Source organism: Candidatus Enterococcus moelleringii (assembly GCF_017377575.1).
Classification (GTDB): domain Bacteria; phylum Bacillota; class Bacilli; order Lactobacillales; family Enterococcaceae; genus Enterococcus_A; species Enterococcus_A moelleringii.
This window is the reverse complement of sequence record NZ_JAFREM010000042.1, coordinates 1-45,895: the sequence shown is the minus strand read 5'-3', so window position 1 is coordinate 45,895 and position 45,895 is coordinate 1. Positions and strand designations below refer to the sequence as shown.

Annotated in this window: 43 protein-coding genes and 1 riboswitch; of the genes, 10 read left to right on the top strand and 33 right to left on the bottom strand. The window is 42.2% G+C overall.

What is annotated here, in order from left to right; translation table 11 throughout:
- Positions 1-176: 176 nt before the first annotated feature.
- Positions 177-383, top strand: coding sequence for a hypothetical protein (locus JZO70_RS21670; RefSeq protein WP_207675786.1), 207 nt, complete (start codon positions 177-179; stop codon positions 381-383).
- Positions 384-525: 142 nt separating this feature from the next.
- On the opposite strand, the gene JZO70_RS21665 is transcribed toward JZO70_RS21670, so the two are convergent.
- Both JZO70_RS21665 and JZO70_RS21660 read right to left on the bottom strand, forming a co-directional pair.
- Positions 526-1,161 (bottom strand): DUF421 domain-containing protein, encoded by a 636-nt coding sequence (locus JZO70_RS21665; RefSeq protein WP_207675785.1) that lies wholly within the window; start codon positions 1,159-1,161, stop codon positions 526-528.
- Positions 1,162-1,171: 10 nt separating this feature from the next.
- Positions 1,172-1,615, bottom strand: a complete 444-nt coding sequence (locus JZO70_RS21660) for a DUF3290 domain-containing protein (RefSeq protein WP_207675784.1) — start codon at positions 1,613-1,615, stop codon at positions 1,172-1,174.
- 127 nt (positions 1,616-1,742) lie between these two features.
- Here JZO70_RS21660 and JZO70_RS21655 point away from each other — a divergent pair, with 127 nt between their 5' ends.
- A complete protein-coding gene (locus JZO70_RS21655; RefSeq protein WP_207675783.1) occupies positions 1,743-2,264 on the top strand; it encodes a dihydrofolate reductase in 522 nt (173 codons plus the stop codon).
- A gap of 244 nt (positions 2,265-2,508) precedes the next feature.
- On the opposite strand, the gene JZO70_RS21650 is transcribed toward JZO70_RS21655, so the two are convergent.
- Complete coding sequence (locus JZO70_RS21650; protein WP_207675782.1) at positions 2,509-3,144, bottom strand: HAD family hydrolase; 636 nt, start codon at positions 3,142-3,144, stop codon at positions 2,509-2,511.
- 218 nt (positions 3,145-3,362) lie between these two features.
- Here JZO70_RS21650 and JZO70_RS21645 point away from each other — a divergent pair, with 218 nt between their 5' ends.
- Positions 3,363-4,361 carry a peptidylprolyl isomerase gene (locus JZO70_RS21645; protein WP_207675781.1) on the top strand — a complete coding sequence of 333 codons (999 nt, stop codon included), beginning with the start codon at positions 3,363-3,365 and terminating at the stop codon, positions 4,359-4,361.
- Positions 4,362-4,415: 54 nt separating this feature from the next.
- Here the strand turns inward: JZO70_RS21645 and JZO70_RS21640 are convergent, their stop codons facing one another.
- The 11 genes from JZO70_RS21640 to JZO70_RS21590 all read right to left on the bottom strand — a co-directional run bounded on the left by JZO70_RS21640 (position 4,416) and on the right by JZO70_RS21590 (position 21,104).
- Entirely contained in the window at positions 4,416-5,447 is a 1,032-nt protein-coding gene (locus JZO70_RS21640; protein ID WP_207675780.1) for a CPBP family intramembrane glutamic endopeptidase, read from the bottom strand.
- A 123-nt stretch (positions 5,448-5,570) separates the two neighbouring features.
- Complete coding sequence (locus JZO70_RS21635) at positions 5,571-6,581, bottom strand: WxLIP family cell surface protein (RefSeq protein ID WP_207675779.1); 1,011 nt, start codon at positions 6,579-6,581, stop codon at positions 5,571-5,573.
- Positions 6,582-6,666: 85 nt separating this feature from the next.
- Entirely contained in the window at positions 6,667-7,242 is a 576-nt protein-coding gene (locus tag JZO70_RS21630; protein ID WP_207675778.1) for a WxL domain-containing protein, read from the bottom strand.
- Entirely contained in the window at positions 7,229-7,771 is a 543-nt protein-coding gene (locus JZO70_RS21625) for an LPXTG cell wall anchor domain-containing protein (RefSeq protein ID WP_207675777.1), read from the bottom strand. Before JZO70_RS21625 ends, JZO70_RS21630 begins: the two co-directional genes overlap by 14 nt.
- Positions 7,768-10,947 carry an L-type lectin-domain containing protein gene (locus JZO70_RS21620; RefSeq protein ID WP_207675776.1) on the bottom strand — a complete coding sequence of 1,060 codons (3,180 nt, stop codon included), beginning with the start codon at positions 10,945-10,947 and terminating at the stop codon, positions 7,768-7,770. Before JZO70_RS21620 ends, JZO70_RS21625 begins: the two co-directional genes overlap by 4 nt.
- Positions 10,948-11,256: 309 nt before the next feature.
- On the bottom strand, positions 11,257-12,777 hold the full coding sequence (locus JZO70_RS21615; protein WP_207675775.1) for a helix-turn-helix domain-containing protein: 1,521 nt from the start codon (positions 12,775-12,777) through the stop codon (positions 11,257-11,259).
- 329 nt (positions 12,778-13,106) lie between these two features.
- The gene (locus JZO70_RS21610) at positions 13,107-13,880 is read right to left on the bottom strand and encodes a glycyl-radical enzyme activating protein (protein WP_207675774.1); all 774 of its coding nucleotides are present in this window, start codon (positions 13,878-13,880) and stop codon (positions 13,107-13,109) included.
- On the bottom strand, positions 13,862-16,261 hold the full coding sequence (locus JZO70_RS21605) for a glycyl radical protein (protein ID WP_207675773.1): 2,400 nt from the start codon (positions 16,259-16,261) through the stop codon (positions 13,862-13,864). The genes JZO70_RS21610 and JZO70_RS21605 overlap by 19 nt, the downstream gene beginning before the upstream one ends.
- A 394-nt stretch (positions 16,262-16,655) precedes the next feature.
- Positions 16,656-18,680 carry a CocE/NonD family hydrolase gene (locus JZO70_RS21600; RefSeq protein WP_207675772.1) on the bottom strand — a complete coding sequence of 675 codons (2,025 nt, stop codon included), beginning with the start codon at positions 18,678-18,680 and terminating at the stop codon, positions 16,656-16,658.
- Positions 18,681-18,692: 12 nt separating this feature from the next.
- On the bottom strand, positions 18,693-19,988 hold the full coding sequence (locus tag JZO70_RS21595; protein ID WP_207675771.1) for an MFS transporter: 1,296 nt from the start codon (positions 19,986-19,988) through the stop codon (positions 18,693-18,695).
- A 210-nt stretch (positions 19,989-20,198) separates the two neighbouring features.
- Positions 20,199-21,104 (bottom strand): AraC family transcriptional regulator, encoded by a 906-nt coding sequence (locus JZO70_RS21590; protein ID WP_207675770.1) that lies wholly within the window; start codon positions 21,102-21,104, stop codon positions 20,199-20,201.
- Positions 21,105-21,271: 167 nt separating this feature from the next.
- Between JZO70_RS21590 and JZO70_RS21585 the strand changes: the two genes are divergently transcribed.
- The 4 genes from JZO70_RS21585 (at position 21,272) to rarD (ending at position 26,245) form a co-directional block, all read left to right on the top strand.
- Positions 21,272-22,321, top strand: a complete 1,050-nt coding sequence (locus JZO70_RS21585) for a galactose-1-epimerase (protein ID WP_207675769.1) — start codon at positions 21,272-21,274, stop codon at positions 22,319-22,321.
- Entirely contained in the window at positions 22,318-23,487 is a 1,170-nt protein-coding gene (locus JZO70_RS21580; RefSeq protein ID WP_207675768.1) for a galactokinase, read from the top strand. Before JZO70_RS21585 ends, JZO70_RS21580 begins: the two co-directional genes overlap by 4 nt.
- Positions 23,488-23,695: 208 nt before the next feature.
- On the top strand, positions 23,696-25,147 hold the full coding sequence (locus JZO70_RS21575) for an alanine/glycine:cation symporter family protein (protein ID WP_207675767.1): 1,452 nt from the start codon (positions 23,696-23,698) through the stop codon (positions 25,145-25,147).
- A gap of 189 nt (positions 25,148-25,336) precedes the next feature.
- The gene (rarD, locus tag JZO70_RS21570) at positions 25,337-26,245 is read left to right on the top strand and encodes an EamA family transporter RarD (RefSeq protein WP_207675766.1); all 909 of its coding nucleotides are present in this window, start codon (positions 25,337-25,339) and stop codon (positions 26,243-26,245) included.
- Between the two features lie 49 nt (positions 26,246-26,294).
- Here the strand turns inward: rarD and JZO70_RS21565 are convergent, their stop codons facing one another.
- The 3 genes from JZO70_RS21565 to JZO70_RS21555 all read right to left on the bottom strand — a co-directional run bounded on the left by JZO70_RS21565 (position 26,295) and on the right by JZO70_RS21555 (position 28,310).
- Positions 26,295-26,693, bottom strand: a complete 399-nt coding sequence (locus JZO70_RS21565; RefSeq protein ID WP_207675765.1) for a tyrosine-type recombinase/integrase — start codon at positions 26,691-26,693, stop codon at positions 26,295-26,297.
- Positions 26,694-26,845: 152 nt separating this feature from the next.
- Positions 26,846-27,577 (bottom strand): hypothetical protein, encoded by a 732-nt coding sequence (locus JZO70_RS21560; RefSeq protein WP_207675764.1) that lies wholly within the window; start codon positions 27,575-27,577, stop codon positions 26,846-26,848.
- 70 nt (positions 27,578-27,647) lie between these two features.
- Complete coding sequence (locus tag JZO70_RS21555; protein ID WP_207675763.1) at positions 27,648-28,310, bottom strand: Crp/Fnr family transcriptional regulator; 663 nt, start codon at positions 28,308-28,310, stop codon at positions 27,648-27,650.
- Between the two features lie 91 nt (positions 28,311-28,401).
- Between JZO70_RS21555 and JZO70_RS21550 the strand changes: the two genes are divergently transcribed.
- Positions 28,402-28,629, top strand: coding sequence for a hypothetical protein (locus tag JZO70_RS21550; protein WP_207675762.1), 228 nt, complete (start codon positions 28,402-28,404; stop codon positions 28,627-28,629).
- Between the two features lie 89 nt (positions 28,630-28,718).
- Positions 28,719-29,498, top strand: a complete 780-nt coding sequence (gene proC, locus JZO70_RS21545; RefSeq protein WP_207675761.1) for a pyrroline-5-carboxylate reductase — start codon at positions 28,719-28,721, stop codon at positions 29,496-29,498.
- Between the two features lie 158 nt (positions 29,499-29,656).
- Here the strand turns inward: proC and JZO70_RS21540 are convergent, their stop codons facing one another.
- From JZO70_RS21540 to JZO70_RS21500, 9 genes are all read right to left on the bottom strand, one after another.
- A complete protein-coding gene (locus tag JZO70_RS21540; protein ID WP_207675760.1) occupies positions 29,657-31,180 on the bottom strand; it encodes an ABC-F family ATP-binding cassette domain-containing protein in 1,524 nt (507 codons plus the stop codon).
- A gap of 584 nt (positions 31,181-31,764) precedes the next feature.
- Complete coding sequence (locus tag JZO70_RS21535; RefSeq protein WP_207675759.1) at positions 31,765-32,070, bottom strand: hypothetical protein; 306 nt, start codon at positions 32,068-32,070, stop codon at positions 31,765-31,767.
- A 137-nt stretch (positions 32,071-32,207) separates the two neighbouring features.
- Complete coding sequence (locus JZO70_RS21530) at positions 32,208-32,819, bottom strand: hypothetical protein (protein WP_207675758.1); 612 nt, start codon at positions 32,817-32,819, stop codon at positions 32,208-32,210.
- Positions 32,820-32,841: 22 nt separating this feature from the next.
- Positions 32,842-33,450, bottom strand: a complete 609-nt coding sequence (locus tag JZO70_RS21525) for a hypothetical protein (RefSeq protein ID WP_207675757.1) — start codon at positions 33,448-33,450, stop codon at positions 32,842-32,844.
- A gap of 109 nt (positions 33,451-33,559) precedes the next feature.
- Positions 33,560-33,958 (bottom strand): hypothetical protein, encoded by a 399-nt coding sequence (locus tag JZO70_RS21520; protein ID WP_207675756.1) that lies wholly within the window; start codon positions 33,956-33,958, stop codon positions 33,560-33,562.
- Positions 33,959-33,960: 2 nt separating this feature from the next.
- A complete protein-coding gene (locus JZO70_RS21515; protein ID WP_242704072.1) occupies positions 33,961-34,416 on the bottom strand; it encodes a lipocalin-like domain-containing protein in 456 nt (151 codons plus the stop codon).
- Positions 34,417-34,505: 89 nt separating this feature from the next.
- Positions 34,506-34,700, bottom strand: coding sequence for a hypothetical protein (locus JZO70_RS21510; RefSeq protein WP_207675755.1), 195 nt, complete (start codon positions 34,698-34,700; stop codon positions 34,506-34,508).
- Between the two features lie 29 nt (positions 34,701-34,729).
- Positions 34,730-35,002: a hypothetical protein gene (locus tag JZO70_RS21505; RefSeq protein ID WP_207675754.1), complete on the bottom strand. Its 273-nt coding sequence runs from the start codon at positions 35,000-35,002 to the stop codon at positions 34,730-34,732.
- Positions 35,003-35,250: 248 nt separating this feature from the next.
- Positions 35,251-37,944: an LPXTG cell wall anchor domain-containing protein gene (locus JZO70_RS21500; protein WP_207675753.1), complete on the bottom strand. Its 2,694-nt coding sequence runs from the start codon at positions 37,942-37,944 to the stop codon at positions 35,251-35,253.
- A gap of 341 nt (positions 37,945-38,285) precedes the next feature.
- Here JZO70_RS21500 and JZO70_RS21495 point away from each other — a divergent pair, with 341 nt between their 5' ends.
- Positions 38,286-41,030 carry a tetratricopeptide repeat protein gene (locus JZO70_RS21495; protein WP_207675752.1) on the top strand — a complete coding sequence of 915 codons (2,745 nt, stop codon included), beginning with the start codon at positions 38,286-38,288 and terminating at the stop codon, positions 41,028-41,030.
- Positions 41,031-41,086: 56 nt separating this feature from the next.
- On the opposite strand, the gene tenA is transcribed toward JZO70_RS21495, so the two are convergent.
- From tenA to JZO70_RS21460, 7 genes are all read right to left on the bottom strand, one after another.
- Positions 41,087-41,746 carry a thiaminase II gene (gene tenA, locus JZO70_RS21490; protein WP_207675751.1) on the bottom strand — a complete coding sequence of 220 codons (660 nt, stop codon included), beginning with the start codon at positions 41,744-41,746 and terminating at the stop codon, positions 41,087-41,089.
- A gap of 126 nt (positions 41,747-41,872) precedes the next feature.
- A riboswitch (TPP riboswitch) is annotated at positions 41,873-41,963 on the bottom strand.
- Between the two features lie 50 nt (positions 41,964-42,013).
- Positions 42,014-42,193 carry a DUF6440 family protein gene (locus tag JZO70_RS21485; RefSeq protein WP_207675750.1) on the bottom strand — a complete coding sequence of 60 codons (180 nt, stop codon included), beginning with the start codon at positions 42,191-42,193 and terminating at the stop codon, positions 42,014-42,016.
- Between the two features lie 319 nt (positions 42,194-42,512).
- Positions 42,513-43,496: an ornithine cyclodeaminase family protein gene (locus JZO70_RS21480; protein WP_207675749.1), complete on the bottom strand. Its 984-nt coding sequence runs from the start codon at positions 43,494-43,496 to the stop codon at positions 42,513-42,515.
- A 53-nt stretch (positions 43,497-43,549) separates the two neighbouring features.
- Entirely contained in the window at positions 43,550-43,807 is a 258-nt protein-coding gene (locus tag JZO70_RS21475) for a hypothetical protein (RefSeq protein ID WP_207675748.1), read from the bottom strand.
- A 9-nt stretch (positions 43,808-43,816) separates the two neighbouring features.
- Positions 43,817-44,035 (bottom strand): hypothetical protein, encoded by a 219-nt coding sequence (locus tag JZO70_RS21470; protein ID WP_207675747.1) that lies wholly within the window; start codon positions 44,033-44,035, stop codon positions 43,817-43,819.
- 160 nt (positions 44,036-44,195) lie between these two features.
- A complete protein-coding gene (locus JZO70_RS21465; protein ID WP_207675746.1) occupies positions 44,196-45,095 on the bottom strand; it encodes an NAD(P)-dependent oxidoreductase in 900 nt (299 codons plus the stop codon).
- An 81-nt stretch (positions 45,096-45,176) separates the two neighbouring features.
- A partial coding sequence (locus tag JZO70_RS21460) for a helix-turn-helix domain-containing protein (protein ID WP_207675745.1) occupies positions 45,177-45,895 on the bottom strand: 719 nt, incomplete at its 5' end.

The following is a 45,895-nucleotide window of genomic DNA, read 5'->3' as shown; positions in this document are numbered from 1 at the left end:
AATGAGGATGCCAGTTCTACTTTTGGCAGTCATTAAATGTTCGAAGACATTCAAGTGATTCATATAAAAGCTTCGCAACGAGTACATAGTAGAATGGTATGCGTGGTGAGGATTAGACTCATTTTTCTAAAGAAAAATGATTTCCCTATTAACGAACTAGCTGGAGGAAAATGATTATGGATATGAATAAAGCAAAGATGGTCAATGATGCCGTGATTTCCACGGTGGATAGAAAAGCTGAAGAACGTGGCAGAGAAGTTGGTCGTGAAGAGGAAAAGATTGAGGTTGCAGTGAGTATGTTGGACGATAACGAGCCTATTGAGAAAATTGTGAAGTACACGGGGCTAACAGCTGAGCAAATCGAAAAAATTCGAAATGATTGAGGTAGTAACTAGTAGAAAAGACCTTCAAAAGATGTATTATAACGACTAAAAAAGGAACTCCCAAAAATTCCAATAGGCTGTAAGCAGCTGTTGAGAATGATCGGTGTTCCTTTTCTAATCCACAAAAAAAGAGTGAACCTCGTCACTCTTTATATCCGCTCAGGCGCAAATCGCCGGAGACATATTCGCCTAAATAAATATCTGAAATAGTGCTGAAGTCGTGTTTTTGGACTTCTTGGGCTAACCAGTCTTCGTCTTTTCCGATCAGCTCCAGCACGTCTTCATTGGGTTGACCGTCCACAATAATCGGGTAGCGAATATTTTCATCTCCAAATTCAATCAAGGTCAGCTGGCCGTTTTGCTCTAGAATCGCTCGTTTTACCTTTTCAACTTCATAGATACCGTTGCTGCGGAGCTTGAACATCAGCTCGCTGGCGGAAATACCGTGTTTCAAGCATTCTTTCACATCGACTTGACCATTTTGGATCAAGTTAACAGGCCGACCATCAATCAACAATTTCACGTAGCGATTGTGGTCCTTTAGATATTTCAGCAGCATCACTAAAAAGGTCCAAATAACCAGCACCAGCACGAATTGTAAAACCGAGATGGCGTCATTGTAGATCACGCCGCCGATAATGCCCCCTAGAACATAGTTTTGCACAGCATCCATTGCTGAAGAAGGTGCCAGGTTGCCTTTGCCGGAGATATTAATTTGAAAAATTAGCACGATGATGCCTAAGGTGAATTTTAAAATAACTGGATAATACGCTGCCATGCTCTTCCTCCTATGGATTGACTGTGATTTCCGAATTAACTAAGTGAGTCTCGGTGAGCTGATAGGAACTTTGATCGACACTGAGATGAACCGTGTAATAGGTATCCTTCATTTTAATCACGACACCATCAGTCAACTGTACGGAATTTACTAAGACATCCGTTTGTTTTAGATCAAATTCGTGAGCCACCTCTTTTATAAAAGCCACCATCTGAGAAGATTGATCGTAGCGGTTCTGATTCTGAGTGTAATCAGAATATTGAACACCTAACATAAAAACTAAAAGCAGAAACAGCATGATACTCAAATCCCGGTATTTGGTTTGAATTCGGTGGCGCATATACAGACTGAAGGCGACAATCAGGAAAATTAGTGCCAGAAAGATAATCGCGTATTTGATGAAATCATTTAGGCTAGATTGGTTTTCGATATATTTGATACCATAAAATGTCATATCCTCACTCCTCCCCTTTATTTTAGCGGTTTTTGGCCCTTTCGGCAAAAGACTGTACTTTTTTTCGGTGCATTTGTCGAGGTTACGTCTAAGTGTTTTGTTATACTGAGAAAAAGGAGTGAATCACGTGCGGAAAATTGTTTTTTATGGAGCCATCAGCTTGGATGGTTTCTTAGCTGGAAAAAATGAAAATCTGGATTGGCTGCTGGCAACAGATATTGGCGAAGAAAGCAGCTATGACGAATTTATCAAAACGATTGATACGGTAGTGATGGGCCGCATCACCTATCAGGAAGCGTTGAAGCTAAATGACGGGGCACCTCTCTATCCGGATCAGGAAGTGATCGTTTTTTCTAGGCAGCAGGAGGCCGTTGATGGTCAGACTACGATCCACGAGAATCCCGTCGAGTATCTGAAGCAATTGAAGAATCAATCTGGCAAAAATATCTGGATTGTCGGTGGCGGTGATTTATTGCAGCCGGTGCTGGAAGCAAATCTGATCGATGAGTGGTTTATCCAAATTGCACCGGTGCTGCTGGGTGACGGCAAGCGTTTATTTGGTACGCATGCTTTAGAAACACGCTTGGAATTTGTAGAGAGTCGTCAGTTTGGTGAGCTGGTGGAGCTGCATTATCGTAAAAAAGAGTGATAGGATTCTTGTCTTTTGTCAGCTTTTCACTGAGAAAGACTGAAATTTAATTTTTTCTATACAGTCTGTTCACAAAAAATTCATAAATTGCTGGTAGTATTATAAGTACCAACAAAACAACCCTAACACTTTTTCATTTTTAACTCCTTGCCAGTCGGCCACCCACCGACTGGCATTTTTTTGTGTTCAGATTGAAAGCAAAAAGGACTGATCAGACGATGTACCTGTCTGACCAATCCTGGCTTTATTCAAATAGCTCATTGACTTGTTCAAATTTTTTCACTGGTTGCGGGAAATCCATTCCTTCAGTGAACACATTGGGGTACGCATAAGTAAGAATGTTGGCGGCGACTGCTGCTTTGGCACCTAGTGGGCTGTCTTCAATGGCCACAGCCTCTGAACTTTCGACACCTAAGTGTTCTAGACATTGCTGATACCCTTCCGGATCGGGTTTGCCTAGCTTGACGTCATCAATCGTGACGAAAACATCGATTTTTTCATTTACAGCTGGATGCCTGTCAAAATAGAAGGCCAGCTCTTTTAGCTGAGAATTTGAAACGACACCGATTTTCCACTGCTGTTCGTGGGCTTTTTCCAACAAATCTTGGATACCATCACGCAAGCAAGCCGCGCCATAGTTGCGTTTCTGGTCTTGAATAATCCACTCATCCAGCTCAGCTGTATTTATCTGCTTGCCGACAGCTAAGCTTATCCGTTCATAAAATGTGCCATCTGCCGATGAGCCGATGCCCTTTTGAAAGTCTTCAAAGGGTATGCGATACTTGAAGTTCTTCGCCAAATAACTGTTAACGCTTTCGAAAAAGAGCCACTCGCTGTCAATCATCGTCCCATCGAAATCAAAAATTAGTGCCTTTATCATTATCTTTCCCACCTCTGCTCTTTACCAAGAATATTCCTTTATTCTCAGCATAGGAATTCTCGACTTAAAAGTCAATGCTTACTGGGACTTTTTGAAGCGTCAGAAAAAAGTGGGCAGCTCTTGATTATTCAAGGCAAGGATCGCTATCTTACTCCCCCACTCTATGAAACCGGTTTAGTTTTAGTTATAATGGAAGAAAATGGTAAGGGAGTTAGAAAATGAGCAGCCTGAAGGATTACAATCAGGAATCACCCATCAATCATTTGATGGCCCGACACTGGGATAAAGTGGAGATAAAGGAAGTTGCTGAAGCACTGCTTAATGCAGTGAAACAAAATCAATTGACTGATTATGTTGTTGCAGACAGCTGGCATAAGGAAAAAGTGCTGGAGTACTTTAAAGCTTTTGCAGGTCAGGAGCTGCGCTATAAAAACACTGATTTTACTTTGTTTTATCAAGTAGAAGCGGCGGATGATTATAATGATTTGCGGGGGCAGCTGCTGCTGACGTTTCAGACAGACCGGATGGAATATCGGGTGTTGCTGGGAATGGCTCGGTTAGGTGACGCTGATTGTGTTCGTTGGCAAATCTATGATGTGCTGTGGCAGGATGCTGGGGTATCAATTGTTGATGTGCCCTTAGTTCAGCTGGAAGACCCACAGTCTGGAGAAGAAATCTGTGTGCTGGTGACGAACCACGGAGACATTCGGCTGCGATTGTTTCCCCAACAAGCACCTTTAGCGGTGGCAAATTGGCGGTCGATGGTAAAAGACGGCTTCTATGATGGCAGCCTATTTGCCCGAATCATCAAAGAATTTGTGATTCAAGGCGGTGCTTTGGACGAATCTGGCGATGAGGCCCTCTCCAGTTACGGCGGGTATTTCGCTGATGAAGTCTGTCAGGGATTGTATCATTTTAACGGCGCGGTAGCTTTAGGCAACCATGGTCCTCATACGAATGGCAACCAGTTTTTCATTGTTCAGAATACTAAGGTGAATGAAGAACAGCTGCTTAAGCTTTCTTTGCCGCGAAATGTCGAAACAGCTTATCTGGAAAATGGTGGTTTGCCGGAATTAGATGGCCGCTACACCGTGTTTGGTCAAGTGTATGAAGGAATGGATGTTGTGGTAAATATTGCTGGTCAGGTGACGGATGCGAAAGATGCGCCCTTGGAGCCTGTGGTAATTCAGCGGATATTTTTTGAGAAGATTTCTTAAAATAGATAGAAGCAGAGGAACTTACATTTAGTCACTGTAAGCTCCTCTATCTTTTTATTCAAATTTAGCGACCTGTTCCTCTAATGTTTCGCTTCGATTTTTAGGGTCACGATAAAACTTTGTAAAGATGAACAAGCCGAACACACAGAAACTGATGGCTGCAAAAATCAGGATATCCGCGACGTCGGCTTTTTCACCCCCGCTGGTTTCATACTGACCCAATAGCACTGACCCAAAGCTATTATTCAAATAATGAAAAATAATTGGACACCAAATATTTTGAGTTTTCATATAAAAATAGGCAAAATAAATCCCAAGAACCATACAAGTGATTAGCTGAGTCACTATGCTGTATACGGCATGCTCTGGCTTATTGTAGAAAAACATATTTAACGGCAGGTGCCAAATCCCCCACATAAAACCCATAATGAGGGTAGCCTTAATAGCTCCAAACTTTTTCTGCAGCACCGGTTGTAAATAATAACGCCAGCCATACTCTTCACCAAAGAAGAACACAAAACTCAGGAAAAAATTCGGAACCGTAATAAGCAATCTGAACAATATCTGCGGATTCCAAAGTATTTCGTTAAAAGCTGCCACCTGCCCCTCCAGCAAGCAGGAGATAAATAAACGAGTGATCAGCAAAACAAAGAATAGAACACTTGCAGGCAACACTTTCTTCCATGATATTCCCAAAATACCAAAGGCTTTTAGCTTACTATCCGCATCAAGTAAAAGCGTTAAAAGCAAGCTGATAGAACCCACCATAGCGATTATCGGAAAAATAGTATTCAACTCTTTGTTTAGAACAAACACACTAGTCACAGCACACACTATACCAATGACAGTCATAACCAAATAAACTTTAAAAAAGCGCTGGGGAATCAATTCTTTATGCTGATGACTAGTTAGAACGGCCACAATTACCCCCGCTGCTGGACACAACATCTGAACTGAAGCAAAAAGTGACAAGTCTCTTTCTGAAAAGTAACCAAAAGCCATAAAAATCCCCATCAGATAAGGAATTCCATAAGTGACGAGCAGGAAAATTTTAAACTGTTTACCGAAGAGTTCAGAAGTTTTCATGATGATCCTCTCCTTGGGCTTTTCTTTAGCTTAGCATGATTTTAGATCTTGTGGAGTATTAAACTCAAAAAAACATCCCTTTTCTCAGAAGGGATGCTTTAGATAGTAATAGTCGATAACGACTTAATTCGCTTCGGCTTTGGTTTGTTTTTTCTTGTTACGATAAATCCACACGCCGATAATAATCAAGGCTAATGCGGAGGCAATTAGATGAATGGCATAATCTTTCCATGAACTTGATGCTTCATCCACCGAAGTTTTGTTCAATTTGCTGGCGGCATCGGCTTCGATCACAAAGTCTTTGATAAAACTCCACTCGTGGCCGGCTTCGTCGGTTAATTGGATCGAATATGTATACTCACCTGCTTGGAATTGCTGGTTCCATTCGCTCATCAAATTGAATTTTGAATTAGGTGCAAAGGATAATTGTTCTCTTTCTTGTTCAAGGATCGGCTTATCACTGCCTTTTTTGGTAATGTTGGTGGTTGCTTTGACTTTCGAAATCAAGGTTGGCGTCACGTTGCGCAATTCAAAACGGACGTTGTTATGCAAGTTATCTTGAGCAATTGTTACTTCACCGGCATCCATCTCCGGTGCGATTTCGTTTTCAGTTTCTGATAGTTGGATCGCAATAGTTCGTGTAAAAATGCTGCTGCCGCCATCTGCTTGATCCAAATCCGGTTCAATGGTGATGCCGCCTAACAGGATTCCTTCGAAAGCTTCTGCTGGTACAGTTAATTCCATGGTAATTTCTTTTTCACTGTTAGCAGGCACTTCGATTTGCGGTTCAGCAATCGTGATACAGTCTTTCAACGAAACCTTCATGGATTCATCCCGCTCAAAATCCAATTGGGTGTAGTCTACGATCCCGTTTTGATTAGTAGTAGCGGTATTGATGTACATTTTGAACTTTTGTGGGCTGTCGGTTGGATTGGCAATCATTACCTGCAGGGTTTGCTTTTGGCCAGGGCTCACGGTTAAATCGAAAAAGTTTGAAACGTCCGGGTTTTGATTTTCCGGCAGTACCGCTCGAACAAGGTAGTCATTGCCATCTGCTAAGGTAGTTTGGCCAAATGCTAGGCCGCTGATAATTAGCGTGGTCAGCATAATTAGTTTTCTTATTTTTTGTATCATTTACTTCTCCTCTGAGGAAAAAAGCCACACGAGGTGGCTTGATCCTAGTTTTTCTATTAATCTGTCAGTATTTCGTTAATGCTTTTTATGCTTCTGGGCCTTCTGAAAGGTTCCAAACGATGTCTGTTGAATATTCGCTGGCTTTTGTTTTTCCAGGAACAACTAATTCAGCGTTTAGTAAGATTTCTGTGTCTACTAATGAATCAGCGATTTTGCTGCCGTTAATGCTTGTTACTAATTGTTCGCTCTTGTTAAGAGGTCCAACAGTATCCATGGCAGTAGCAGCAGTTTCGTTTTTCACGATTGAAGGTTTGAAGAACATGTTCATACCTTTCATATCTGCAAAGCTTTCTTTTGTAAGCTTAGCTTTTAACGTCCAGCCTTCATCAGTCACGCCGCGGTAGTCATCAACGATAACCATTGCTTCTTTTCCTTTTTGTTCTTTAACTGTTTGTTCTTGCTTCTGACTCTTAACAGAATTGAATAAGATTTCGTCTGCACGGTCAATTAAAAGCTCGCCGCCGCCTTGAACTTCTACAGTTGCTTGCGTTGTTTTTGATTTATTTGTATCGCCCTCTGCTGCAAATGTTGTTTGCCCTAGAGCTAGAGTCCCAATTGTTGTTAATCCTACTACTGCTGCTGCTAAACTAATTTTTTTCATTTTTATTTTCTCCTTTTTTCTTGTGAGTTATATATATACCAGCTAAACCTGCTAGAAGAATGATTCCTCCTAAAATAGAGTAAAGCGGGGTATATCGATCGTTGGTTTGCGGGTATTGCTTGTGCTGATTTCCATTGGAATGACTAACATTCTGCGTATTGGAATTTACAGCAATTCCGCTGTTGATATTGTTGCTGGTGTTGCTATTATTTTGGGCACCTTGATTGCTGGGGTCCTGTTTGTTTCCAGAATTTCCGGTGCCCGGTTTGGTACCATCTTCATGACTTTCACTGCTGGAAGGTTCAGTACTTTCGCTTCCAGAACTTCCTGGATCAGGATCCTTTGAGTGTTCTGTACCTTCAGGTGTAGAACCTTCAATGCCAGTAACGGGCTCTTCCATATCATCTGAAAGAACAGATACAGTCGCTCGACTTCCTTGGCTTTCGCCAGCAAAAGTTTCAGCCGAACCGGATAGCGCCAAAAGACTTATAGCGGCTATCCCGATCAAATAGCGTGTTTTCTTTTTCATTGCGGGCCCTCCAAAAGATTCCAAGTAATCTTGGTGGTATGTTCTTTATTTTCCAGATCATTTTTGGAAGGTATCTTTAGTAAAAGGCCTGTGTCCTCTGTCCACTCTTCAGAAACATCGACTTTCAAGGCTTCCTTAACAGCAGTCTGCTTTTCCTGTGAGTAAATTTCCACAGCCTGTTGATTCAAGTAACGCCCTGAATCTTTTGAGTGGCTCTTATAGACTAAATAAGGTGCTAGCTTATCTTCAGTATTACTTGCTTGTGCAGTTAAACGCCAGCGGCCTTGTCTGTCAGCGCCTCTGCTGTCAGTGATCGTCAAGCCTAGTTTGTTTTCTGTTTGTCGCGGTACAATTTGTTCCCTTTTTGATTTCTTGATTTTTCCAAAGCTCAAGCTTTCCGGTGCACTCAAGGTTAACTCCCCAGGTGTCACCTCAAAGGTTACTTCGTATTCGTACTGCACCTTTTTGTTAGTGGATACTAATGTTTCTTCGACCAAAATGGTTCCCTTTTTTGATCCAGCTGCTGTCGTATCCGGATAATCCGTGAATTGCAGCACTTCAATATTGGGATAGCCTTTTAGATCTATATAGTCATTTACTTTTTCATCTAATTCCTTTTTTGTAGTGAAGAGCTGGATACTTCCGCTTTTCGCTGCCAAATGATTAAAATGCAGCGGCCGGTAACCTTTATTGGTTATTTCGTAATAAACAGCCTGTTTGTCCTGATTGTAGGTATTTTTTTGCTCATCCTCGTATAACCAGTTTTTAGAGGTTTCTGCTTGCCAAGCGCGGACAACATCACCGTTGTTCACGTCTTGCTTTTGCTTGGTTCCCCATTTTTTTAGCGTATCTCGTTTTAAGTCCTGGCCTTCAGCCCGCAGATAATGGTCACCCATCTTATCTTCAGTCATCAAGAAGGTTTGCTTATTGGTAAAATCAAACCAGTTGAAGCTGTAATACTGCTGATTATAGAAATAATTATGCATGTCCATGTTGTCGTCTTCTTTACCCTGAGCTGCAGTAATAATTGGCTTTGCGCCAGGGTGAAGCGTGAAGGCTGCGGCCGTTCGATCTAGAGCGTAGTAATCATAGCTGCCGAATACTACACTGTTGCCCCAGATAACATTTACTGGAACAGAGACATCGACTGATCGTTTCTTATCCGCATTTAGAGTCACGCGAACCTCAGCCGTCTGCTCACCTATATAATCGGTAGCAATCTCGTTGGTCAACTCTGCAGTGTACTGATCAGCACTTAAGGTCTGTTCGCCAAATTTTACGTCTTTGACAAACTTGCTGTAATCGATGGTTGAGCGATCGGTTCCTAAAACCGTGGTTTGAGGATTCGCTTGCGCCGTCACTTCACGAGTATCTTCCACATTAACGACCACATCATAATCATATTCGACGGTTTTTCCTGTAGCTAAAAGAGTCTCTGCTACACGAACCTTGGCGTTTTTTCTGCCGGTCGTTTTTGTGTCGGGGTATTCGGAAAACTTTAGGGCTTTAATATTGGGATAACCTTTTAGATTGATAAAATCTGACGCCTGCCCATCTAAGTACTCTTGGGAGGAATAAAGCGGAACTGTTCCTTCCTTTGATACTAGATGATTAAAGTGAAGCAGACGATAGCCGTTTTGATGGATCTCATAATAAACAGCAGGCTTTCCTTGGTTGTACGTGTGTCTAGTTGCATCCTCATGCAGCCAGTTTTTACTTGTCTCAAATTGCCAAGCCCGAACTACGTCACCATAATTGACTTGCTGGCGTTGGTTAGTTCCCCATTCTTTTAGCTTGTCTATCTTTAGCTCTTTACCTTTGGCGTTAATGAACTTATCGCCATTGCTGTCCTCGGTCATCAACAGACTGTTCTTATTGGTCAGATCAAACCAGTTGAAGCTGTAATACAATTCTTCTGGTAAGAGTGTGTGCAGCATATCGTTGATTTTATCAATCCCTTTTGAAGCAGTAATGTAAGGTATTGCACCATTTTTCAGTGTGAAAGCGGCACTAGAACGGTCATTGCTCCGATAGTCATAGCTGCCATAAACCACACTATTGCCCCATTTGACAGTTACCGGTACTTCAACCGTTTTACTGTTGCCGTGTTTGTCTGACAATTCAACAAGAATGTTTTGAGTTCCAATCAGATAATAATCAACCTCGTTTTTAATTGAAGCGACCTTTACATCATCGCCGCTGGTGATCGTTACGTAATCTGATAAATTGGATTCATCAATCGTCAACGCTTCCCCTAAAATAGTCTCCTGTGGAATAACCTCGGCATTAATGGTTTCAGGGAATGATTGAAATCCGACATATTGATCCGCCATTTGCTGTCCGGTTGATCCGGTAAACCCCCAGTAAAGCTTTTCGCTGCCAAATTTGTTCATGTCCAACTGTTTTGTTACCGTTCCATAGTCAACTACTCGATCGGCTTCATCCACGTAACTGACATTGTAAGTTAGTTGTTTGGTATCAGCGTTCCAAGAAGCCTTAAAGGTTTTAGTTCGACCATTATTCAAGCGATCAACGGTTGATCCAGGAATCATCAGATCATTGTGCCACATCGCAAACTTGGTTGACTGATCCAACCATTTTCCTTCCACAGAGGTATAACTATTCGCAATATGTCCGTAGTTATGCATGGAAGAAGCACCATAGATGTCCGCATCCATTGAATAGTTTCCGTTAGTAGTATTGGCATACAAATCGAACTCCACTGCCCAACCATTTCTTACATAGTTGTCAGCCTCATTTACACCCCAAACACCTAACCTTTCACCAAAGTCTCCTACTGCCTCTTTCCCGCGAGGATCATTATGGAGCACAAAGGCCATGCCGTCCGCGTTGCGATTTCCCTGCCATTGATCATAGCCCAGAAATAGTTTCATTTCGGTGGACCAATTCTGAGTCATATCCAGCTGCTGGTCAGCCCAGACAATCCCCTTTTGGTCTGGCAGCGATTCTGTTACTTTTACTACATTTTCACCCACCAGTGAAGCATCCGCACCGTAGTGAAAATTCCCTTCAATGGGCACGAAGGTTTTGGCTTCCTCATTCAAAAAGTGATTCAAGTTGCTGTCTGCATTCGCGGATTCACTCGTAAAAATTGAGAACATGCCCATGAAACAGACAAAACTTCCTGTAACTAATCCCTTCACATTTTTACTCATCTTCATCCCCTTTAACAGTGATCATTTCCATTTGCGTGGAATGCGTAAATTACGCGGCAAATTCCTGTTTTTGTGCAAAATAATCTTCATCACTTTACACTTGCAACGTATTTGTTATCACGAAACAAATAACACGCAATTTCTTAAACATTCATTCGCTTATGAAACTATAATATCATTATTATTATTCTTTAATTATCCTCTTTTTTCCAAAACAGACCTTACTGAGATAATTTCTATATACGAATGATTCTAATCTGTTCAAAAATACCGCGATCTTAGTGCTTTATAACCATAAAAAAACGACTGCTAAAATTTAGACAGTCGCACATTTTTTATTACTTCATCTTTGATGGTCTCATTTAAGTAAGCTCCTAAATTTTTCCAGGCGCTTTGATCAAATACATCTCGAAAGAAAAAATACTTCTTTTGGGAATCTGCTGGACAATTATCAGAAATCACGATGTTCGCCTGGCTATACTCTTCTACTATTTTCAGGACTTTCTCAGAATATTGCAGACTCAAGGAATTTTCGATTACCGATTTATATTCTGGTTTGATCAGAAATTCCACATACACCTTCTGGGTTGTATTGGCTGATAGAGTCAAATAGCCCACAATGATTTGAGTAAAACTATTCTTAAGCCATGCAAACGATGGCTGCTTGCGGTACATTTTAAACACCTCATCCATTGTATCACCGATAAAATGCTCCGCTTCGCCGGTAAAATTCACTGTATCATCAAACAGCATGTATTTATACAGCTCCAAATAATGGATCACTACCAAACGATTGCACAAGGTATAAATTAGAAAATAGTAATTTTCATCCGACAAAGGGAACTCCGTCCGGATTTTATTAACTAATTCGAAACAAGGCTGCACTATCTCATGATCTTCCATGCTGCACAGCCCTTTTCCTAAGCCTACCTTCTCTTTTTTCGTTCGCAGCTCTTGAGTGAAATAATTGATCACATAGGCTAAATGAACCAGCTCTTGATGCAGCTGATCGTTATTGCCCAAGTTCTCTTTCTTCAAATATTTCAAATATAAGGGGATTTCTTTTTCCTTATTCATGTACCGGCCTAAGGACAAGACTGCTTCCGGTAATTGCGGAATGTGGCAATTGTTTCTCAAGGCCGACTCGTAAATGGCAAATATCGTATTGGCACGATTTCTATTCAAAGGTGAAAGCTCGTTGTAACGTCTGGAATGAAGGTAGGTTTGGACAGTCACAATCTCCTCTTCCTTGATGCTTTGAAATAGCCAGGTGTTGCCATTTAAGACAATCATGACTGTAAGATAATGCAGCATGCGAATGGCTGACTCGTCTCCAGCTAAAGCTATCGTCAATTCATCCTTTTTCGTCAAATGAATCCCGTTGTTCAATAATTTTAGAAATTTCTTTAGTCTGCCTAACAGCTTATACGCATAGGATTCGCTGTAGGCTAAAGCGCTCGCTAACTGGATCAACGTAAAGCTGCGTTTTTCCAAAACGTACATTAGAACCTGATAAAGACCAGATACCGACATGTATTTTTCTTTTAGACAATTGATTAATTGCACGTATTCGGCATCCTGAAGTTTTGGCACAAATTGCAGCAGCCCGTCGCAAATCTCCAAAGCAGGCGGCGTCATACCGGAAAATTCTAATTCTTCAAATTCTTCATTCAAATTATCAGCGATTCTTTTGACCTGTCTTTTTGAGATACCTAACTGTTTTTCAATATTTAAAAGTAACACTTCTCCTGGATGAAGATGCAATAAAATCGTCAAAGCCTGCATCTGTTGCTTGGTTAAAAATAAGTAGGATATTTCATTAGGTAACACGTTTTATCTCCTTTATAAATATTCATATTTCGCAAGAAGTACTTTATAATCATTATAATCAGCTCTGAATCCGATGGATAACGCTAACAATTCATAAGAGTATGTACTAAAAAAAACACCTGTATCTCTATTAAAATACACTTATTAAAATCATGCTGAGAAAACTCCTTCACGATTTCCTAGTTAAATAATAACAAAAAAAACTGAAATATTCTATAGCTAAATATTTTATAAAGAAAATAAATCGGAGGAAGCTGGGATATATTTCTTAAAAGCACAAAAAAAGAGAAAATGTTCAGCTCCAGGGCTAAATCATTTTCTCTTAGAATCTAATAAATAAACGTCTTGGCCAATGTCGTCACCGGCAAATGAGGTACCGTTCGGGCCAGCTGATCCGCTAATCCAAACATCTCTTCATGAGTTGGCGATGGCGTATCCCCCAGCGGATATTCCCACCCTAGCGTTTCATAACTATGCATGCCATATCGATGATACGGCAGCAGCTCTAACGGCACAAAACGATCCAAATCTGCCACAAAACAGGCCGTCATCAGCAGTTCGGTCATCTCCATATTGATGCCGGGAATTACCGGAATCCGAATACGTACTTCACAGTTGGGATAATCAATCAAAAAACGGCGAATATTTTCTAAAATCCGTTGATTGCTTAAACCGGTCCACTTTTTATGCAGTTCACCGGTGAAGATCTTCACGTCGACAAACAACGTATCAACAAAAGGAGCTACCTTTTGGATCTCGCTGTAAGGGACACAGAAACTGGTTTCCAAAGCGGTATTGATCCCAATATATTTCGACTTTTGCAAGATTTCCCGGGTAAAATCGGCTTGAACCAATGCTTCGCCGCCGCTAATGGTCACTCCGCCGTCTGAGTGAAAATAGAAGACATCGTCCTTTTCAATCTCATCCATTACTTCATCAGCGCTCATAATTTGACCATAGCCGCATTCAATCTTTTTACTTTGTGATTCAGGAGTAGAACACCAGGCACAGCGCAAGGGACATCCTTTTAAATAGACGACGGTTCGCAAACCAGCACCGTCATGCAGAGAGCCTTGCTCGATTCTTAATACTGTTCCTTCCATGCTTCACCTGCTACCAGACCTCTTTGCGGTGTGCGGTTGATGATTTCGTTTTGAACATCCTCGCTTAAATCCACAAAATAGGTTGTGTACCCCGCTACTCGAATCAATAATCCGCGGTGTTCCTCTGGCGCTTCTTGGGCGTGCAGCAATAGGTCGCGATCCACCACATTAAAGTGGGCGTGGAAAATACCTAATGAACAAATTGATTTCAAAAGGGCCATCATTTGCGTAATTCCTTTTTCTGTCCGAATCAAATCCGGCGCAATTTTCATATTTAGCAACGTCCCTTGCACAAAACGATCGTGAGGGATATTGGAGACGGAGCGTAAAATCGCATTTGGTCCAAAGCGATCAGTTCCACCGCTGGGGCTTACACTGTCAGCTAATGGTGTGTTGGCTCTGCGTCCTGAAGGCAAAGCCCCCACCGACAAACCAAACAACGTATTAACCGTCACCGGCAATATGCCTGGCGTCATTTTACCAAATTTGCTATGGTAGGACTCAATTTCGTCGGCAATAAAGGTAAACATTTCGCTGGCAATCTCATCCACTACTGGGTTGGCATTGCCGTATTTCGGTACACCGGCACACAGACGGCGAATAGATTCATAGCCTTCAAAATTATTCTCAACAGCCGTCAGCAGCTCGTCCATGGTTACACATTGGCGTTCGTAAACTAATTCTTTTACTGCCGCCAACGTATTGATCAAATCGGCAACGCCCACGGAAGTAATCCCGTTGCCGCAAGTGTATTTCGCTCCGCCGCAGGAATAATCCAAGCCTTTTTCGATACATTCTTTATGGGTCAAAGAGACCACTGGAACTGGACGGTTCATGGAAAGCTCGTCAATTACGTGACTGCCCTTCACACAGGCTTCGATCACATAAGTCATTTGCGCTTTAATCGCTTCTTTAAATTCGTAGTAGCTGCCGAAGGTCCGAGGATCCCCGGTTTCAATCGAAATCCGCTGGTTGGAGTTGCGGTCTTTCCCGTTAGTCAAGGCTAATTCACAGACACTGCCTAAGTTAATATCAGCTAGGGAAGTATACTGCTTCATCCGTCCCTCCAAGCTGGTTTCCACACAGCCGCAGGGATTCCAATCGAAGGCTTCTTTTAGCGGCACGCCCTTGTTCATCAGCATCCGTACCCCGACATCGTCATTATGAAAAGCAGGGAAACCCGTCCCCAGTTTGATTAATTCAACAACCTTGCGCAAGAAACGATTGGAGTTTTTTGCTAAGCTGTAACGAACGGACAAGGATGGCTGAGACAAACGGACTTCAGCCGTGGCTTGCAGGATCAGATAAGAAAGCTCGTTTACCGCGTCCCGTCCTAAGCTGTCCACTCCGCCGACACAGACATTTTGCAAGGTTGGGTAACCCGCCACAAAGGTCGCAGTCGCTTGATCTTGGAACAGACAAACTTCATTCATTTTCACCCAAAGACAATCCAGTAATTCCTGAGCATCTTCGTCGGTGATTCGCCCAGCACTAATATCTTCTTTATAGTAAGGATACAAATACTGATCCATCCGACCAGGATTGTAGCCCTCAGCATTTTGTTCCATAAACAATGACATATGGTAGAAGTACAGCGATTGCAGCGCTTCATGGAACGTCCGCGCTGGGTATTTTGGTACCCGCTGACAAATTTTAGCAATCATGTTCAGTTCTTCTTGACGTTCACAATCCGTTTCCAAAGCAGCCAATCGTCTGGCTTCACGACCATAACGACTAGCCAAAGTTTCTAAACCTTCGATAGTGATGATTAACGCCTGCAAATAACAATCCTGCTCATAAGCCCCTGGTTCAGTCAGGTTCAAGGATTGTTTACGTTTTAGAATTCGTTTTTTGATGCCGACTAAGCCTTCATCAATAATTTGTTTGTAGCTGGCGGTTACCTCGCCTGATCCTCGCATCAACCGTTTGTCGATGAAGATCACACCGTTGTCCCGCAGTGTTTTAGTGTCTGCTGGAATTTGCTTTACCCATGCATCATAGGTGGATTTCCCTTCCCAGTAAGGCTGAATCTCTTCCAGAAATAACTTCTTTTCTTCTGAGCTGATATAGAAAGGATCATGAGCACGAGTACTAATGGTGTCTAATTCCTCGGCTAAGACCGACCAGCAAGTATCTACACTGACAATTCCGCCGCGTAATTTGCTGCCGGGGTTACCGATAATTAACTCACCACTGTAAATCTCAATCGTCTTTTCTTCACATTGGGCTTTGAAAGCCTTGGCTTTGCGGATGGCTAAGGGCTCACCTGCTGTTTCTTTAAACACTCGAGTTAAGATTCGGGCATTCTCCAAATCTACTTCTGGTTTGGTCCTTCTGAGTCTTTGCTTCATACGTTCAATTCTCCGCAAATAATTCTTCAAGACAGTCCCTCCATTCATATACTCTTCTTTATGCTTCCATTTTACCCTCATTGATTAAAAAAAACAAAGGTTATCATTAAAAAATGCTATAATTTAATATTTGGCGGGCCATAAAGTGGGTGAATGCCGTTTAGAAGCCCTTTAACCCGTATTTTTAAACAGAATTCAACAAAATGGATTTTTATATATAAAAAATATCCTGCTATTAGTTTATATGTTTTGTCACTTGATAATTCATTTAAGACCATTAAAAAGTCATATTTTCTAATCATTCCTTCAAAAACCTCATTTTAAAATGTTGAGCATTTAGAAAGAAGAATGAGCAAGAATAAACTAAAAAAATCTTCCATTCTAAGGATGACGAATCCCCAGAATGAAAGATTATTTTTAAAAATTACATCCCATTGCGTTTGATTTTCTTATCCCAGTTTTTAGTATAGATGTGCTCGTCATTTTCTGAAACGTCCATCTGACCGGTAATATAGAAGTATTCTTTGTCAGAGGTTTGCGTAGTAGTAATATCGGCGTTAGTCCACCAGCCCTCGCGACCGATCCGCATGTTTTGCGTAATCGTGTAATGAGCCGACAGCGGATCTTGATTAGACAAGGTCAGCTCTCGTTTCAAGTTGTGCTCCACAGTTACGTCGACCTCATCGAAGCGGTAAATGCCTTCGCCGAACACACCGCCGATCCCATTAGTCATGCAGGTCCAAGTATCGCTGACTAGATCGTAAGTGACTTCTCGTTCAACTTTTCCTTCAGACAAAATAGTCGTCGGTGTCAACGGTGCTGATTGCGCTTCAGGATCTGGCCCCGCTGTGTCTTCTCCATGGAAAAGCGGCAAGGTAAAGCTGGCTTCCTTCAGATTCAAGGTTAAGCTGTAGTCTTCCGGCATCGTCCAGAACATTGGCCAAGCGGTATTTGCCAAGGACAAACGAATCCGGTGGCCGGCTTTGAAGCGATGGCCGCAGCAATCCAACCCTACAAACGCCTGTACCTCTTCACCTGGTGTCAAATGCACCACTTTGTCATGGCCTTGCAAATGCGTTAAGTTCATTACGCCGTAAGATACTCTTGTTGATGCGCCATCTGGAGCCACGTCACAAAGAGACGCATAGATCATAGCATTTGGTTTGTCGCTGGCAAGCTTGATTTCCACCTTTGGATAACCAAATATTTCGACTTCTTCTTCCAAAATTTCCGAATCAAAGGTCATGGACAAGCCGTTGTCTAAGCGTTGATCGCCAGGGGATTCTCCCGGTACACCAGCACCCATCCATTCGTTGGCTAATAACGTATGATTCAACGGTGTATGCAGTACCGCTTTTTCTTCCTTGTCCCCGCGTTCATGCACCAAACGGCCATAAGTTAAGCCATAAGATTTTGGCGTAACTTCCTTCGACGGCCAATCCTCTAAACCAACCCAGCGACCTTCACTGACTGGCATATTGGTGGATGGCGGCATGCTGTCTTCGATCCAGGCTTGAATCATTGGGCCGTCCATTGTGTCCGTTTCTTTCCCCTTCAGCCAATGATCCCACCACTTCACGCCTTCGCCTAAGAAGTTAATCGCTGGTTCCGGCACGCCATCATGAGAATATACATGGGCCCACGGACCAAGAATGCCTTTTTTCGGTACATTTAAGCCTTCCAGCAAACTTAATACGGTGTTGGTATAAGAATCGGCGTAACCGTCCATACAAAAAACGGGTACTTGAATGTCATCATAGTTTTCGCAAACCGAACCATGGCGCCAATACTCATCCCGCGTTTGGTGTTCTAACCAGTTGGCCATCCATAGCGGCATATTTTTCAGCCGTTCCAGCCACATTTCCCGCCAGCGGTCGCCGACGACATTGGGATCGATCGCGCGAGACTGATAGCCCAGCATGATTGCGCCCCACCAGAAGTTGTCGTTTAAGACCAAGCCGCCTTTATAATGGATATCGTTGTTATAGCGATCATCCGTGTAGCCTACCACCATTACTGCCTTCAATGCTGGCGGACGGCGGGCAGCGATTTGCAATGAGTTGAAGCCGCCCCAAGATTTGCCCATCATGCCGACGTTGCCATCACACCACGGCTGGTTGCTGATCCAGTCGATGATTTCCATAGCGTCATCTTGTTCCTGCTTCAAATACTCATCTTCCAGCAGACCATCCGATTCGCCGGTTCCCCGCATGTCTACCCGCACTACATTGTAGCCGTGGCCGGAGAAAAAGCCGTGCATCGGATTGTCCCGACCTCGGGTGCCGTCGGTTTTGCGATAGGGCAAGTATTCTAAAATAGTTGGTAATGGTTCTTCTGATTCCGGCAGCCACATCCGGCAGGACAAGCGTGTGCCGTCAGCGAGCGTAAACCATTCATTTTCGATTACTTTTACTTGATAAGGAAACTCTGTTACGATTTTTTTCACCATTGGTTCCTCCTCTTATTGTTGTTGCGCTTCTTTCAGTTTTTGTTCTTCTTTATAACGTTTGCCATAGGTTTTACCCCATACAATACACAAAACTGCTCCGATAACGGCCATGGCAATCATCATACAAAAATAAATGAAATAGCCGGTATTGCCTTCAAAACGGTCCAAAATATTTCCCGCTACTAACGGTGCGATGACTTCCGGCAAATAACCCAAGGTGCTGGCTAAACCGATCGCCACACCAGACAAGCGCAACGGAATGCCGCCTTCTGACATGAAGGAGAAGAAAATCCCGTAGTTGGAATACATCGCTAAATAAACCATCGTAGCTGCCACGATCAGCAAGACCACCTGCAGCTGACCACTCATCCCAGCAATTGAGATCATTATCGCCGTGCCCAAGCCCATCACGATAAAGCCGCCCATCATAACGGTGGATTTGCTGATTTTATCGGCCAAAAATCCGCCCACCGGTGCTGCTACTAGACGACAATATTGCGCCAACACGGTAACAATCGCGGCAAATACGGCTGACGTTCCGATAATATTGGAAGCATACGGTGTGAAGTAATAAATCGACATGTTGAAGATATAGCTGGTGAACATCATACCGATAATCAGCCAGATTGCCGGCATTTTCAGCACATCCAGGACATCCTTGAACTTGAATTTTTCTGTGGTGGAACCTTCTTTTGTCGGAGTAGGTTCTTTAACTAAGAACAAGAAAGCCAGTCCGCAGACAATTGGAATCACTGAATAGAAAATAATAATCCAGCGCAAGCCCGCCGCCTCAGTCACTGCTTTTTGGAAGAAACCAAAAATCGCGGTAGCAATCGCCATATGAATTACGTTGGTAATCCCGCGGGTTCCTTCAAAAATACCATAAGCCCGACTTTGCTCATCATCTGTCGCCTGCATCCGCACAATTTTCAACAGCGCCGGCCAAAAGGTTAATAGCGAAGTCACTCCCCATAAGGCGTAAATCAAAAATAGTGCAATAAAGCTGGTGAAAAAGAGGTGCAAAAAGCCGCCAAATCCGGTGGCGATCAATGAAAAGACCAGCAATTTCTTAGCTGCAAATCGGTCAGCCAAAATCCCGCCGATCAAGTAAGAGACTAGTCCCATAAATCCATAAGCACTCCCTAACGAGCCCATCTGCGTGTTGGTCAAGCCGTATGTCGCAATGTACGCATCATAATAATACAAACGAAAATAGGCCAAGCCATAAATAATCGACCCGGCAATTGCCAACAAAATAACGGTGAAAAAATTCTTGCGTAATCCCTGTTTTACCTCTGTAGCATCCATCCTAAAATCCCCCTAAAATTAAAAAATGAAAAATTGCTCCTTTCTATCATCACACCTCCAATTTTTGATCAAAACTTCACATAACTGTTGAAATAAAAGCAGTAAGCCACATAAAATTGAAATGAAGTTCTACTAAAATTTTACCATGAAGAATTTGTCTTCACAATTTAAATTTGAAGCGATTACAGCGAAAAGAGCATCTTGAATAGTTCAGGTTGCTCGCGGTACGACTGCCTGCAGCTTTAAGCGTTCTTCCACATCAGCAAAAGGTTGTGAGGTGTCGGCGCTTTGACGCATACGGCTGCGGTATTCAGTCGGAGTTTCGCCGGTGCTTTTCTTGAAGGTCCGGCTGAAAACCACTAAGCTGTTAAAACCCACTTGATTGGCAATTTCCTCCACCGATTCCTGGGTATAAGCCAGCATGAAAGCTGCCCGGTTAGTCCGCACGCCGTTCAAGTATTCCTTAATTCCCATGTCCATTTGCTTGCTGAAGACGCGAGACAGATGGCTGCGGTTGACTGACAGTTGCTGAGCAATGACTTCCACCGTAATTTTTTCAGCGTAGTGCTGCTGGATGTAATCCACCGTTGCTAAGGCCAGGGGTGAAGATAATTCTTCCGACGCTGTATTCACCTTGCCGCCGTCTTCTAATAACGTCGCCAGAAAACGGTAGGCTTGCTGGTTGAGATGCAGCTCGTTTAACAAATTGTCCTGGCTATACTTGAGGCACTCCTTGATAATTTCGATATACTGCTGGGTATTGGAAGAAATCATCGCAAAGCCTTCCTCTCCAAAAGCCGAGTGACTAATCACTTCCTTGCCGGTTTTTCCGCTGAAGGCCAACCAGCCATACATCCACGGTTCTTCGGCATCCGCCCGATAAAACGTGGTAACCCCAGGCCGAATCAAAAACAGGTCGCCTTTTTTCAGCTGGTACTTTTGATCTTTTACATGATACGTGCCCTTGCCCTCCAGCACCACATGCAGTACAAAGCATTCACGAATCGCCGGACCAAAGGAATGATACGGCAAGGTGCGGGAAAGCCCGCAAAACTGAAATTGTAAATCACCGGAAAGATGCTGCTGCCCTTTTTTTACAAACAAGGCCTGCTCCATATTTGCCCACTCCCTTTTCTACTAGTATAATAAGATGCAACAAAAAGTTAAATAGTTATCACAGAAGAAAGTGAAAAAGGAAGCGTTTTTTTGCTAAGATATGGTATATAGAAGCAGTTCCATTGGATTAAAACGCGAATTGATGGATATACGAAAGGATGTTACCGGTGAAAATTAGTCAAAAAGATTTTGGTAATGGATTCCAACTCATTACTTTGGAGAACGAGAACGGCCTGCGCTTGTCGGTCTCGGATTTAGGCGCACGGATTGTTAGCTTGACTGCTCCCGTGGACGGCGCGACGCGAGAATTGGTGCTGGGCTTTGATTCTGCGGAAGAATATTTAACAAAAGATCCTTATATCGGCGCAACTGTCGGCCGAACTGCTGGACGAATCGAGAATGGCCGCTTTGAATTAAATGGTAAGACTTACCAAGTAGACGTGGATGATGCGACTCACCACTCGCTGCATGGTGGTCAACCAGGCTTTGAAACTAAAAAATGGGATTACATTATTATAGAAGGAAAAAATGAAGCGTCTGTTGTTTTCACGATGACCAGTCCTGACGGCGAACATGGTTTCCCGGGAAATCTGGATGTGGAGGTTCGTCATACTTTGACCGCTGACAATATTTGGCGCATCACTACTCGCGGCCTGAGTGATCAGGATACGTTGTTTAACCCGACGAATCATGTTTATTTCAATCTGACAGGTGATTGTACTCAACCGATTGATCAGCACAAGCTGTGGTTGAACAGTTCGAATTTTGCTGAGCTGCGCAGCGATTCGATTCCGACTGGGGAAAAGCTAGCGGTTGCTGGTACAGCCTTTGATTTTACGACAGAAAAACCTTTGAGCGAGTTATTCGCCAGCGATTTTGATCAAAAGAAGTTAGTTGATGGCATGGATCATCCCTTCTTCTTAGATGAAGCTGGGTTAAATGCCTCCGCCGCAATTTTTACCAGCCCGGATGAAAAAGTCCGAGTGGTAACCAAAACCGATGCTAGCAGTGTGGTTCTGTTCACGGCCAATTTTGGCGAGGACACTCCAGAAATGCACGGTCAGAAAATGGCCAATCACGGCGGACTAACTTTTGAGACTCAAACAGCCCCTGGCGCGGAACAATTTCCAGCCTTTGGTTCGATCAAATTGGACGCTATGAAACCAATGACCACCACGACTGAATTTATAATAGAAGGAAAAGAGGAGTTACAATGAAAATCAATCGAGAATTAACTACCAAATTTGCGGAGTTTTTTGGACCTAGAGACACCACCAACTACTTCTCCCCTGGCCGGATTAATCTGATCGGAGAGCACACCGACTACAATGGCGGCCATGTTTTCCCGGCTTCCATCACTTACGGCACTTATGGTGTGGCTAGTCCGCGAGAGGATCAGAAGGTTTTGGTTTACTCCACCAACTTTGACGAGCTAGGAGTTATCAGTTTTTCATTAGAAGATTTAACCTTCGATAAAAACGCCGATTGGGCCAATTATGTTAAAGGTATGATTTTAAAAATGCAGGAAGCAGGCTTTACGATTGATCATGGCTTCGAACTATTAGTTGACGGCACGATCCCTAACGGAGCCGGTCTTTCCAGCAGTGCTTCGTTGGAATTGTTAGTTGGGGTGGTTTTGGAAGACCTGTTCCAACTGGATGTCGACCGTTTGACGCTAGTGAAGCTGGGACAAAAAGTCGAAAATGAATTCATCGGGGTCAACTCCGGCATTATGGATCAATTTGCCATCGGCTTTGGGGAAATCGACAAAGCCATCCTTTTAGACACCAACACTTTGGAATACGAAATGGTTCCGGTGAAGCTGGACGGCTATGCGATCGTCATCATGAATACCAAAAAGCGTCGAGAATTAGCGGATTCTAAATACAACGAACGACGCAGCGAATGTGAAGAAGCCTTGTCTCGCCTGCAAAAGGATTTGGCTATTGATTCTTTAGGTGATTTAGATGAAGCCACCTTTGAAGCCAACCAGCACTTGTTGGGCGATGATATTTTAGTTAAACGGGCGCGCCATGCGGTAACCGAAAATCAACGGACTTTAATTGCCAAACAGGAATTAGTTCAAGGAAATCTGGAGGCCTTTGGTAAATTATTGAACGCTTCCCACACCTCATTGCGAGACGACTACGAAGTAACCGGGCTAGAGCTGGACACTTTAGTGGCGGCTGCCCAAAAACAACCGGGAGTTTTAGGAGCCCGCATGACCGGTGCCGGCTTTGGCGGCTGCGCAATTGCTTTGGTGGAAGAAGCCGCAATTCCCAGCTTCAAAAACAATGTTTACGATGAATATTTAAAAACAGTTGGTTACGCTCCTGAGTTTTACGTAGCCCATATCGGTAGCGGAACCACCAAAATAGATTAACCCTTCGAATCGTCGGCTGAGGCCGGCGATTTTTTTCTTCTATTATATATGCAAGGTGGATTTTTTCTTAAGAGGCAAAAATCGAAACGGATTCTAGCACTATTTTGCTTAAAAGCGAACATTCCTGCATAAAAATCAATCTTTTTTAAACTTTCTATCACTACTTCCGAAGTTTTATGATAAAATGGCAAGAAATAGGAGGGGTTGGATGAACGATTTTTTACTAGATATTAATTCAATAATTTGGGGGGCACCGATGATTCTCTTGATTTTGGGAATCGGCGTCGCATTAACGATCGGCTGCCGCGGAATCCAAATTCGCCGTTTGCCATTGGCTTTGAAGTACATGGTGAAAAATGAAGAAGGCGGAAAAGGCGATGTAACCAGCTTTCAAGCATTATGTACGGCCCTTTCAGCAACTATCGGGACTGGGAATATTGTTGGGGTTGCAACTGCTATTGTAGCCGGCGGACCAGGCGCGTTGTTCTGGTTGGAGCTTGCTGGACTACTAGGTATGGCAACAAAATACGCAGAAGGCTTGCTGGCGGTAAAATACCGTACCTTCGATGATAACGGCAATGCCCTAGGCGGACCTTTTTACTACATTGAAAATGGGTTAGGAAAAAATTGGCGCTGGCTGGCGAAAATGTTTGCCTTCTTTGGCGCAATTGCTGGTTTGATCGGGATTGGTACACTTACCCAAATTAACGGGATCACTTCAGCAGCTGAAACTTTCTTCGATCCAAACAGATTGAACACAGTCACACTGTTTGGAAATGAGTATACGCTAGCAACCATGATTACTGGTGCTGTCGTTACTATTTTAGTGGCAATCGTATTAATCGGCGGTGTGCAACGGATCGCCCGCGTTTCCGAAATTATTGTTCCATTGATGATTGTCATCTATGTTGGTCTTTGCTTGTTCATGATCGTTTTAAATATTGGCCGCTTACCTAGCGTCATTGTAGAGATCGTAGAAAGTGCCTTTGGTTTACGAGCAGTTTCTGGTGGTGCATTAGGTGCCATGATGATCGCCATGCAAAAAGGGATCGCCCGTGGGATTTTCTCTAATGAATCTGGTTTAGGTAGCGCGCCGATTGCTGCTGCAGCCGCTCAATCAAATGAGCCTGTACGTCAAGGGTTGGTTTCCATGACTGGTACGTTTATTGATACGATCATCGTGTGTAACATGACAGGGATGGCGATTATTTTAACTGGTGCTTGGCAGCAAACTGGCTTGGAAGGCTCTGCGGTAACTATTTATGCCTTCACTGAAGCTTTGCCGCTGTCACAAACAGTTGCTTCCTTGTTGCTGATGCTTTGTCTGGCATTCTTCGCCTTTACAACCATTTTAGGCTGGAATTATTATTCAGAGCGCTGCTTAAGCTACTTGACCAACGGTAATACAAAATTCTCTTCGGCTTTTCGTATTTTGTACATTGCCGCTGTCTTCATCGGCCCTTACTTAACTGTAACAGCCGTTTGGACCATTGCTGATATTTTCAACGGCTTAATGGCCTTCCCGAATATCATTGCCTTGGCTCTGTTAAGTCCAGTGGTCTTCAAAGAAACAAAATCGTACTTCTCGCGTTTGGCCAAAGCCGACGCGGCCGGAGTAGAATTATCTTCCCTGCCGGTTACTGGAGTGGAAGAAGAATAACGAATGTACAAATTAGAGGGGATCAATCATCAGATTGGTGCCCTTTTTTTAGTATTTGTTTAGCTCTGGAACAGCACTTGCGAAACTGCTGCTTAAGCTCTTCCCGATTTTATTTCCGACACAGCTAGTTTGTTCAGGCTGACAATGGTACTATTATCCTAAAATATAAATGAATTAATGGAGAGAAAAATGAAGAAAAATAGTGGGTTGTTGTATGCCTTTGGTGCCTACAGCTTGTGGGGCTTTATTCCCCTTTATTGGAAACTGATGCCCAATGTAGGCGCAGTAGATATTTTGTTTTATCGAATTATTTGGTCACTGGTATTCATGGTGATTTTTTTACTAATTTCGCGAAAAGTTCCAGTCTTTGTGAAGGAAACCAAGCAGTTGCTGAAAAGTAAGCGAGACACTATGGCAATTATTGCAGCGGCGATTTTTATATCCATCAACTGGGGAGTCTTTATTTACACCGTCAATTCCGGTCATGTTCAACAAGGCAGTCTTGGCTATTATATCAATCCCTTATTCAACGTCCTGGCAGCCGCGATCTATTTAAAGGAGCCGTTGACCCGCACGGCAAAAATTGCTACATTGTGTGCATTCGCAGGGGTGGTTTTGCTGACGGTGCAAACAGGTGTATTCCCGTGGGCCTCGATTATTTTGGCCGGCTCCTTTTGTATGTATGGATTGACTAAAAAGCGCCTGCAGTTGAGTGCGGTGACCGGAATTACTTTGGAAACACTAATTATCGCGCCATTTGGCTTGATCTATTTGTTTTTCTTTTCAGAGGCTGGCTTCATGGGATACGATACTACCACAAACTTGTTGGCTATGGGAGCTGGCATCGTTACAGCGATTCCTCTGCTGCTATTTGCCAATGCAGCAAAACGTTTGTCTTATGTCACGTTGGGATTTGTACAATATGTGAATCCGACAATCATGCTGTTTCTGGCGATCTTTTTATTCCATGAACCCTATGGCTTGTCACAATTTGCGGCCTTTTCCTTTATCTGGTTAGGAATTCTGATTTTTATCATTGGTAATTTGATCCAAGTCAAACATACAATGAAGCCACCAGTGAAACCAAAAAGCGATTAATTCAAAGAAGCCGTTTATCCAAGTATTAGATAAACGGCTTCTTTGGCTGCTACTTGCCAAAAAGAGGTACTTTTTTAAATCTTACTGAATTAAATAATACCCTATTAACATCCTGGCAAGGATTTTCGGTTAAAAGCTCCTGCACTACAGCCGCTTTTAATGACCGATTCAGCAGACTAAGATTGGTGTGGATAACAGTAGGTCTTAGATATTCCGCCCATTCATCACCAATGCTTTCGATTACTTCAGACGTCAACTCCGTTAAGTTCCTGTTACCAAAAGCTGGCAGCACGTATCTGTCCAGCGTTCGCTGGTAGATCGCGATTGAAGATGGCTTCAATTTCAAACGAAGCTCCATCATCCAATACTCCGCCCAATCAGCATAGGTCGTTAGTTCCTCCGCTAGATAAATCCCCTCATCAAATTTGTTCACTGCTTTTTTTCTCATTCAATCATCTTCCTTTTCGTTTTGTCTAATGAACGGACAAATATTTGCCGGTTCATTACAATATACGCAAAAGAAGATTTTTTGTTCCGCAAAAACGAAATTTTTTTTAAAAAAAGAGCCTGCATGTTCGCTGCAAGCTCTTCGCTGAATTTCTATTCCTTTACTAGACCTTCTGTATCGAACCATTCAGCTGGAGCGGTTGGCGAAGGATTGCTCAAAAGATACAGCGTATGATCTGCATCCGGCGTATTCAGGTTGCTGATGCCGACGCCGTACAGCTGTTGGTCCTTCAAATATAGTTTGATTACATTAGCGGACCCATCCTCGTATTGAATAAAATGAAGTTCTTCCTCGTTCGGCAGCCGCTCATTGCCGCCGTTGGTACGCTTGAAATTTTTCAAGTTCAAATAACTCATTAAAGCCATCCGCTTCCAACGGCTGTTGGTCAGCTCTTCTTCGCCAGAAACAACCACTTCATTCCCGGAAACTGAGATCGCTTGGTACTCGCCATCTTTAATGATGTCTTTGCGGTCGATGTCCTCACTAAGTTTTCTGGCAACTGATTCCGGCACATACGTAATGTGAACGGCCGCGTTTTGATCCTGATCATAGGCATATTTACCGCGAATATTATCTTCCGTAGCAATAAACTGATTGTATTGATTCACCGTGAATTCTTCGTAGTCAAAGCTGAAGGATTGATCTTTTGCGGTCCAAGCCAATAAGCTGTCTTGATACTCTTCGGCCAGCTGATTTAATTCATTATTGTCCGCCACTTGCTCCTCAGAAAAGGAAGTTTCTTGAGTAGGCTCCTCGGGATTTTGTGAACAAGCACTGAATAGTAAAATACTAACGAATAACATACCCCAACGTAATTTTTTCATTTTGTTTGCTCCAAGCTCGACTTATTTTCTTTATTTTAGCAATTATTCTTTGATTTGGATAGAGCCATTTTTATTCTTCAGCCGCTTCCGAAGAGCGAGCCTTCAACTCTTCTTCATCCAAAATGAAAAAACCGTGATCCTCCCGTTCCAGAACGCCCTCTTCACATAAAGCTCGCAATAAGCGATGCATATGACGATAACTGATACCGATGGTCGCCGCCACATCCGTCAAATTATCCTGGAAGAAATTCTTATAGGCTCCCTGCAAAATATAGGAACACAACCGTTGTTCGCCGGTATAAAGCGCCGTTGATACATAGTTTTGTGAACTTAACAATAATTTTTCCGATAAACCTCGCGCTAAATGAGTGACAAAGGTCAAATTTTGCAGCAGTCGATTGCGCTGCTGCTGATAGGGAATCACTAAACACTCCACATCCGACAGGGCCACCACCGAAGCAGTCCCCACATCGCTGGTGCTGGCCAGCTCCATGTCACCGATCAATCCATCAGAAAGGTAATAGGTCAGCACCAAATCCTTGCCGTTTGAAGCCGTCGTACAAACCTTGGCTTTACCGGAAACTACAATAATCAGATGACTATAGGGTTCGCCCTCTTCATGAATGGTATCGCCAGCCTTATACCAATGAACAAAACAGTTGTTTTCCTGATCCGACAGGCCGTAACGCTGCAATAGTTTCCGATGAGTATCGGTTAATTGATAGTTTTCCATGCTTTTTCCCTCCGCTTTTTACTAAAGTATGACATATGTCCTACTCGATTTGCAAATAATCACCTACAATAGGGTCATGGAGGTGTTCAATATGATTTTTTTACTAGGACTTTTGTTGCTAGTCGCCTTGATTTCCTGGAAATACCACAATGTAAATTTGCAAAAGAAAAAAGTTTATTTCCAACAGATTGATGCTTATGAACATAAAAGAAAAGAAGACATTTTACGCAGAGCGAAAATGTCAGTTGCTACTAGCAATACACATGCACAACACATGGATGACAGCTATGCTTATTCTTCATTCAAGAAAACAGCTTAATTGATGGTCATCCAACAGTTTAAAAGTAAAGCAAACCCTTAGCTTTCCTCCCCTTTCTCGTTATAATGAGATAGAGGAGGTTTTTTGTGATGAAAATTGGCTTTTTTGGCGCTGGTCATATGGGCAGCGCGATGATTCAAGGATTTATCAACTCTGGTGAAGTTAGCCCCACCGATATTTTAGTCAAAGGTGGTCGCAGCCAGACAGCGGCTAATCGGCAAAAAGAAATGGGATTTACGTTAATCGATGATCTGCATGATATTGCGGAGGCAGAGTTGCTGATTGTTGCGGTGAATCCTAGTGCGGTACTTCCAATTCTGAAGGCTTTACCTACCAGTGTTACCGACAAGAAAATCCCGTTAGTTTCCGTAGCAGCTGGCGTTAACCTGCCGGAGATGGCGGATGTTTTAGGAGACGAATATCCACTGGCACATTGTATTCCCAACACACCTGTTCAGGTGAACGAAGGCTTGCTGGGTATTTCTTATGGTGAACAGTTGAGTTCAGCGGATAAGGATACCATTGATCAAGCGCTGAAGATTTTAGGCAGCTTGGTGGAAATCGATGAGCCGTTACTTGGAATTGTCGGATCGGTTGCTGGCTGCGGACCAGCTTTTGTGGACTTGTTTATCGAGGCTCTTTCTGATGCTGGTGTCTTGTACGGATTGAATCGCGAGCTGTCTTATCAGATCGCCGAACAAATGATTAAAGGCGCAGCTGAATTGGCGCTGCAATCGAAGAAACATCCTGGCGAGTTGAAGGATGGCGTGGCTACTCCTGGAGGAACGACGATTAAGGGCGTTGTGGCTTTAGAGAAGCACGGATTTCGCAATGCGGTGATTGAGGGCGTTAAGGGGACGATGGAGTAAAAATTAATTTGAAAGACCTAGGCGCTAAGTTTGCTTGGCGCTTTTTTGTCTGTTAATGATTTACCAGTATGTAATTTTGCTGGTTTTGTAAAACAATCATCAGAATCAAAAAAAGCATGTGGACTCCAGTAACCTGGGATCTCCACATGCTATTTCTATTATTCCGCTAACGCAACTACACGATCAACAAAATCTTCGTAGAAAGTATTTTCGTGGGAAACCACTACAACTGTGCCAGGAAATTGTTCCAAGGCTTTTTGCAGGTTTTCTTTGGTTGCTTTATCAATATGGTTCGTCGGCTCATCGAGAATCAAGAAGTTGCTCTTGATCATGGTCATTTCCGCAATTTTCACTTTGGTTTGTTCGCCACCGCTGAGAGTTTTCAAGCTTTGTTGCGCTAGTTCACTGCTCAAGCCGGCACGAGACAATTGGCGACGCAATTCTTTGTTGTTAGCTTTCGGATACTGATTGCTTAAATATTGGAAAGGTGTTTCCAATGGATTTTCCCAAGCCAATTCTTGTGAAAAGTAATTGATTTTCGTATGGTTTGGAAAATGGAAGCTTCCGCCTAACGCTGGAATTTCTCCGATTAACGTTTTGATTAATGTCGATTTCCCGATTCCGTTAAAGCCTCGCAAAGCGACTTTTTCGCCGTAACGAACGGTCAGCTTCAAAGGCGCCAACAATGGTTTGTCATAACCCACTAGCAGATCATCGGTTTCTAAAGCTAAAGTTGTTACTAACGGAACTGGTTCAAACACGATGTTCGGCGTTGGTGAATCAGACGGCGGTGTTAGACGCTCAATTTTTGCCAATTGTTTTTCCCGACTTTTCGCCATGGTTGAACGAGAGCCGGCTTTGTATTTGCGAATGTATTCTTCGGTTTTCTTAATGTGAGACTTTTGAGCTTCGTATTGACGCATGTAAGTTTCCGCCCGCAATTCCTTTTGTTTCGTCGCCTTTTCCAAATTCCCAGTGTACTTGGTCAATTGGCCAAACTCGATATCCATGATATGAGTGGTTACTTCATTTAAGAAGGCATGATCGTGGGAAACCACTAAGAAGGTTCCTGGAAATTCCTTCAAAAATTGCGTCAGCCACTGTACATGATCGTCATCCAAGTGGTTGGTCGGCTCATCTAGAATTAACAAATCTGGTTTTTCCAGCAGCAGCTTCGCTAAAAGAATCTTCGAACGTTGGCCCCCGCTCAAGTTTTTCAATATGCTATCCATTCCCAGCACATGAATCCCAAGTCCTGTCGCTAATTCATCGATCAAGGTGTTCATTTGATAAAACTCGCCTTGATCCAGTTCGTTTTGCAATCGGCCAGCCCGTTCCAACAAGCGATCATCCATATCGGTGGCATAATCTTCATATAGTTTAGTAATTTCAGCTTCCTTCGCTAAATCCTCAGCAAAAGCAGTTTGCAGAAACCCTTGAATTGTCATAGTTTCATCCACATTCACGTATTGGTCCAAATAACCCACCTGAAATTTTGGTGAAACTACGATTTGTCCTTCATCTGGTAAAATTTCGCCAGTGATAATTTTGATCAAGGTACTTTTTCCCGCACCGTTGCGACCAATTAGGCCCACGTGCTCCCCTTTGTTGATTTGGGCATTAATTTTTTCATACAACAGCTTGTCCCCAAACTGCTGGGTAATGTCTACTAAATTCATCATAACGTTTTTCTCCTCATTACTGTTTCTTTTTTCATAGGTATCCATCTAAATACGAAAGGCTTCGCAAACTCGTCCAACTTTGGAGCACCGATTAGGTACTGTTCTACATCAACTCTGCTAAGGCAATCGTTGTGTATCACAGCAATAAGACTAAAATTTTGATAAATGGTTTTTCACATTTCTCAAAATTTTCGCTTATTGTCGACAAAGTTAGTTTGGGAAGCCGGACATCACTAATCGTGTCCGACTAACCGATCATTTGTGAAAAACTATCTTTTCTTTACAAAAAAAACCGCAGACAACAGCAATTGTCTGCAGCTACAATATTTTTTCCAAATCGAAAACACCAAGGCATGCCAAATAAACCTGCCTTCTCTGGGCGTTTCCGATGAAGTCTAAACCTTTATTGTATGCTCTTAACAATGCTTCATCGAATTAATCTGTCAAGAGCTGCTTTTCTCACGAATTTAAAATAATAGCTGTATATCATCAGATGTTCCCTCTTTCGCCAAGAATCATAACATGTTCAAAGGAAAGTGTCAAAAAGATCAGTAAATTTTCTGAAAAAAGCTGGCGATACCGGCTTATCTTTGCATTTCGTTAAAGAAATGATCGATTGCCGCTTCAATTGCCTGAAAATCTTTGGTGAAAAACAGTTCTAGATCGACAGGTATCTCGGGCAAATCGGTTTCGTTAATAAAGCCGCCATTAGGATTAGGCACTACCAAATAATCAGCATTTTCTTTGTTCTTAAAATAATCAAACAGCACTTCATACTTACCAGAAAGATGTTCAGCAAGTTCTTCTCCGTTCATGTATCTCCAAGGTAGAAGATTCAGCACCGGCCGAACGTTGGTATTGATTTCGAAGACAAAACAGAGTTTTTTCATGGGGGACTCCTTTTTGATTATTGTAGCCTTTTAATCAAAACTTATCTAGGTCCACCGTCTATTCATCTTCCCAATATTTTATTCGCGTGAATACATTTTGAATAATGTACCTCAAGTCATTAGGCATCGGAACCATTTTACTCACGAATCTTTTGATAATTATCAGATATCTGTCTAGCTAATTTTTCGCCTAACTCTTCAGCGGTTTCCTGCTCCATGACTGCTTCATCAAAACTAGTTAGCTGAAAGTAAATATACTGTGAACGATCTGTGAAAATATATCCATCAATCCAAACTTGAAAGCCGTCAGGATCAACCGGAGGGCTAAAGGTTGATAATACTACTCCTTCTTCAATATCTGGCAACAGCTTATGGGCCTGTCCTCCATAATTAGGATTATCTTTTCTTTCTTCATAAGTTAGATTAGCATCATCCACACCTTTAAACCCATAACCGCAAGTAGACACTTCTACAAAAAAACTTATATCCGTAGAACAGGAATAATGGGCAATAAAAAAGTTTTCTTGCGTGTACGTTTTTTGATCTGTAAAGGAAGTATTAAAGTGCGGACTGGTTAATTCATTCATTTCCTCAACAGATAGTAACGGTTTGATACTTTCATCTGTGGTAAAAACCCTTTGTTCTAAATATCTTTCGTTGATTTCTTCTTGGGACAACGTAGCATTCGAACAGCCGCCCAATAAGTAGAGCAGCAATAACAAAAATACAGAACACCCTCTTTTTTTCACTAACAACACCCCTATACTCATTTTAAGCTCGCATATTTTGATAATTTTGATTGATTTTATTTGCGATTTTTCTTGCTAGTTCTTCCGCAACCTCAACTTCCATATACGGTTCATCAGAGCTTCCTAAATGAAATGTAATAAGTTGTGACTGGTCCGTAAACATAATTCCTTCTATGTTAATCCAGTAGGTACTCGGATCGCTGTTACCTTTAGTGGACACTAAAACACCTTCTCCAATATCAGAAAAAAGCGAAAATACTTTTTCATCATAGTATGAATCGTTTTTTCGCTCGTTATATAGTTTTTCGGCATCTCCTGGTCCCTCGTAAAGGTAGCCATAGCTTTCGATTCTGATTGAAAATACTGTATCTTCGGAACCAAAATATTCAGAATAAAAAGAGGTTTCAAACTCTGATAGTTCTGGCTCGTTGAAGGTTTTACCGAGATAGTCTTTGGTGATCTCATTCAACTCTTCCGTTGGCAGCAGATAATTTAGACTATTCGCTGAATTAAAGACCCTTTGTTCGAAATACAGCTTCTCTATCTCTTCGTTGGAAAATTCTTTATCCCTTGAGCATCCACTGAGTATAACCGTAACCAACAGCACAATTACTACTCTTATTTTTTTCAAAAAACCCACTCCTCAACGATGATTAGTTTTAACTCTCCAAGTTTTTGTGTTACTTAAAAAAATAAAGGGAGACAAGAGCGCCTCCCTGTTTCTCTGTTTGAGCATGTATTTATTCCTCTTCATAAATAACTGGGTTGCGGGTAATCATAATCACTTGTTTATCCAGAATAAAGGCAATCATCGCCTGATTATCACTATCAGCTAAGTGATAAATGTAACATTTTTCCGGATCACCGCCTGAGATAGCATTCCAGCTTTTTTCATAGTCCATTACCGAAGAACCGCTGCTCAGTTCACCGCTTAACAAATCTGCTTGAATTGACATAATGTTCAAGGCATCTGAAACTTTTTCATGAGGTTTTCCAACCTGCGAAACAAGCTCCTCCTCCGATAACCCTTCATCGATGAGCGGAAAATCTGATGCTGTTAAATCTTTTTTCTTTCCGCAACTTGCCAGCATGAGTACAGTAAGTGCAAGAACTATCAAAACCCTAACTTTTTTTGTCATTCCTACTCTTCCTTCCTAGTAAACTCAAAATCTAAGCTGTCACTGCCCACCATTAAACCATCCTCTGTACCAGAATCCTCCGAGGATACTGTATTTTTGAAATAGAGTGTTTTCTGATCATCCGACAATGTTGCTGTACCTGATATGTTTTTTCCACTGATAATTATTGTGTCGCCATCCAATTCCCAATTTGCTGTAAACTCCATCCCGTTGCTCATGGTCAATGTCCCGTCTTCACGAATTTCCATTGTGGCATTCCAATGAATTTCATCAGCTAAAAGCGAGGCAAATGAACCCAAGACCCCTCCGTACATTTCTTTGGACAGTTCCCCTGCGCCATCACGAGCCGATTGGTTTAACAGATCCGCTTCCCAAGTTCCAACAAAATTTTTCTCTTTAGAGCAGCCTGTCATAATCAATACTAGAAACAATAGAATGATAATTCCTTTTTTCTTCAAAACATTCCCCACCTTTATTCAAAGAATAGTTAGCGCATCATGCAAAAAGAATTCTTACAACCAAAATTTGCTCTTGCGATGCACCAATCTCAGTCCTCACTTGCGCGCTTTCTGATATAGTCTCTTATTTCGCCGAAACCAAATAGAACACCTAGAAAAATAGTTACAAAGATAAAGGACTCAACTAGCTCGCCAAATGAAACATGAGCGATTAAGCAATACGGAACACCAATGATCAACCAGCCTGCTACCCAAAACTTTCCAATCGTTTTATATACGTCCATTTGCTTCCCCTCCTAGTTCGGGAGTTTCGTTAGCCTAAACCAATAAACGATTGCCCGGAAACAGAACGATATGCATTGTAAAATAAAGCGATGGCAGCTATAAATGTCCACCAAGGAGGGCCTTCAGGTACTCGACCCAAAAAATCAGGAACTGGTTCGTAGATAAACTGATACCACAATAGCCATAATCCAAAGCCGCCGCTAAACAAAGCTTGAACGATTCGCAAAATTGAGTGCAGCGTAAATCCGGCTACATCCAGAGCTTTATCCGCTTTTTTCCACTTGTTATTATCTTCTGACATTGCTATTCCCTCTTTCTTTTTTTGACCTTTAACAACTTACGAGTGTCTTCCTACCAACTCTTGACAAAGTGACACACAAAACATAGCGTGATGATACGATTGTTGGAGTTTATAGCGACTTAAATTCCTTAGTTAGCAGTACCGAGTCAATCGATTAAGAGTTCTACGACTGACTCGGTACTTGTACTTATTCGAAATTCTAACTATCAATTAATTTAGTGTCTTTAGCTTCACGGCTAAATCCACTTTTATTCAAACTTCTTCCGACTCTTCAAAAACGCGCCCGTCAAAGCTACTCCTAGAGTCGACATACCTACCAGCGTTAAAATAAATGAACCTTTTTCGCCAGTTTGCGGCAAGCCTTTGGCATCGGTCGCCGTTCCTTGAGTTGTTCCTTGAGTATTTGCTTGACTGTACTTGTTAACGGTTTTTACTTCATCTTTCGTTGAGCCAGCATTCGTGTTGGTTGGTTTTGCAGCATTTTGATCAGTGGTGTTGGCATTTCCTTTTGGATTGGTGGTATCTGCTGGGTCAGTCTTGTCGTTAGCCCCGTCATCTTTGCCTGAACCACCATCGTTATTGTTGGCCCCGCTGTTGTTACCATTATCGGAACCATCGTTGTTACCTGATCCGTTATTTCCTGCTCCATTACCGCCTTCGTTTCCGCTATTTCCTCCATCACCAGTGTTTCCACCGTTTCCGTTATTTCCGCCGGTATCTTTTTTCACTAAGCTATTCATCGCCATATTGACAGCAGCCGTCATCCAGTCTACATCCGATTGGTGAAATTCTGCTGGATGCGTTCCATCAACCATCTCTTGCAACACTTCGTTAGCTGGAATTCCGTCAACTGAAGTAGCAGCCAGCATATCTAACATCTCTTCCCAAGATTCTGGGGTGTAATCAGCTTTATTTAAAGCATTGAAAAGCTCCAAAGCTTCTTTTGCTTTTGTAAAGTCTTCTGCTGGAGTTGGAATATCGTTAACAGAATAGACGCAGCTAGTTTGATAGCTATCGTAGATCACGGAAATACTCCGCTCACCAACACCATTGAAGATGATTCCTTCATCAGTGATGACATCATTCTCGTTACCAGTGGAGATGATGTAGTCATTTTTGTTAAGAAGCAGGTCTTCGTGAGTACCATCTGAATAACTGTGTTGAATCATGAAATTCGAAAATGGCTGCAATTCCCCGTCATAAGAGAACCCCTTTATAGGAACGAGATTTATTCCTGTTAAGGTTTTGGTACCATCATTTCTCACTAATTGCGTGCGGGCATCTACCATCTCTTGGTAAGCGTTAAATAATTCGCGCTCGTAAACGCCGTTTTGTAGTTCCTGCTGTTCAAATAGGTCGTTTATTTTCAAATACGCGTCATTAAAATTCTGCTTGGAATCACTTGTGTAACTGGTAGTATCGCGATAAACAGCTTGAAGTGAATCGAAAACATCCCGAATGCGCTCTTCTATCTTCACTCCGAACATAAAGTAGTGGTCAATATAATTCAGATTCATTCCCGATAAAGGAGCCGCCTCACGATCGATTTCCTTTTGTGACATACCTGTACGATTTCTAAAATCCACATATGTTTGGTAAATCGTATTCCAAGCTTCCCAATCACTAAATAAGTTGAAATGCTCATAAACGTCCTTCAATTGAACATAAGCTTCATAGTTGGCTAGATACGCGTCATACTTCGACCAATCCAGATCTCCAGCTTCAAAGACTGCTGTAATCGTTATGTCTTGGCCAATCGACATACCATAAGAGAACCAATCTTGATCACTTACTCGCCAGCCGACAAAATGATAGCCTGGAGCTGCATTGGCTGTTGGCAGTTCTTGCGCCGTTAAATAATAGCCATTTCTTTTTTCAATCGAACCAGCATCTGAGAGCGTTCCATTTCCTTCAACAGCGAAAGAAATCGTTGAATAGCTTACGGGTACACGTTGATCAACAATCACCGTAACAGTATATTTTGCCCCATCGATTTCATAGCTGATCGGTACGCCACTTTGTCCACCGGATCCTTCTATCGAATAATTGGCATCATAATCCCAAGCTGTCCATTTGAATTCATTGGATTCCGTACTAGGAAACCTACAAGAAATTGAGCCAACATTCCAGCCAGTTTCATCAATAACGTCAAACCAATAACTTTCACCATCTACATTAACAAATGCCTCAGCCTCACTAGTTCGGAAAGTAGCACTGTAATTCTTCGAAATAATTTTGCGATAGCCAAATTGTAAGTGGATAGGTTGTGTTGTACCAACTCCTGCTGGTGAGACTACATAGTTTTTGTTTTGATAATCGGTGGTTACCATCGAATTCGGATCATCGATCGCCGGATAGGTATAATAAAATTTATAACCAGCGATTTCTGGTGCCGTAAATACGCGGGATTCGTTCACTGGCACACTAACTGTTTCTTCTTTTAAGACATTGTTTTTGTTGTCTGTACAATGGATAACTACACTGACCGTTTCGATTTTTGCTGCTGACTCCTCGGTCTCTTCTTCAGGACTAGGATCGCTGGCCTGCGCTTGTACTTCTGGTTGCGGCACTGTTGTTGCTTGAGTCTCAGTTTCCTCAGGTAATGCTGTGCTGGCTTCAGTTTCATCAGTTGTAACTTCAGCTGGTATTTCTTCAACAACAGGTACTTCTGCTGCTTCTGGTTGTTCAGTTTCCACTAGTTCTTGTGGAGCAACTGATTCAAAAGGTGCTGGTTCAGCACTCGGCAAGATGTTGTCAGCAAGGCCCGCTGTAGTTGCGGTTGTTGCTTGTTCCGGGGCAGTCTCCTCAGCCAGCGCACTAACTGTGCCTAATACCATCGGGCAAATCAATGTCATAACCGTTGTTACTTGGTAGAAGCGTCTATTCCGTTTGTTTTGCTGCAACATCTTTTTTTCGTAACGCATCATTCGTGTCTTTTTCATTTTTAACTCCTTTTTTGGATTCCCATTTTTGACTCGTTAAGTATTTTGCATCCGTGTAGTTTCGGTCCAGACTTTTAAAAAAGCAAATACTTTTAATTATTTTATCATTGATAAATCAACAATTTACGGACAACGTTACCAACAAACGATCGTTTTGACCAGATTAAAAAAAGCGCTAAATCCTTACTCTGACAGCATTGGATGATATTTTTTTGGTTTTTCTGGTTTATTTGGTTTAGTTGGCCATATTTTTAATATCACTTGATTTTTTTATATTTTACTCTTACATTAGAATGTAAGAGGTTTATCCGTATCTACCATCTGAAAGGCAGGTTTTCGATATGTCTAACAATAAAGTGCAATTGGTTAATATAAGAAAATCAGTAGCTTGGCATCTTCTAAAATTGATACCTGATGCTAAAAAGTTTGATGGGGAAGATACTGCTACTTCCTCATCATCAATCGGTAACTACAAAAGACAGGTCACCAATCCAAGAAAGAGCACACTTCTTTCATTAATAACTGACATCGAGTTCGTCTATAAAACTTATTATTATGACGAGGACAAAGTAAAGGTTGAAACGATGAGAAGCCGGCTGGATGCCTTTAACCAAGACCTGCAGGCATTAGGTGTCACTGCTAAATCTAATGGAGTAAAATACATTGAACTCGACGAAAACATTTGTGACCAGCTGATTCCGTATTGTATAGATCTAATCGAAAATGACCGCTTAGTTGTTCCTTATTGGTTAAGCTATCGACCGGAGAATCAGAAAAAACTCTCCTTCCCTCCCTACCTGTCACCTAGCCGGATGACCGATCAGGTGATTATTGGCCGCGAAAAGGAATGCGAAGAAATTCATCGATTACTAAACGAACATGACGAACCTATTTACTTGGATTCTATGGCTGGTCTCGGGAAAACCAGTGTGGTTCAAGAATATACGAAAATGTACACCGACCGATTAGATCTGATGATTCACGTTCCTTCTAGTTCGAAAAGTGTTTGCTACGATGTCTTGAATGAATTGGCTCCTGAGCGGTTGAATGATTCAGGTGAGGAAGACTCCAGTAATCATTACGCGAGTATCTTGTACGGCTTCGCAGAGGAAATGAAAGATTTTGATAATCAAGTGCTATTAATCATTGACAACATTAGCTCCGCTGAACAATTATCCTCCGTTAAAAAGCTGAAACCACTGTGTGACATCGGTTGGAAAATTCTCGTCACTACTCGAGTAACCAACAAGTCAATAAAAAAACAAACGATATACGAGATTGAACGGTTATCTGAAGAAAACTGTTTTCGCTTATTTGAATACTATTATCTTGGCGCTCAAACAAAACAGGCACTTTCCCCAGACGATAAAAAGGAACTTCGTAACTTACTTGAGAAGCTGAGCTACCATACGTATCTAATTGAATTAGTTGCAAGAGTAGGTGAATTCTGTGGGCTTTCTATTTCCAAATTGGCGTCCTCACTTGTTGAAGAGGAAACGGATACTTTGAAGTTGGATAAAATCTTAGATGCTAGAGTTTACACTACACGTGAGCAGGAAAATCGAAATATTCGGAGTATTATTTCGACGCTGCTGGATATGAGCCAACTGGATGAAATGGAAAGACGCGTTTTAGGCTATTTCACTCTTCTGCCAGATGTACCCATAAGCCAAAAATTATTGATTCAATGGATGTCGGATAAAAAAGATTTATTACCGATTCCGTTAGCTACTGTTCTTGCTGATCTCTGTGAACGCGGCTGGCTGCTGCTGGAAAATGCCGACGAGCGAATGTATAAATGTCACAGTCTTGTTCAAAGTGCGTTTAATTTAAATGAAGAGTCAAGAGAATCCTTTGACTGTTTACCTTTTATAAAGAATGTGACTAATTATTTGAATTCCCCTCATGACGGTATGGAACGAACCGATATCTTTCAAAACCTGCCGATTCTTTCCACCGTTTTGACCAGATACACAGCTGAAACGAAGGAACGCTACCAATTAATTAAGCAATATCTGTCCTGCTGTATCAATTTCACCTGCTGTCCCCTGAAGAGTCTCAATTACGCAGAAGAAATGATGAAACTGTTCGACAAATTTTATTCTGAGGACTCGCTGGAAAAAATCATCTGTCAGCACATTAACAATGAAACCTATTTCGAAGTTGCCAACGAAAGAGGTAAGGAAGCTAAGGTCAGAGAAATGCGTAGAAAAACAGCTGAAGAGGCTGAAAACTGTTATGATCAGAAACCGCTCTTGTGCATTCGTATCAATCAGAAATATGCAAGCTCCTTGAAACGAAACGGACAATTCGCAGAATCACTGGAACTGTTAAATAAGCAGGAGCAAAAAATCAAGAATGTATTGGATCAGAAAGACCTGCCAAACGTCGATGAATGGAAATATGCCCTTTTTAGAAATTATGAACTGAAGGGGATTTTCAGTAATTCCTATTACATGAATGAAAGCAACTCATTAACTTTAAAAGATGTTCTTGCTATTCGAAAGGACTATTTAAAAACCGGCGAGGAACTACTGACAAAAGACTCTTATAAGCTGCGCTTCTGCTATAACGATTTGGGGATGACCTATATTTATATGTATGACGATCCTGACGAAGAAACAGCAAATGATCCTCTAAAAAAAGCGGAACTGCTAAAAAAAGCGGATTTTTATCTGAACCGTTCTTATAACATGGCGATCAACCGCTACGGGGAGAACTCGATTCGGTGTATTTCGCCGACTAAAAATTTAGCCAGTTTATTTAAAAGAAGAGGTGATTTTGAAAAGGCCAAAGAATTCGCTGAACGTGCCTACAAATTAAGAAAAAGCAAACCAAACTCGGAAGCGGATCGTGGGCTAATGGTAGATGCTCGCTTTTTAAGTGGTGTTTATTTAGATGAATATCGTCATCAAACAAAAAAAGATCCTTTATTGTTAGAAATAGCGCTCAATTATGTTAATGAAGCCTTAGAAATATCGGAGCTCCTCCACGCTGGTGAGGATAATCACGAGAGCGAGAAGAATCTCGAGAGAATTCAGGAAATTAAGAACGAGCTTGTTGCTTTTGATAACTCAGAAAACTAAAAGATAAGTCCAGTTGAGGTCCTACTATCCTCAACTGGAGTTTTTTAGCTAGAAATTCAAATCTCCCAGGTTTCTTTCTTCATCGCCATCTCCCAAAAGGCATACTCCATCTTACTGCTGATGACAAAAGCCTCCAGCATCTGCTGCTGTTCTTCTGGTTCACTAGCTTCATACAATCGATCCAGTACAGCTCGCTCTTTCAGAATTCCCTGAGCAGCTTCTTCCCCACCATAAGTTTCGATCCAGCGTTGGTATAAAGGATGTGGCGACCCAGACTTAATTAATCGAACGCCGATTTCCTGGTACAACCAAGCGCACGGCAGCATCCCGGCAAAGGCAGAATTGGGTGTGCCTTCGATTAGCTGACGGTACATGTGGGACACATAGTGATAAGCCGTTGGCGCAATCGGTGTTTTGGCGATTTCTTTTTCGCTGATCTCAAGTTCTTCAAAAAAATCGTCCCGAACGGCAATTTCTCCCAAACGCAGATTTTCAGCATTCTCCCTTAGCAAAGCTGCCACCTCTTGGTCAGTCGTTTGATCGGCGATTTGTTCATAAAGCTTGCTGAAGTGTTCCAGGTAATAGCGATCCTGCAATAAGTAAAAACGGAAAATCTCCGGCGATAATGTCCCATCCGCAATCGACTGCACGAATGGATGAACAAAACTCCCCTCCCAATATGGTGCTGCTTCTTTTCTAGCTAATTCTGTAAACATGTAGTTCCTCCTTCATTTTTTGCCATAAAAATAGCCTCCTCAAAAAAGTCCACGAGGAGGTCTGAAACTAGCTTAAATATAAGAAAACCCGATCACAAAAAATGATCGGGTGTCGTAAACGATTTGACAAAATCTGTCACACATTCCCTGCGTCAGTCCTAACTGTTTCAGGTTCAATGGGTATAATCTCAGCTATACAGCACCCCTAGTGTTCTTATTCGATTGCTAAAAGTATAGCATATCCCTTCAATGAAAACGACTACCTTTTTATCTTCTGCGGATAACTGGTGTCCCATCTGCATTCAATAGCGGTGTGATTCCGGTTGAACCAAAAAGTGTGTTTAAGACCAGCAAATATTGAACGCCAGTTTTTTCGTCGGTGATTATTTGGGTTTTAATCGATTTTTTATCGCTTTTTTCTTCTGAAACTACAAATCTTTCTTCCATTTTCTGAACCTCCTGCTCGATATTTTTATAAAAGTATACCTTATTTCCGGTAAACGCTTAACCAGCTGGTATCACAATATAATTATATTTTTGTTTTTTGAGGTAAACTTTTTATCTACCACCATGGTTTGACTAAAAAGATGATTGAACAGCCAACGATAGCTCCTAGCAACATATTACTGCCTCCTGTGAGTTTGTCTGTATTTATTTTAGTAAAAAATTAGAGGCAAATGTGCCCTTTGTCCCGATCAGCCGATTTTTAGTCCTAAACGGCAAAATAAAAGACAAGCTTTCCGTATCGAAAACTTGCCTCATCTTTTTAATCTGGAATTTCTGTGCCTAAACCTTTTTCGCGGGCCTTTTGAACAATTTGGCTGGCAACCACTAAATCTAGTACGGCGGTACCAACTGATTTGAAGATAGTAATTTCGTCATCAGAAGTCCGTCCTTCTACTTCACCCAATAGGATTTGGCCTAATTCACCAGAATACTTGTTTTTCGGAATGTATTCTTCCTTCAGCGGCGTGATAAAGTCACCGGCTGCATTCAGTACGCCTTCTGTGGTATCGAAAATAACCCGGTCTGCCCGTTTGATCAGCTCTTTCGGAATTTCGAACATGCTTGGTGTGAATGAACCGATCCCGTTAATATGTGCGCCGTCTTTTACCCAATCGGATTCGAAGGTTGGTTCATTGGATGGCGTCGCACTAGTAATAATGTCGGCACCTTCCACACATTCGCGGCTGGTTTTAGTTGGAATCAAGCGCGCTGAGAATTTTTTCTGCATGTCTTCTGCAAAACATTCGGCCCGTTTTTGAGATAAGTCAAAGATACGCACTTCAGTCAATGGACGAGCGGTTAACATCGCTTCTAATTGCTTCTCCGCCTGACCACCGGTACCAATCAACGCGCCGATTTTTGCGTCTTTACGCGCTAAAATTTCGGTCGCAACCCCTTGTACCGCACCTGTCCGCAGTTGGGTCAAGTAAGTACCATCCAGCAAAGCAGTTACGATTCCGGTTTTAGGATCTAAAAGAATCATAGTCCCGGTAACGCTGGGCAGTCCCCGTTCGATATTGTGCAAATAAGTCGAAACAATTTTTACCCCTAGGGATGGCTTTTCGCCGCCGATGTAAGCCGGCATGTATGAACTCACACCATTTTCTTCGCGAATATCCACGTTGGTTCTAAGGGGCGCATTGGTTTCACCTTTTGAGAAAACCATTAAAGCTTGTTTGTCGGCCTCCAGCGCTTCCTCCATAGAAAAGGTCTGAATCATATCATTTTTTGTCAAAAACAGCATATCTTTCACTCCTCGTTATATTAATGAGGCCTTCGCCTCGTTGAGTACAAAAATCACCTGGCATATGCAACTGCCAGCACAAAACACATGATGAAAAAAAGAATATCACTGAAGATAACTTTTCTTGGCACAAATTCTGCTTTCGATAAGAAAAAAGCTTCAATTAAAACAGCGAAAGCATAAAAAGGCAAAGTTAAAATCAGTGGTGAACCCGTAAAAATTGTTGTCACTAAAAAAATGGCCAACAGCAGCATGAATCCTAAATAAAACGGATGGTAACGTTTCGGTATCACGCGTAAATTTCCAAGCATTTTCTCCACCTACTTCACGATAGTTAAATACATAAGCAGCGGTAAATAAATGATGAGTTGTTCCAAAATGACAACTACTGCGCCAATTCTAAAGCCGATCGGCAAGGGTTGCCGCAGCAGATAAATACCTGAAATAATACCTAGAAACGGAAAAGGGAAGAAAAATGAAATAGCTAAAATAAATATTCCAGCAATTCGTTGCTTATCATCGTAAGAGAGATTAAACATGATAAAACCTCCTAAAGGCCGTTTCTTTAATTATAGCATGATGAGAATGTTCGCCAAAGTTTTATTTCCAGAAAAACTATTGGCAAATAGACGGTTTTCTATAGATTTTGGCTATATAAATAGACTCGGGTGTCAATAAAGGCACCCGAGTTAGTTAAATTTATTTCAAAAACGTCTCTATATTCTTAATCACTTTTTGCGCCAAACGCACCTTCGCCATCGAAGTCAGGCCAGCGCTGTGGTCGCCCACAAAAACATTCGGCATGTCTGCCACGGTTTCACCAATTCCAGCAACCGTATCGGAAAATGCGTAAGTTCCTGGCAATTTCAGCCAGTTTGTTAACGCCTCAATATTGTGAGATGGGGCAATCGACAGATTCATCATGATTTTCCCTGGTCCCATCAGCTGGAATTGCTCCTGTTCCAGCAAGACAACATTTTTGTTTAAAGCTGTGATTACGATGTCTACCTCAGCAAGCAAATCATTCAAAGGATAGTATGCCATACTCAGCTTCTCTTCGATTTTCGGCTTGCGGGTGCGGCTGTAATAAGCGACATCGGCTCCGAAAAAGTTCAGGGATTCAGCCACTAGTGATCCCACCGTGCCCATACCAACAATCCCGATCTTGACGCTCGTCAGCTCCATCGGTTCGTCCTTCCACATCGCTTCCCCGCGACCTTGCAAAAGACGCACCAATTCACTAATCACATATTCTCTTACCCCTTCATCGCCATAATCGCGAATCCCGGTAACCACGATGCCTTTTTTCTCAGCCGTCAAAATGTCTACGTTAGCACTTTCTGGGGAATACAAGCTGCAGCACATGCCGATATAACGAATATCCGGACAAGCATCCAGCACCTCTTTGTTAATATAGCTGGTAAAACTCAGCATCACGCAATCAGCATCGCCAATGCGGCGAATAATTTCTTCGGTTGTATCAGGAATATCGGGATAGAAGGTTGACTCATCTGCATAGTTTTTCAACTGCTCATCCCACTCAGGCAACAGCTTGGTAGGCTCGATAGCAACCATTTTCTTAAAACGTGTTTTGATCATTGTATCCTCCCTTTCTCTTGAATTCATCATAGCGCGAGGGGCTGGGCTGCGTCAAATGAAAAAAGAAATTTCAGCAGGCTGCTACTTAATCAGATAGATCAGCCGATCGCTTGCATCTATCTCATAATCAACTCCTTCAATTTTTTTCAAAGAATAGCCATTCCCCCAGTCCGTTTCAATTTTATATTGTTGAGGAGTCAATTTAGCTAATTTCTTTCTAATGCTATTAACTAAAAACGATATGTGGCTCTTTCGGGAATGACTCAGTTCTCCCTGCCACAAAATTCGGCAAATTTCCTCACTGCTGATGGATTCCCCTCTGGCTTGATGCAAGCATTCCAATAATCTTTTTTCAAGCTTGCTAAACTTTACTTCATCATTGATCTTTTTACTATTGGATACTTGGAAAAAAGGTGTTTCGTGAACGACGGATACTTGCTTTTTCACAACGGATTCGATGATGGTTCTTAGCTTTTCAACATCACAATCCTGAGGAATAATTCCTTGAATTAAATCCATCGAGCTTGAAATTCTGCTAGTAGAAACCTTCAACATAGGAATGGTCAGCGGTTCAACCGCCTTAGCTATTGAAATTTGTTCTTTCTGAAATAAAGTGTCACTCAAAATAATCACATGGAAAAAAGGAACCAGCCCAAATGCTCCTGGGCCTTCCACCATTGTCTCACTGGAAAAAACTTCATGGCCTAATAAGCGAAGATTGCGCTCCAAAGCCTCCTCTCTAAAAATGCATTTCGTTAATACAAGAATTCTCATTTTTTCTGCTCCTCGTAAAATAGATT

Excerpts from the sequence above, each read along its gene's own strand:
- JZO70_RS21670 (WP_207675786.1), top strand. The coding sequence starts at position 177 with ATGGATATGAATAAAGCAAAGATGGTCAATGATGCCGTGATTTCCACG.
- JZO70_RS21665 (WP_207675785.1), bottom strand. The coding sequence starts at position 1,161 with ATGGCAGCGTATTATCCAGTTATTTTAAAATTCACCTTAGGCATCATC.
- JZO70_RS21660 (WP_207675784.1), bottom strand. The coding sequence starts at position 1,615 with ATGACATTTTATGGTATCAAATATATCGAAAACCAATCTAGCCTAAAT.
- JZO70_RS21650 (WP_207675782.1), bottom strand. The coding sequence starts at position 3,144 with ATGATAAAGGCACTAATTTTTGATTTCGATGGGACGATGATTGACAGC.
- JZO70_RS21645 (WP_207675781.1), top strand. The coding sequence starts at position 3,363 with ATGAGCAGCCTGAAGGATTACAATCAGGAATCACCCATCAATCATTTG.
- JZO70_RS21640 (WP_207675780.1), bottom strand. The coding sequence starts at position 5,447 with ATGAAAACTTCTGAACTCTTCGGTAAACAGTTTAAAATTTTCCTGCTC.
- JZO70_RS21635 (WP_207675779.1), bottom strand. The coding sequence starts at position 6,581 with ATGATACAAAAAATAAGAAAACTAATTATGCTGACCACGCTAATTATC.
- JZO70_RS21630 (WP_207675778.1), bottom strand. The coding sequence starts at position 7,242 with ATGAAAAAAATTAGTTTAGCAGCAGCAGTAGTAGGATTAACAACAATT.
- JZO70_RS21625 (WP_207675777.1), bottom strand. The coding sequence starts at position 7,771 with ATGAAAAAGAAAACACGCTATTTGATCGGGATAGCCGCTATAAGTCTT.
- JZO70_RS21620 (WP_207675776.1), bottom strand. The coding sequence starts at position 10,947 with ATGAGTAAAAATGTGAAGGGATTAGTTACAGGAAGTTTTGTCTGTTTC.
- JZO70_RS21610 (WP_207675774.1), bottom strand. The coding sequence starts at position 13,880 with ATGGAAGGAACAGTATTAAGAATCGAGCAAGGCTCTCTGCATGACGGT.
- JZO70_RS21600 (WP_207675772.1), bottom strand. The coding sequence starts at position 18,680 with ATGGTGAAAAAAATCGTAACAGAGTTTCCTTATCAAGTAAAAGTAATC.
- JZO70_RS21595 (WP_207675771.1), bottom strand. The coding sequence starts at position 19,988 with ATGGATGCTACAGAGGTAAAACAGGGATTACGCAAGAATTTTTTCACC.
- JZO70_RS21590 (WP_207675770.1), bottom strand. The coding sequence starts at position 21,104 with ATGGAGCAGGCCTTGTTTGTAAAAAAAGGGCAGCAGCATCTTTCCGGT.
- JZO70_RS21580 (WP_207675768.1), top strand. The coding sequence starts at position 22,318 with ATGAAAATCAATCGAGAATTAACTACCAAATTTGCGGAGTTTTTTGGA.
- JZO70_RS21575 (WP_207675767.1), top strand. The coding sequence starts at position 23,696 with ATGAACGATTTTTTACTAGATATTAATTCAATAATTTGGGGGGCACCG.
- rarD (WP_207675766.1), top strand. The coding sequence starts at position 25,337 with ATGAAGAAAAATAGTGGGTTGTTGTATGCCTTTGGTGCCTACAGCTTG.
- JZO70_RS21565 (WP_207675765.1), bottom strand. The coding sequence starts at position 26,693 with ATGAGAAAAAAAGCAGTGAACAAATTTGATGAGGGGATTTATCTAGCG.
- JZO70_RS21560 (WP_207675764.1), bottom strand. The coding sequence starts at position 27,577 with ATGAAAAAATTACGTTGGGGTATGTTATTCGTTAGTATTTTACTATTC.
- JZO70_RS21555 (WP_207675763.1), bottom strand. The coding sequence starts at position 28,310 with ATGGAAAACTATCAATTAACCGATACTCATCGGAAACTATTGCAGCGT.
- JZO70_RS21550 (WP_207675762.1), top strand. The coding sequence starts at position 28,402 with ATGATTTTTTTACTAGGACTTTTGTTGCTAGTCGCCTTGATTTCCTGG.
- proC (WP_207675761.1), top strand. The coding sequence starts at position 28,719 with ATGAAAATTGGCTTTTTTGGCGCTGGTCATATGGGCAGCGCGATGATT.
- JZO70_RS21540 (WP_207675760.1), bottom strand. The coding sequence starts at position 31,180 with ATGATGAATTTAGTAGACATTACCCAGCAGTTTGGGGACAAGCTGTTG.
- JZO70_RS21535 (WP_207675759.1), bottom strand. The coding sequence starts at position 32,070 with ATGAAAAAACTCTGTTTTGTCTTCGAAATCAATACCAACGTTCGGCCG.
- JZO70_RS21520 (WP_207675756.1), bottom strand. The coding sequence starts at position 33,958 with ATGACAAAAAAAGTTAGGGTTTTGATAGTTCTTGCACTTACTGTACTC.
- JZO70_RS21510 (WP_207675755.1), bottom strand. The coding sequence starts at position 34,700 with ATGGACGTATATAAAACGATTGGAAAGTTTTGGGTAGCAGGCTGGTTG.
- JZO70_RS21505 (WP_207675754.1), bottom strand. The coding sequence starts at position 35,002 with ATGTCAGAAGATAATAACAAGTGGAAAAAAGCGGATAAAGCTCTGGAT.
- JZO70_RS21500 (WP_207675753.1), bottom strand. The coding sequence starts at position 37,944 with ATGAAAAAGACACGAATGATGCGTTACGAAAAAAAGATGTTGCAGCAA.
- JZO70_RS21495 (WP_207675752.1), top strand. The coding sequence starts at position 38,286 with ATGTCTAACAATAAAGTGCAATTGGTTAATATAAGAAAATCAGTAGCT.
- tenA (WP_207675751.1), bottom strand. The coding sequence starts at position 41,746 with ATGTTTACAGAATTAGCTAGAAAAGAAGCAGCACCATATTGGGAGGGG.
- JZO70_RS21485 (WP_207675750.1), bottom strand. The coding sequence starts at position 42,193 with ATGGAAGAAAGATTTGTAGTTTCAGAAGAAAAAAGCGATAAAAAATCG.
- JZO70_RS21480 (WP_207675749.1), bottom strand. The coding sequence starts at position 43,496 with ATGCTGTTTTTGACAAAAAATGATATGATTCAGACCTTTTCTATGGAG.
- JZO70_RS21475 (WP_207675748.1), bottom strand. The coding sequence starts at position 43,807 with ATGCTTGGAAATTTACGCGTGATACCGAAACGTTACCATCCGTTTTAT.
- JZO70_RS21470 (WP_207675747.1), bottom strand. The coding sequence starts at position 44,035 with ATGTTTAATCTCTCTTACGATGATAAGCAACGAATTGCTGGAATATTT.
- JZO70_RS21465 (WP_207675746.1), bottom strand. The coding sequence starts at position 45,095 with ATGATCAAAACACGTTTTAAGAAAATGGTTGCTATCGAGCCTACCAAG.